A 40,770-nucleotide genomic window follows, 5' to 3' on the forward strand; every position below is an offset into this window, starting at 1 on the left:
CTCCGGCCGCGATGCCGACCGTCCGGAACGTGATCGTCCGGTACACCGAGTCGGTCACCAGCGTGCGGAAGTTGTCCAGCGACCAGTCCGTGATCACCTTGCCGGTGAACGGGTCCGTGTGCCAGAACGCGGTGAGGAACAGCGCCGCGAGCGCGCCGAGGTAGGCGAGCCCGAGCCACAACAGCGGCGCGGACAGCAGCATCGAGAGCCGCAGCCTCGGCGTCCGGTGCAGGAACGCCGAGGCGCTGCGGAGGGCCGTCATCAGCCCTTGATCTCAGTCCAGGCCTGGGTCCACTCGCCGTAGTCCTTGCACTTCACGTCCGTGCGGCCGTCGAGGCACTGCGCGATCGGCGTCGTCCAGTACCAGATCTTCGACGCGTAGATCTCGTCGCCGGCGTGGAAGGTGTCGCAGTGGGACTTGTCGGTGGTCAGCGAGCACGCCTTCTCGTTGGCCGGCGACTCGCCGAAGTACTCGGCCACCTGCGCGTTGGCCTCCGGGCTGACGATGTAGTCCAGCCACTTGTAGGCGCAGGTCTTGTGCTTGGACTTGGTCGACACCATCCAGGTGTCCGACCAGCCCGTCGCGCCCTCGGACGGCAGCACCGAGTCGACCGGCGAGCCCTCGCTCTTGGTGAGGTTCACGGTCACCTGCCACGCGGTGCCGGCGAGCACGTCGCCGTTCTTGAGCGCCTGGCTCTCCTTGAGGTAGTCCGACCAGTACTCGCTCACCATCGGGTTCTGCTGCTTGAGCAGGTCCACCGCCGCGTCGAACTGCTTGTCGTCCAGGGCATACGGGTTCTTGATGCCGAGGTCCGGCTTGTGCTTCATCAGGTACAGCGCGGCGTCGGCGATGTAGATCGGCGAGTCGTACGCGGTCAGCTTGCCCTTCTGCGGGCTGTCCGGGTCGAACACCGTCGACCACGACGTCGGTGCGGGCTTGACCTGGTCGGTCCGGTAGGCCAGCACGTTCGCGCCCCAGCCGTGCGGGATGCCGTACTCCTTGCCGCTGACGCTGTTCCACGGCTTGTCCTTGAGGAACTCGAAGATGTCGGCGTAGTTCGGCACGAGGTCGGTGTTGACCGGTTCCACGTCGCCGGCCGCGATGAGCCGCAGCGACGCGTCACCAGACGCCGAGACCACGTCGTACTCGCCGGTCTTCATCAGCGTCACGGACTCGTCGGAGGTGCCGAAGGTCTTCACGCTGACCTGGCAGCCGGTCTCCTTCTCGAACGGGGAGACCCAGTCGATCTCGGGGTCGGTCGAGCCGTCCTCGGCGTAGCCCGGCCAGGCCAGCACGGACAGCGCGCCCTCCGGCTCGCCGAGCTTCTCCAGGGCCGGCAGGTCCGGCGGCGAGAAACCGTTCTCGTTGGGGGCGCCACCACCCCCGCCGCTGTCCTCGCTCGCCGTGCCGCACGCGGCGACCAGTACGCCGGCGCCGAACAACGCCAGCGCGAGCATGCGCTTCTTCATGGCAATCCTTTCGTCGGCGAATCGGCTTCCGGCACCCGGACGTTGTGCTCCTGCCGCCAGGTCAACCGCACCCGGCTGTCCGGGAAGTCCACGGGTTCGCTGTTCTGCCGCACCACGGTGAGCTGGCCGCCGGCGTCGAGGGTGACCTCGTAGCGGACGGTCGCGCCCGCGTAGACGACGTTGGTCACCGTGCCCGTGGCGGCCACCTCGCCGTCCGGTGCGGCGTGGGAGAGGTCGGCGTCGATGCGGATCTTCTCCGGCCGGATGCTGTAGGTGCCGTCCCGGCCGAGCACGCTCTCCGCGCCACGGCCGCGCAGCAGGTTCGAGGTGCCGACGAACCCGGCCACGAACGGCGACGCGGGCTTCTCGTACACCTCGACCGGCGTGCCGACCTGCTCGATGCGACCGTCGTTGAACACCGCGATCCGATCGCTCATGGTCAGCGCCTCGTCCTGGTCGTGCGTCACGAAGATGAACGTGATGCCGACGTCGCGCTGGATCTGCTTGAGCTCGGTCTGCATGGCGAGGCGCAGCTTCAGGTCGAGCGCGCCGAGCGGCTCGTCGAGCAGCAGCACCTTGGGACGGTTGACGAGCGCGCGGGCGAGCGCCACGCGCTGGCGCTGGCCGCCGGAGAGCTGGGCGGGCTTGCGGTCGCCGAAGTCGTCGAGCCGCACGGTCTTCAGCGCGTCGGCGGCCCGCGAGCCGCGCTCCGCCCGCGGCACCCCCTTCACCCGCAGCCCGTACTCGACGTTCTGGCGCACGGACATGTGCGGGAAGAGCGCGTAGTCCTGGAAGACCGTGTTGACGTCGCGGTCGAATGGCGCGAGCTTGCCGACCTCACGGCCGTCGAGCTCGATCGTGCCGGCGGTCGGCTGCTCGAACCCGGCGATGAGCCGCAGCACCGTGGTCTTGCCCGACCCGGAGGGACCGAGCATGGAGAAGAACTCACCCGGCGGCACGTCGAGGTCGATGCCGTCGACGGCCGTGATGGCGCCGAAGTCCTTGCGAAGCCCGCGAAGCGCGACGGCCGGGGACGGTGCCGCCTCCCCGGAATCAATGGTCTTGGTCACCTTGGGTTCGATGCCCTTCGGTTCGGCGCGTACTTGTGGCTGGGTCGCGTCCCGTTCCCCTAGGTGCGGTTGGAGCCGCGGTCGTTGCCGCCCTTGAGCATCTAAAACATATAAGCTCATATGTAATATGGCAACAGTCCTGCGATTTGGGGTCCGTGATGCGCAAGGGGATGTCGCACGGTGCGCGGTCCGCGATGTTCGCGCCGCTCGACCAGCTTGGCCGCGCGGAGGCGGTCACCGAGCGGCTGGTCGACGCGATCACGTTCGGCCTGCTCGCCGACACCGAACGCCTGCCGAGCGAGGCCGAGCTCGCCGCCCAGTTCGGTGTCTCCACCGTCACGGTCCGGGAGGCGCTGGTGGCCCTCCGGCAGCTCGGCCTCGTCGAGACCCGCCGCGGCCGCGCCGGCGGCAGCTTCGTCAAGGCGCCGGCCGGTCCGTCCACACAGTCCTGGCAGGACGCCCTGCGCGCGGTCTCGCTCGGCGACCTGCGCGACATCGGCGACCACTACGCGGCCATCGCCGGCGCGGCCGCCCGGCTGGCCGCGGAGCGAAGCTCCACAGAGGACATCCAGCGGCTCGAACTGGCCGCAGCGGACATGCGCGGCGCCACCGGGGCCGAGATCGCCCGTGCCGAGCGCCAGTTCCACCTCGAGGTCGCCGCGGCCGCGCAGTCGCCCCGGCTGACCCGCGAGGAGGTGCAGCTGCAGCGGGCGTGCGGCGGCCTCCTGTGGCTGCCGCTGACGCCGGGCGAGCGTGGCGCGCTCACCACCCACCGGGAGATCACCGCGGCGATCGCCCGCGGCGAGGGGGATGCGGCGCGCGAGCTGACCGAGGAGCATGTCCTTGATGCGTTAGCCCTGTTGGCGGAGCTACATTTGGACCTTGTGACCCCCTGAGTGGTGGCATCGAGGTGAGAACGGTGGACGGAAGGCGTCCGGTCGCCGGGGACGAGATCGTCGAGCAGGTGTCCACGCTCGTGGAGGGGGTCTTCGAGCGGCTGAAGCCCGTGCTGGTCGCGGTCGAGTCGCTGCTCGCCGAGTCGGCCCAGATCCACACGCGAGACCTCGGCCGGCTGAGCCCGACCGTGGTCGACGCGCTCGGCGGCTTCGTCGTCGGCGCCGGCTACATCTGTGCGCCCCACACGCTCGCCGACCAGGAGTTCGGCTTCCAGTGGTGGGAGACCAACCCGGGCGCCGCGCCCACGCAGCTGTTCATCAGCCTCGACCCGGCGAGCGAGAACTTCCTCGACTACACGCGACAGTCCTGGTTCACCGTCCCGCGCGACACCGGCCGCCGGCACATCACCGGCCCGTACGTCGACTACCTCTGCACCGACGAGTACACGCTGACGTTCACGATCCCGGTTCGCCGCCGCGGCGTGTTCGCCGGCGTCGTGGGCGCGGACGTCTACGTGCGGGAGTTCGAGCGGGCGCTGCGGCCGAAGCTGCGCTCGCTCGGCCGGCGGGCCGCGCTCGTCAACGCGCAGGGCCGGGTGATCGTGTCGAACAACATCCGCCAGGCCACCGGGTCGCTGGTGCGCGAGGTCGACGTGCCGGCGTGGTGGATGACCCAGACCGGGTCGCCCGGCGGCACGACGCTGCGCCGCTGCGGCGACGCCCCGATCGCGCTCGTCGACTCCGCGCCGTAGGTCAGGCCTCCGCCGCCCAGCGGTCGCTGCGCTCGCGCATCTCCTCGATCGACAGGTCCTCGCGCGGGGTCGCGAGCGACCAGCGGTGGCCGAACGGGTCCTGGATCATCGCGTACCGGTCTCCCCAGAACTGGTCCGCGGGATCCATCAGGCTCGTCGCGCCGGCGGCCAGCGCGGTGGCGAACGCCGCGTCCACGTCGTCGACGTACAGGTGCAGCGTGACCGGCGTGCCGCCGAGCGCGGTCGGCGACTGGCCGGCGAAGTCGTCGTGCAGCAGCAGGCGGCCGCGGTTGACCAGCAGCTCGCAGTGCGTGACCCGGCCGTCCGGCCCGTGGTGGCGCAGCAGCTCGTCCGCGTGGAACGCCGCCCGGTAGAAGCGCACGGCCGCGTCCGCGTCACCGACCGTCAGCTGTGGCGTGACGCCGGGGAACTCGTCGTCGAGGCTCATCCGCAGGCCTTCCTTTCCGACCGCAGCAGCGCCTGCGCGGTCTCGCTGCTCAGCAACCCCGCGAGGCGCTGCGCCTCGTCGCGCACCGCGGTCCGCCCGGCCGCCGTGATCCGGTAGTAGCGGCGGCGGCCCGCCCGCCCGTCGGGCTTGGGATCCACCGGCGCCGCGTCGATCTCCTCGATCAGGCCGTCGATCCGCATCCGCTGCAGGGTCCGGTAGAGGGTCGCCTCGCCGAGCCGGATCGAGCCCGCGCTGAGGCGGCCGGCGTGCTCGATGAGCGCGTAGCCGTGGCGGTCGGACTCGGTGAGGGCGAGCAGTACCACGAACATCGCGGGAGTTATAACCATTGTGGATACCTCCACGGTGGAGGATACTAGCGCGCATGGTTGATCATGACGAGCAGGCACGGCGGCGGGCGTGGTGGGCACACCGGCAGGGGCTGTCCGGCCGGCCGGACCCGGCATCGGCGGCCGACGTGCTGGCCCGCACCGGATGGGCGCGCTCGGTCGGCGGCGCCAACCCGTACCTCACGCTGTTCGCGCGGATGTGCGCCGACCGCGAGTCGGTGGACAAGGCCGCGCAGGCGCTCGAGCTGTACGAGCTGCCCGCCGCGCGCGGCTGCACCTACGTCCTGCCCGCGGCCCACTTCGGGCTCGGCCTGCAGGTCGGGCGCGGCGCGACGAACGGCGAGCTGTCGCTGCTCGCCCGCCTGGGCGTGCCGCGCGCGGAGATCGACGCGCTCGCGGACGCGGTGCTGGACGTCGTCGGTGCGCAGCCGCTCGATCCCGCGGACCTGAAGGCGGCGCTGGGAGATCGCGTGCGCAGCCTGGGGGAGGAGGGCCGCAAGCGTGGCGCCGCAACGACTCTGCCGGCGACGCTCGGCCTGCTGCAGTCCTCGGGAGCGCTGCGCCGGGTGCCGATCGACGGGCGGCTGGACAAGCAGCGCTACGGCTACGTGCGGTGGGACGCGCCGGCGACCGCGCTGACCGACGAGGAGGCGCGCGCCGAGCTGGCGCGGCTGTACTTCGACTGGACCGGCCCGGCGAGCCTTGGCCACTTCCGGTGGTTCAGCGCGTTCTCCGCGAAGGACGCGAAGGCCGCCGTTGCCGGGCTGGAGCTGACCGACGTCGGCGACGGGTTGCTGCTGCCCGCCCACCTGCGCGCGGAGTACGAGACCTTCGAGCCGCCGGCGGACCCCGCGTACCACCTGCTCGCCGGCATCGACGCGCTGGTCCTGCTGCGCCGCGACCACCCCTCGCTGGTCGACGGCGACCCGGGGCTGCCGGGCGAGCCGCCGGTCACCGCGACCAAGGACCTCACCGACCACCCGATCACCGACCGCGGCCGGATCGTCGGGCTGTGGCAGTACGACCCGGCCGCCGAACGCGTGGTGTGGTGGCTCTTCGGCAAGGCGGCCGACCCGGCAGCCCTGGGCGCGGTGGTGGCCGAGACGGAGGCGTTCGTCCGCGACCAGCTCGGCGACGCGCGGAGCTTCAGCCTGGACAGCCCGAAGTCGCGCGCACCCCGGCTCGCCGCACTGCGCGCCGCGGGCGGCACGGGCTGACACGTCCTCTTCGGACTCCTCAGCGGGTCAGCGTGCGGAAGGCGAGGTTGCGGCCGTGGCCCTGGCCGACCGCAAGCGCGAACCACAGGCGGAGCATGCCGTCGACGACGTCCTGCTGGCCCTCGCCCAGGTACATGGGCCGCAGGCCGACCGCGGAGATCAGCGTGTCCATGGTCTCCCGGTCGGCTTCGGCGCAGGAGTAGAACAGGTCGGCCGCGACGCCGTCGAAGACCGGGTCGGCGAAGTTCTCGCCGCCGAGCGTGTTGAACGCGCGCGCGTACCTGGCACCCGGAGCGAACCGGGCGACGAGGCCGGCGTGGTTCGCGACCGGGCCGCCGACGTTGTTCGCCGCGTCGATGACGAGCTTGCCGTCCAGCGTGGCGCCGTGCGTGCGCAGCAGGTCCTCTACCGCGGCCGCCGGCAGGGCCAGCAGCACGGTGTCGGCTTCGGCGATGGCGTCGGGGACGCCGGCCGTCGTCGCGCCGGTGTCCCCGGCGACCGACTTGTCGTCCGGGTGGCGCGAGCCGAAGACCGTGGCGTGGCCGGCGCGCGCGAACGCCCGCCCGAGCGTGCCACCGATGAACCCCGTGCCGATGACCGCGATGGTCACGTTCCCGCCTCCAGGTCGTCCGAGCCGAACCCGCGCAAGGCTACACGCGCAACCGGAAGGCGGGATCGGACTCGATCGTGGCCACGTCCATCTGCGCCTTCTGCAACGAGCCGGAGAAGTCCCAGTTCATCGACTGCCACCGGGTGAACTGGTCGAGCACCCAGACGCCCGACTGGCGGCTGCCGTTGCCGGACTTTCCGTTGCCGCCGAAGGGAAGGTGCGCCTCGGCGCCGGACGTGGAGTTGTTCACGCTGACCATGCCGGCCGAGATTCCTTGCCGGAAGCGAAAAGCAGTGCCCGGGTCGTTCGTGTACACCGCGGCCGAGAGCCCGTAGCCGGGCGCGTTCGCGAGCTCGATCGCCTCGTCCAGCGTCCGGTACGTGGTGACGCCGACGATCGGGCCGAACGTCTCCTCGGTGAAGACCTTGTCGCCCGGGCGCACACCGTCGAGCAGCACCGGGTGGTAGTAGAGCCCGGTGGCCGGGTCGCCGACGAACCCCTGGCGCGGCGCCTCCGCGGTGATGCGGCCGACCGCGCTCGAGCCGAGCACCGTGTGGTGGTCGCCGACCCAGCCGAGCGTGTTCTCGAAGCCACGGGCGAACTTCTCGTCCAGCAGCGGGCCGAACACGACGTCCGCGGTCGGGTCGCCGACCGGGGCGATGCGTACCGCGTCGGCGAACCGGCGGACGAACTCGTCGTGCACGTCCGCGTGCGCGATCACGGTGCCGAGCGAGGTGCAGCGCTGCCCCGCGGTGCCGTACCCGGAGAACAACGCGGCCTCCACCGCCAGGTTCAGGTCCGCGTCCGGCGCGAGCACCATCGGGTTCTTCCCGCCGAGCTCCAGGCAGGGCGTCTGCACGTGCCGCCCGCAGAGCTCGCCGATGCGCCGGCCGACCGCGGTGGAACCGGTGAAGCCGACCTTGTCCACGAGCCGGCCGGTGAGCGCGGCGTCGAGCCCGGCGTAGGTCGTCTCGCCGTCGGCGAACACGAGGTTCAGCACGCCGGCGGGCACGCCCGCGTGCCAGGCGAGGTCGCAGAGCGCGCGTGCGGTCGCGGCGGCGTACTCGGCCGGCTTCCACACCACGGCGTTGCCGCACAGCAACGCGGGCGCGAGGTACCACGAGGGCACCGCGACGGGGAAGTTCCCGGCCGTGATCACCATCGCGACGCCGACCGGCACGCGGTAGGTGAACAGCTGCTTGTCCGGCATCTCGGAGGGGACGGTGTGCCCGTAGAGCCGCCGGCCCTCGCCGAGGAAGAACTCGCAGGTGTCGATGATCTCCTGCACCTCGCCGAGCGCCTCCGCGAGCGGCTTGCCGATCTCGCGGGTGACGAGCCGGGCGAGGGCGTCCTTGTTGGCCGCCACGAGCCGGCCGAACGCGCCGACGACCTGCCCGCGGACGGGAGCCGGCACCTTGGCCCACTCGCGCTGCGCGCGCCGGGCCGCGGCGCACGCCTCCCGCACGGTTACCGCGTCCGCGAGCTCGACCCGTGCGACGAGGTCGGCGAGATCGGCGGGATTCCGCGACTCGAAAGTGGTCCCGGGGCCGGCATCCTTGCCGTCGATCACGGAGCTCAGCACGAGGCCACCTTCTTCCTGCGCGTCCGGCATCGCGCTCCACACTAGCCACGCCGGTCGGTGGCCGGCCGCCTGCGCAGCGAGGCGATCGTGGCCCTGCCCCGCGCACCGGTGGAAGGGTCGTGGCCATGCCGGACGTCTACCTCACGATCGCCTCCGCGGGCGACGACCTGGTGGGGCCGCTCGCCGAGATCCTCGAGCAGCGGGCGGCCGACCCGCGGCAGCGCGCGATGCGCGAGGCGTACCTCGCCGACGTCGAGTTTCCGCCCGGTGCGCGGGTCCTCGAGATCGGGTGCGGCCCGGGCCCGGTGGCGCGGGAGCTCGCCGCCCGGCCGGGCGTGCGCGAGGTCGTCGGGGTGGACCCGTCACCGGAGTTCCTGGCGCGGGCCAAGGAACTGGCCGCCGGGCTGGCGAACCTCACGTTCGTCCAGGGTGACGGCCGCGCGCTGCCGTTCGACGAGGGCGAGTTCGACGTCGTCGTGTGCCACACCGTGCTCTGCCACGTGCCCGGCCCCGAGGCGGTCCTCGCGGAAACCGTGCGGGTGCTGCGGCCGGGCGGCATGCTGGCCGTGTTCGACGGCGACTACATCACGACCACGGTCGCCACCGGGCCGTTCGATCCGCTGCAGGCATGCGCCGAGTCGTGCCGCGAGAACCTCGTACACGATCCGTGGCTGGCCCGGCGGCTGCCCGTGCTGCTTGGCGAGGCCGGGTTCACCGACCTCCGCCTGCGCGGGCACAGCTACGTCGAGGCACCCGCGTCGGACGGCTACCTGCTCTCGCTGATCGACCGGGGCGCCGACGCGCTGGTGGCCGCCGGGCGGGTCGGTGCGGAGGCGGCGGCGGCGCTCAAGACGGAGGCGCGGCGCCGCTGCGAAGCGGGGACCTTCTTCGGCCACATCGCCTACGTCAGCGCCGTCGCCCGGAAGGCTTGAGGGCCTCGGCGGCGTCGGCGAGCTTGCCGAGGGCGGCGAGCATCGCGGCGCGGTCGGGCTCCGGCACGGCGGCCAGCGCCGCGTCGAGCCGGGCCGGGTCCAGGACGGTGTCCGCGGCCACGCGCTCGTGGCCCTTCGGGGTGAGCGTGATCGCGAGCCGGCGCTCGTTGCCGGGGTCGCGGACGCGGTGCACGAAGCCCCGCTCGGCGAGCCGCTTCACGATGGTCGACGTCGTGCTCTTGGGCAGCCCGAGGTGGCCCGCCAGCCAGCCGAGGTTGACCGGCCGCTCGGGCTCGAGGTGGTGGAGCAGCTGGCGTTCGTGCTGGCTGAGATCGGGTGTGTCCGGCCGGTTGAGCGCAGCCCACAACCGTGTGTACAGTTGCTCGAAAAGTTCCATCTCTGAACTGTTCATACGTTGACCATTATACGAGGTGCGGCGATGGGTTGGCTCGTGATCACCGGAATCGTCGTCGGGGTGTTGGTCCTGGTGGTGCTGGCCGTCATGGCGATCGGCGCGGCACTGCCCAAGGAGCACGTCGCCGCCCGGCGGATCAGTCTGCCCGTCGAACCGCCCGAGGTGTGGGCGGCGCTGACCGACGTGTCGGCGTTCCCGGCGTGGCGGCCGCGGGTCGAGCGGGTCGAGGTGCTCGGCACGGATCCGTTGCGGTGGCGCGAGTTCGGCCGGGACGGGAAGATCACCTTCGAGATGTCGGAGACCGACGCGCCCCGGCGGCTCGTCAGCCGGATCACCGACGACAAGCTGCCGTTCGGCGGCACCTGGACCTACGACATCGCGCCGTCCGGCGGCGGCAGCACGGTGACGGTGACCGAGCACGGCGAGGTCCGCAACGTCCTGTTCCGCTTCGTCTCCCGCTTCGTCATGGGCCACACGGCAACGATCGACGGCTACCTGACCGCGCTGGGCGGGAAGTTCGGGCACCCGGTCACGCCGGACGCGGCCGAGGCGCGCTAGTCGCTCGTGGGCCAGATGAGACCTTGGTCGGTCCAGGCAACACCCTTGTTGCGGCACAGACAGAAGGGGTGACCAACGGGGTCGGTGTAAACGCGCCAGCCGTAGCCGTCGGGGCCGATCGAGTCCCGCTGCAGGGTCGCGCCGAGGGCCAGGACGCGGCTCTGTTCGGCCTCGATGTCGTCGACTTCGAAGTCGAGGTGGAACTGCTTGGGGTGCTCGCTGTCGGGCCACTGCGGGGCGCGGTAGCCCGCCACCCGGATGAAGGCCAGCTCGATCTCGCCGAACTGGATACCGGCCCAGTTTTCGTCGCCGCCCTCCTTGACCGGGCGACCCGTCACCTCGGAGTAGAAGGCCGCCAGCTTCATCGTGTCTGGGCAGTCGATGATGAAGTCGGTGAGGCGCAGCATCAGGCAATCGTGCCACAAGACCAACCAGCCGGCCTTTGGGACAGGTCCTAGCCGGACTCCGCGGCGAGCCGGGCCAGCAGGTCGCGGGTCGCCGCGGCCATCGTCGGCTCGATGCCGCGTGATCGCCGCTGACAGTCCTTTGTAGAACACACTGCCGAGCAGCTCCGCCACCCGCGCGGCGGCCGGCCCGCCGGCCGGCATGGGCGTGCGCAGGCGGTGGCCGGGACCGGCGCCGTGAGCGCGACGTCCGCGAACGGAACGCCGTGTTCGGCCGCGATGTCCGCGAGGGTTCGCTTGGTGCCCGGGGAGGCGGTGTTGAGGTCGGCCCAGAGCGCGGCGCCGCCGATGCCCGCACGCAGCGCGCCGGCCGACTTCTTCGCGGTCGTCAGGCACAGCACGAGGTCGGCGCCGCCCGCGGCGTCCGCCTCGCCCAGGCCGAGAACGGCCACGGTGATGCTCACGACACGGTTGTGGCCGACGGATTTCGGTTGCGCGCACTGCCTAACCTGGCCACATGGCAACGGATCGGCCCGCGGCGACCCTGCGCGCGTTCGTGGCCGGCGGGCGGCTGGTGCGGCTGCCGGCGCGGCGCGGGCGGCGGCGGGTCGTGCTGGAGCACGTCGTGCGGTCCTTCGAGCCCGGGCGGCGGTTCGCCGAGAAGGAGGTCGACGCCGTGCTGCGGGCGTGGTGCGAGGGCGGCGCCACCGACTACGTGAGCCTGCGCCGCCACCTCGTCGACGAGGGGCTGCTCTCCCGCGAGGACGGGCTCTACTGGCGCTCCGGCGGCTGGGTCGACGTCCTCGGCGGAGGCTGAGTCACCACGCGGGGTGCGCGGACACGCCGCCGTCCACCGTGAGGTCGTGGCCGGTGATCCACGAGGCCATCGGAGAGGCGAGGAACACGCACGCGTTCCCGACGTCGGCGGGCTCGCCGAGACGGCGCAGCGGGGCGGCGCGGTGCCAGCGCTCGACGCCCTCGGGCCAGTCTGCGGCGAGCCCCGGCCGGTCGACGAGGCCGGGCGACACCGTGTTGACCCGGATGCCGAGCGGGCCGTACTCGAGGGCCGCGGCGCGGGCGTGCATGACGAGCGCGGCCTTCGCCGACGCGTAGTGCGCGTGGCCGAACGCGGGCCGGGTGGCCTCGATCGACGCGATGTGCGTGACGCTGCCACCGGTCTCGCGCATGACCCGAGCGGCCGCCTGCGTGCACGCGAACGCGCTGGTCAGGTTCGCGTCGAGCATGGCGCGCCACGACTCGGCGGTCAGGACTTCGAGGTTCTCGACGGGCTGGATGCCGGCGTTGTTGACCAGGTTGTCCAGCCGCCCCCGCCACGCCGCGGCCGCGTCGACGAGGTCGTGGCAGGCCCGCTCGCCGGTCAGGTCGGCGGAAAGGACGTGCGCCGCGCCGCCCGCCGACCGGATGCGGCCGGCCAGCTCCCCGGCGCCCGACCGGTCCCGGTGGTAGTGGACGACGACCGCGCCGCCGGCCGCCGCGAACCGCCGCGCGATGCCGTGGCCGATCGTGCCGCTGGCGCCGGTGACCAGCGTGACCGTGCCGGTCAGGTCGGGCAGGTCAGCCATGCTCGCTCAGCCGCGACTCGCCACCGGGCCGGCACAGCGCCCGGATGCGCTCGGCCGCCGCGGGGTAGCGGGCGCACAGCTCGCCGGCCTCGCCGCCCTCGTAGTCGGCCGGCACGAAGCCCGGCGCCATCGTGGTGCCGCACAGGGTCCACCGTCCGCCAGGAACGACCTGCGCGCCCATCCACGTACCCGCGGGGACGGTGAGCTGGACCCGGTCCGGGCCCAGTGTCTCGACGCGCGTGCCGCCGTCCGGGTCGAGCAGCAGCAGCTCCAGCGGGTCGCCGCGGTAGAAGTGCCACACCTCGTCGATCGGGAGCCGGTGCATGGCGGAGAAGAGGTCGTCCGCCGCCGCGAACAACGCGATGATCGCCGAGCCCGCCGGCCGGCCCGTCGCGTCGGGCGGTCCCGCCCAGGTCCGCCGGAACAGCCCGCCCTCCACCGGCAACGGCTCGAGCCCGTAGCGCGCCGCGATGTCGCTCACGTCGGTCACGTCGGTCACGGAGGCCACTGTAGATCCCCGGCAACTCCCCGCCACTCAGCGCGCGTACTCCGGCAGCCGTCGGGCGAGGGCGTCCGGAGCGGGCATGGCGGCGATCTCGGCGGCGACCGCGCGGGCGGCGTCGCGATGGCCGGAGTCGCGCAGCAGCATGCCGGCGCGGTCCGCGATCGCGTCCGCGCCGGCCTCGCCGGGCAGCAGGCGCACCGCGGCGCCCGAGCCGGCGAGTGCCTCGGCGTTCGCGAACTGGTCGGCGCCCTGCGGCAGGACGAGCTGCGGGACGCCGGCCGCGAGCGCGCCGAGCGTGGTGCCGCTGCCGCCGTGGTGGACGACGACGTCCACGTGTGGCAGCAGCTCGGCCTGCGGCACCCACGCCCGCACGGTGACGCCCGCCGGCAGCGTCCCCAGCTCCGCGGGCGCCACCCGCCCGGCCGCGACGATCACCTGGGCGTCGAGCCGCGCGAGCCCGGCGATGGCCGTGGTGAGCAGCTCCGGTGTGCCGAACGCGGTGCCGAGTGTCAGGTAGACGCGCCGCCGGCCGTCCCATGTGGGCAGTTCGCCCGGCTCGGCGAACGGCACCGGGCGCAGCTCGATCCGCTCCGCGGTGGCGAGGAAGTCCTTGTCCTGCAAGGACGGCGGGCAGATGTCGACGTGTGGCCGGTCCGCCGCCCCGGCCACGCCGGTGGGCAGCTCGAGGCCGATGCCGGCGGGAATCATGCGGCCGAACCCGTGCCACAGACCGGGAATCCCGGCCCGGTGGGCGGCGACGGCGGCGCCGGGCAGGCCCCACTCGTGCACCACGAGGTCGGGTCTCAGCCGGGCCAGCTCGGGTTCGAGGTCCTCGGCGTAGATCTCGTAGAACGAGTCCGCCGGGCGGAACGGCCGCAGCCCGCGCGCGGCCAGCGGTGCGTGCACGTGCTCGCCCGCGGCGAAGTGGACCTCGTGCCCGGCATCCCGGGCCGCGATCGCCAGCGGGATCAGCGGGTAGGTGTGGCCCGGCGACGCCAGGCTCGCGAACAGCACGCGCATACGACGAACCTACGGGCGCGACCTCGTGCGCGGCGGCGCGTTCGCGCACGGCGATGCGCCTACGAAAGCTCCTGGTTCAACCGGTGCAGGTCCGCGGCCAGCTCGCGGCAGCTGACGCAGCCGTCCAGGTGCGCGGTGATCGTCCGCATCCGGCGCGGGGTCAGCGTGTGCCGGACCCAGCCGGCCAGCTGCTCGACCGCCACGCGGCAGCGGCGCTGCCCGGCGGCCGGCAGGTGCTGGTCGAGGTAGGCCTGCCGCAGGCCCTCGCGGGCGCGGTACGCCAGCGCGGCCACGCCGTTCGGGGTCAGCCCGAGCAGCGGCGCCACCTGTGCCGGCGGGCGGCCCTCGACCTCGGTGTACCAGAGCACGAGCCGCCACCGTTCGGGTAACCGGGCGAACGCCGCGGCGGCCACGTCGGCGTTCAGCTTGGCGGTGACCGGATCGTCGTGGCGGTCCGGCCATTTCTCCGGCACGTCCGCCACGAGGGACAGCAGCGACTCCTGGCGGCGGATGCTGATCATCGAGTTGCGAATTGTCGCGAGCAGATAAGGGCGGAGTTGGTCCCGGGGGCCTTGGCCGGTCCGCAATATCCGCAACACGTTCGTGAAGGATTCGGCCACCAGATCGTCGCGCTCGGCCCGGGTCGCCGCCACCGCCGTCGCCGCCCGCCGGGCCGCACCCAGATGCCGCTCGTACAACACTCCGTACGCGGCCACATCGCCCTGGCGGACAGCGGTGAGCAGCGCCGAATCATCCGGATCGAACTCCGGCCCGGACGTGTCCTCCAGCGGCTCGCTCAAGCCGACACCTCCCCAGTGATGCATCTGCACGTGCATACGCACCGTCATCCAAGTAACGAATGGCGTGACGGAAGGGTGTGAGCATTCGCAAACGGAAAGAGAACTTGCCGGAGTTTTGGCGCCGCTAATTCCTACGTGTTGCGCGCGACGCGCGGCGCGTGCGGAAATTTCTCTGGATTCGCGCAATACGGCGCCGCATCGAGCACCGGTCGCGAGCGGGACGCGGTCAGCCCGTGACCGCGTCCGGCTGTGCTGCCGGTGCGGCCGGCGGCTGCGCGGGCGCGGGGATCATCGACGCGGTGCCGTTCGGCGACTTGACCTCACTCGCCAGCGAGGTGAGGACCGACAGCACACCGGCCATTCCGGACGCCGAGAACGCGGCGGCCCAGTCGGTGTCAAGGAGCCCTGTGCCCGCGGCGACCACCAGCGCGCCGAACACCTGCGCGACGGTCCGGATCGCGCGCTCGAACGCGTCCTTCCAGAATGCCGCCTTCCACATCACGGTCACCTCCGGGGAGTTCGACTGCCGTGTCGTCGGAAAGGAGGGCCGCCGGCACCGCCGTGATACACCGCCGGGCCATGCGGTACGAACACGTTGCCGGAGAAGGTGCCGGAGAAAGGTGCCGGAGATGTGCGGGAGAAGTCGCCGGAGAAGGAGCTCAGTTGTGCGGCGGCAGGGTCCACGTCATCGTGACCGTCGTGCCGGTGTCGACCCGCGTGATCGTCGTGTCGTCGGCCAGCGCGCGCATCAGCAGGATGCCGCGGCCGCGGATCCCGTCGCTCGGCACCGGTGGCTTCCACCGGCCGTAGTCGGTCACCGTGACGATGATCGTGCCGTCCGGGGTGCGCGCGGCGTGCAGGTCGACGACCCCGTCGAGGTCGTCGCCTGCCGCGTCCACGTAGGCGTGCTCGACCGAGTTGGCCATCGCCTCGTACGTGGCGAGCACCAGCTCCTCCCGCTGCTGCCCGGGCATGCCGATGCCGCTCGCCCAGCGATTCAGCGCGTGCCGCGTCTCCGCCAGCCGGTCGGCGTCCGCGGGGACGCGACAGTGGATCTCGCGCAGCGAGCCGGCACCGGTCGAGGCGCTCACGCGGGATCGCCGCCGTCGGTGTGGCGCACGTGGATGAACGCGATGTCGTCGTCGTGGCTGCCGCTCGTGAGGTGTTCGATGAGCGCGTCGCACGCCGCACCGACGTCCTCCCGGTTGCGCAGCATGGTCACCGCCGCGACGAAGTTGTCGATGCCGACCGACAGGTCGCGAGTCGCGCTCTCGACCAGGCCGTCGGTGTAGAGCACGAGTTCGGTGCCCGGCGGGAAGTCGGTCTGGCTCTGCCGGAACTCGCTGCCCACCCCCAGGGGTTGGGCCATGGCCTCGCCGATCTGCTCGACCATCCCGTCCGTGCGCATCAGCACGGCCGGCAGGTGACCTGCGTTGGCGTAGACGAGCGTGCCGTCCATCGGGTCGTGCACGGCGTAGAAGCAGGTCACGAACGTCGGCTCCGGCATGGCGGCCGCCAGCAGCGACACGTTGCGCAACAGCTCGCCGGGGGAGAGGTCGAGCAGCGCGTACGAACGGATCGCCGTGCGCATCTGACCCATCACGGCCGCCGCGGTGACCCCGTGCCCGACGACGTCGCCGATCACGAACGCGGTGCGCCCCGCGCGCAGCTGGATCACGTCGAACCAGTCGCCGCCGACCTTGCTGCCGGTGGCCGCCGGCAGGTACCGGGTGCAGATCGCGAGCCCGGGGATCTCCGGCACGGTCGGCAGCATGCTGCGGGACAGCTCGGTCGCGAGGTTGCGTTCTCGGTCGAACAGCCGGGCGTTGTCCAGCGCGATGGCCGCGTACCCCGCGATGCCCTCGGCCAGGTACTCGTGCCGCGGGGTGAACTGGCCCGGGGCCGGGTGGCCGAAGAAGAACCCGCCGAGCACCTCACCGGTCGACGGGCTCACCGCCGACACCGCGAGATAGCTGCGCACGGGCAGGTGACCCTCGGGCATGCCGTGGTACGGGGCGTTGTGGCCGAACCGGCGGTCGAGGGTGATGTCGTTGCTGCGGACGGTGCCGGTCCCGTCGAACGTCGGCGCGAAGACCTGCGTGTTTCGTGGCATCGGGAAGCGCTCGAACGCCTCGCGCGGGGCGCCGGAGAGCGTGTAGAGCGTGTACGACTCGCCGTACTCGTCGACCAGGTTGTAGAAGAACGCGCCGAACGCCGCGCCGGTGGCCTTCGTGGCCGCGTTCGTGGCGTCCTGCACGAGCTGGCTGATGTCGAGCTGGGCGGTGAGATGCCGGCCGACGGAGTGCAGCGTATCGACCACACCGGCCTCCGCGTGCAGCTGGTGCACGGTGTCGGTGAGCCGCTCCAGCTCGGACGCGTGGTCGCGGGCGGCGCGCTCGACGACCGCCAGGTAGTCGCGGACCGACGCGGTCGCGTCGCCCAGGTACGGCGCCAGCGCCGAGCGGACGGCGGCCGCCACCGGGCGCAGATGCGCCACCGTGTTCGGCAGCGGGAGCCGGCCCAGGACGACGAGGCAGACGTTGTCGCCCGAGGGCAGGACCCCGGCGAGCGCCAGGATCGAGACGACGACCGCGGCCGCGGCGATGTCCTCGTCGAGCGAGGCGAGCGGCAGCTCGAACACACCGATCCCGTCGGGTTCGAGCCGCTCGGACAGCGCGCGAAGGAAGGCGGCGTCGACCGGGTCGGGATCGGCCTGGGCGCCCGCGACGGCGGTCAGTACCGGGTCGCCGGTGGTCCCGTTGGCGTGCCCGCGCAGCGTGTAGCCGTGGACGCTCACCGCGGCGAAGCCCGCGCGCAGCTCGCCGGCCACGGCGTCCATCGCCGACTCGTAGTCGCCGGCCTGCTCGGCGCGCTCGCGGACCGACCCGGCCAGCCGCAGCGCGGCCGACAGGGTGAACGGCGGCGTCGGCTGCTCGTCCACCGGGGTTCCCGTCACCGATGCGGGCGTCATCTGCCGACCAGCGCGGCGGACAGGACCGGGAACACGACCAGCTCGTCGGTCAGCCGGGTCAGCTCCAGCGGCCGCATCGTGCGCCGGCTCGCGGCGACCACGTGCAGGCCGACGGCGGGCCGGCACAGCCGGTTGGCCTCGACCAGGGTCGCCATGCCCGCGGACGCGAGGAAGTCCACCTCGGTGAGGTCGACGACCACGAGCTCAGGGCCCTGCCGCAGCGCGCGGTCGACGAGTTGCCGGAGCTTGGGGGCGAGGGCCAGGTCGAGCGCGCCGGCGACGGTGAGCACGGCGGTGCGGCCCCGGTGTTCCAGTGCCACGGTGCCCGCCGACGTCGTCGCCATGCCCGACTGGGCGCCCCCGGACACCGACTCCGACACCGACTCCGTTTCCGCCACGCGACCAATAGTGCCGTCCGATCCGGTCACTTGGCCAGCATCTGCACCGTACCGATGCCCGAGATGACGATACGGATCAACGTGTTCGCGCGACGTCAATGTCGACGGACCCGACCGGCCCCCAACGAGTGGATCATGCGAACAGAGGACACCGACCAGCACCCCGACGTCAGACCGGACTTCACCCATACGGCACGGGTGATCACGGGCGTGGAGTCGCACGGCGACGTCCTCGTGCTGAAGGTCTCCGGTGACATCGGTGTCGGCACCGCGGCCCAGATCGTCGAGGTGGTCGACGCGATGCTCGAGCGGCGGCCCCCGGCGGTCGTGCTCGACCTGTCCGGGGTCACCTTCCTGTCCTCCGCCGGGCTCGCCGCGCTCGTCGACCTCCACCGGCGGGCCGCACCGGAAACCGGGTTCCGGGTGGTCGCCCGCCTGCCCGTCGTGCTCCGGCCGCTGGAGATCTCGGGGCTGACCGAGCTGCTCACGGTCCGTCCCTCGCTCGCCGAGGCCCTGGCGGCCGACGGCGAGCGAGGGCCGGCGCGCGGCTAGTCGACGACCATCCAGCCCAGCACCGGAGTGCTCTGCAGGTAGACGAGCACGCACATGAACAGCACGAACCCGATGCTCCAGCCGAGCACCCGGCGGAACAGGTCGCCCTCCTTGCCCTGCACGCCCACCGCCGACGCGGCGATCGCCAGGTTCTGCGGCGAGATCATCTTGCCGAGCACGCCGCCGGAGGAGTTCGCGGCCGCCATGAGCACCTGGGACAGGCCCGCCTCCTTGGCCGCGGTGATCTGCAGGAGCCCGAACAGCGAGTTCGACGACGTGTCCGAGCCCGTCACCGCCACGCCGAGCCAGCCGAGCAATGGCGAGAAGAACGCGAACAACCCGCCCGCGCCGGCGACGAAGAGGCCGAGCGTGATCGTCTGGCCCGACAGGTTCAGGATGAAGCCCAGCGCGAGCACCAGCATCACGGTCAGGATCGCGAACTTGAGCTGGTCGAGGGTGCGGCCGTAGGCACGCAGCGCGCGCCCGACACCGATCCGGAGCAACAACATGGTCAGCAGTCCGGAGATCAGCAGCAGCGTGCCGGCGGCCGAGAGCAGGTTGAGCTTGAACGTCGTCGCGACCGGGTCACCGGCCTCGTTGACGACGTGCAGGCCCGGCCACTGGAGGATCCAGGTCGCGACCTCGAGGCCGGTGCCCGACTCGCCGGGCTTGGTGGGCGGCTTGCCCGTGATCGCCGGCACCCGGGTCGCGAGCACGAACACCGCGATGATCACGAGGTACGGGGCGTAGGCCTTCCACACCTCGGCGGGCGGGTCGGCCACCTGCGTCTCGGTGCTGGTCCGCACGGAGCCGCCGCCGTCGACCGGCCGCCGCGGGGTGGTGGGCGCGGCGCCACCGCTGCCGTCCACGCCGTCCACGCCGGCGCCCGCGGTGTCCGCCTCGGTGTAGGGCTCCTTGGCATGCCACACGCGGGTGAACAGCAGCACGGCGAGCGCGGAGGTCAGCGCCGCGACGATGTCGGCGAGTGGCACGGACCAGAAGTTCGACGACAGGTACTGGAAGATGCCGAACACGACACCGCACACCAGCGCGGGTGCCCACGTCTGCCGCAGGCCGCGCCTACCGTCCACAATGACCACGAGCGCGAGCGGGACGAAGACCGCGAGGATCGGGGTCTGCCGGCCGACCATCGCGCCGAGGTCCTCGACCGGCAGGCCGGTGACGCCGGCCAGCGTCGTGATCGGGACCGCGAGGGCGCCGAACGCGACCGGCGCGGTGTTGGCGACCAGCGCGATCGCGGCGGCCTTCATCGGCCGGAAACCCAGCGCTATCAACATGACCGCGCTGATCGCGACCGGCGTGCCGAAGCCCGCCAGCGCTTCGAGCAGCGCGCCGAAACAGAACGCGACGATGATCGCCTGCACCCGCTGGTCCTCGCTGATCGACGCGAACGAGCGGCGCAGCACGTCGAAGTGCCCGGTGTCCACCGTGAGGTTGTAGATCCAGATCGCGTTGATGACGATCCACATGATCGGGAAGAACCCGAACGCAGCGCCCAGCAGGCCGGAGTTGAACGTGTCGCCCACCGGCATCGAGTAGGCGACGATGGCCACCAGCATGGCGACGACGACCGCGATGAGCGACGCGAGCCAGGCGCGCATGCGGACGACGCCGAGGAGTACGAACAGCACGAGCAGCGGCAGGATCGCGACCAACGCCGACAACCCGAGGGAGTCGTTGAGGGGGCTGTAGTCCTGTTGGAAGTCCGCGAGCAACATCGAGGACCCCTTTCCACGACGACGGAGAGAGTGGGGTCTTGCGTGGTTATTGCAGGTTCAACCAATGACGAATGATCGTACTTTCCCACGGGCTTCATGACGAGACCGGAAAATCCTCACCGAATGGGCGAAATGTCCGCTATCGCGGCAAAGTCCGCCCACCGCCCCGGGGCTCCTATCCTGTGCGCATGGACCTGGAGTTCACCGGCGAGATGTGGTTCTGGAAGGGCCCGGCACCGTGGCACTTCGTGACCGTGCCCGACGAGGAGTCGGGCGCGCTGGAGGCCGCTTCCTCGTTCGTGACCTACGGGTGGGGGATGATCCCGGTCGCCGCGCGGATCGGGCGCACCGGCTGGGCGACGTCGCTGTACCCGAAGGGCGGCCGCTACATCGTGCCCGTGAAGACCCGGGTGCGGAAGGCGGAGGACCTCTCCGTGGGCGACGTGGTGACGGTTCACCTTTCCGTCGAGGTCTGACCGCATTCCACCGCTTTCCCCGCCGCGTGGTCCGTTCCGGATAGTCGCAAGTGGACGCAGTGGTCATGGCACGACGCCGGCCGGCTCCGGCCCGCCCGCGCGGGATCGGGTGGCCGTCGGCCGCGTCGGCCGCCGGATCGCTCGCGACGTGGCCGCGACCGGGCCGCGAACGGTATGGCTGACGGGACATCGACCACCTACGCTTGGGGCATGCTCCGGCACAGGGTGCACGTGCTCGCGTTGGCCGACTGCACCGCGCTGGTCCCGATCGGACTGATGGACATCCTGCGCAAGTCGATCGAGCTCGCCGGGCAGCTCGCCGTAGCCGGCCCGGAAGTCGACGTCACGCTCGTCTCGGCGACGGCCGACCGGACGATCACGCTCGCCGGCGACGTGCGGCTGGGCTGCGGCCGGGCGCTCGACGAGGTGCTCGACAGCGACCTCGTGCTGGTGCCCGCGCTGGACCCCGACGTCGGCGCGCACCTGCGGCTGAACGCGGCGGTCGTGCCGTGGCTGCGGGCGATCCACGAGGCCGGGGCGGACGTGGCGAGCGCGTGCACGGGTGCCTTCATGCTCGCCGAGGCGGGCGTGCTGGACGGCAAGGCGGCGACCACGCACTGGGCGTTCCAGGCGGAGTTCCGCGAGCGGTACCCGGCCGTCGACCTCCAGCCACAGGCCATCGTCGTGGACCAGGGCCGCGTGATCACCTCAGGCGGCGCGACGTCGTTCCTGAGCCTCGCGCTGCACGTCGTCGAGCGGCTGCTCGGCGGCGAGGTCGCCCGGGCGGCGTCGAAGACGTTCCTCATCGACCCCAACAAGTCCCCGCAGGGCGCGTACGCGATCTTCGGCCCGCAGCGGGCGCACAACGACCCGGAGGTCCGCCGCGCGCAGGATGTCATCGAGCACCAGCTCGACCGGCCGCTGTCGGTCGACGACCTCGCCCGCGAGGTGGCGATGAGCCGGCGCAACTTCGTCCGCCGCTTCACCGCGGCGACCGGCAACAACCCCCGCGAGTACCTGCAGCGCGCGCGGATCGAGGCGGCCAAGCGGGCGCTGGAGCGCACCGACCGTCCAGTTGCGACGGTCGCGTGCGACGTGGGGTACGAGGACGTGGTGGCGTTCCGCCGGATGTTCACGCGGCTGACCGGGCTCACGCCGTCCGCCTACCGCCAGCGGTACGGCGTCGCCGAGCCGGGCACGCTCGTCGGTCCGTGACCGGCCGCGCCACCCTGTCGCCGGGTCGCCACGCGGGCGACCGCGTCGCGCGGTCGCCGGAAGGAGTGAGATGACCGGGGAAATCTGGGACCCGTTCGGCACGCTGCGGCAAGCCCTGTGGATCGGCGGTGGCCAGTGGGCCGGCAAGTCCACGGTCGCCCGCCTGCTGGCTCACCGCTACGGCCTGACGGCGTACCACTACGACTACCACGACGCCCGCGCGCACAACGACCGCCGGATCGTGCGCCGCATCTCGCGGGGTGAGCCGGCCGCCGGCCCGGACCCGGACGCCGTCTGGGTCCACCCCAGCCCGCGGGACATGGCCGCCGAGACCATCGCGGGCTTCGCGGAGCGGTTCGAGTGGGCGCTCGACGACCTGCGTGCCCTCGTGTCGGGCCGCCCGATCGTCGCCGAGGGGTGGGGGTTGCGGCCCGAGCTGGTGGCGCCGATCGCCGACTCGCCACGCCGGATGGTCGTCCTGGTTCCCACCGAGGAGTTCCGGCGCCGCCAGCTCGGCGCGCTGCCCCGCGCCGCCGCGTTCGGTCACCGCGTCAGCGATCCCGCGCGGGCGCAGGCGAACCGGCTCGCGCGGGACCGCCTCGTCGCGGACGACGCCGTCCGCGCGAGCCACCGGCTCGGCATCCGCGTGATCGACGTCGACGGGTCCCGGGACGCGGAGTCGATCGCCGACGAGGTGGCCGAGCACTTCGCCGCCTATCTACCGGAGCGAGATGCCTCAGCGCGGGTGAGCCGGTCCGGCGGACACGCGATCGGCTGACCGGCCCACGGTTGACCACTCATTCGTACCCTAAAGCTGCTCTGACGGTGTCGAAACCGTAGTTCACCGTGCGCGCACGGTGACGGCGACATACCGTTCTAGCCATTCGGTTACGGATCCGGCACTCGTGGAAAGGAGCGGGTGTGGCGAAGGTGCTCGTGGCGGAGAGCAACACGGATCTCCAACAGTTCATTCAGGCCTGCCTGACGGCGGCCGGGCACGACGTCACGGTCGTGCCCGACGGCGCGGCGGCGCTGGCGACGGCGACGCTGACCCGTCCGGACCTGTGCATCCTCGACGTCACCCACGGCGTCGACGTGTGCCAGGCGTTGCGCGGCGACCCGGCGACCGCATTGTCGCCGATCATGATCGTGACGTCCATGATGGACGTGCTGGACCTCGACGACGCGCTCGCCTGCGGCGCGGACGAGTACCTCGTCAAGCCGTTCAGCCCGCGCAACCTGCTGACGCACGTGGCGAGACTTCTCGCCCGCGTGACCGATCCGGTCTAGGAGCCGTCCGGTCACACACACGATGGCCGCCGGAATCTCTGCGGACTCCGGCGGCCACCGCTGCTCTCGCGGTCTCAGCTCGTCGGCATGAGCACCGAGTCGATCAGGTAGACGGTCGCGTTGGCGGTGTGGACGCCGCCGCAGATCACGTTGGCGTCGTTGACCTTCAGCGAGTCACCCGAGCCGGTGACGTCGACCGTGCCCTTCTCGACCGTGGTCTGCTTGCCGACGACCTGGTCGGGGGCGAGCTGGCCGGGCACCACGTGGTAGGTGAGGATCTTGGTCAGCAGCGCGTCGTCGGACTTCAGCGTGTTGATCGTGGCCGCGGGGATCTTCGCGAACGCGTCGTCGACCGGGGCGAAGACGGTGAACTCGCTGCCGTTGAGCGTGTCGACCAGGTTCACCTTCGGGTTCAGCTCGCCGGACACGGCCTGCACCAGCGTCTTCAGCAACGGGTTGTTGCTCGCCGCCACGGCAACCGGGTCCTGGGCCATGCCCGCGACCGAGCCCGCGCCGTCGGGGACCTGTGCGGCGTAGCCGGCGCAGCCGGGGCCCACGAGGTCCGCGGCGGCCGGGTCGGCCGTCGCCGTGCTGTCCGAAGAGGACTCCGTCCTCATCGGCGTGTTGTCCGAGCCGGCGGCGTTCGACGCTCCCTCGCCGGAGCTGCCGCAGGCGGTGCCGAGCAATGCGATGATCGCGACACCGATGGCCAGCGTGCCGCGGCGGATGCTGCGCTTCATGAGTTCTGTTCGCTCCCGTTCCCGGTGGCGGCCAGGCACCTGGCCGCTTCCTTCGCCCGGCTGCCGGGCGCCTGATACCCGGTTCTTCGGAAGCGCTCGGTACCCGGATGGGTGCGGCGTCGCGCCGTGACTTCTTCGTGACACCCGGCCGCGCGGGCAATCCGCACCGGCGGCCGCCCACGAACTCCGCGTCGAACGTGTCGCGAACCCTTTGTGAGGACGCAGTGCTGACTCTCGCTCTGATCGGGCTCATCGGCGGTCTGGTCACCGGCATCTCGCCGTGCATCCTTCCGGTGCTGCCGGTCGTGTTCTTCTCCGGCGCGCAGGGCGCCCGGCGGGCACGGCCGGCCGGGAAGTCCACTGTGGCCACCGGCGGCGTGGCGGTCGCCCCGCGTCCGGTCTCCCGGGCGCGGCCCTACCTGGTTATCGCCGGGCTGGTCGTGAGCTTCACGCTCGTCACGCTGTTCGGCTCGCTGCTGCTCTCGGTCCTCGGGTTGCCGCAGGACGTGCTGCGGTGGGCCGGCCTGGTGGTGCTCGCGCTGATCGGCGTCGGGCTGATCGTGCCGCGGTTCGAGCACCTGCTGGAGAAGCCGTTCTCGCTGATCCCGCAACGCAGTCCGGACGCGCGCCGCGGCGGGTTCGCGCTCGGCCTCGCGCTCGGCGCGGTGTACGTGCCGTGTGCCGGTCCGGTGCTGGCCGCCATCACGGTCGCCGGGTCGACGGGCCGGATCGGCGTCGACACGGCGGTCCTCACGGTGACGTTCGCCGTCGGCGCGGCGACCCCGCTGTTGGTCTTCGCGCTGGCCGGCCGGCGGGTGGCCGAGCGGGTGCGCGCGTTCCGCAAGCGCCAGCGCGGCATCCGGGTCGCCGCCGGTGCCGTGATGCTCGCGCTCGCGGTCGGGCTCGTGTTCAACCTGCCGCAGCTGCTGCAGCGCGCGATCCCGGACTACACCAGCGGGCTGCAGGACCGGATCGGCGACTCCGAGCAGGTCCGGGAGGCGCTCGACCTCGGCGGGCTGGTCAACGACCAGAACAAGGACCTCAGCAAGTGCAGCGCCGCCGCCACCGAGTTGGAGCGGTGCGGCGCCGCGCCGGACATCAAGGGCATCCAGCAGTGGTTCAACACGCCCGGCAACCGGCCGGTCGACCTGAGGCAGCTGCGCGGCAAGGTCGTACTGGTCGACTTCTGGGCGTACTCGTGCATCAACTGCCAGCGATCCCTCCCGCACGTCACCGCGTGGGACGCGGCGTACCGGGACGCGGGCCTGCGGGTGATCGGCGTGCACGCGCCCGAGTACGCGTTCGAGAAGGAGCCGCGCAACGTGGCGTCGGCGGCGCGCAGGCTCGGCATCCACTACCCGGTCGCCCTCGACAACTCCCTTGCCACGTGGACGAACTACCGCAACCGGTACTGGCCGGCGCACTACCTGATCGACGCCGACGGCACCGTGCGGCACATCAAGTTCGGCGAGGGCGACTACGACGTCACCGAGAAGCTCATCCGCCGGCTCCTCGCCGGGGCCGACCCGGGGGTGCGGCTGCCCGCGCCGACGGACACCACCGACGACACGCCGGACATCGCGGACATCACGAGAGAGACCTACCTCGGTTCGACGAAGCGGGTGAACTTCGCGGGCGACGAGCCGTACCGCGCCGGTGACCGGTCGTTCGCCTTCCCGCGCGAGCAGGCCGCGAACACCTTCGCCCTCGCCGGTGGCTGGACGCTCACGAGCCAGCACATCACCCCGGCGTCCGCGAGCGCGCAGGTGCGGCTCGACTACCGGGCCAAGGAGGTCCGCATGGTCCTCGCCGGCCATGGCACGGTCCGCTACACGGCCGGCGACACGACCCGGACCGTCGACGTCTCCGGCCGCCCCGGTTCGTACCGGCTGCTGTCCACACGCGACGTCGAACGCGGCACGGTGACCGTGACCGTCAGCCGGGGCGTGCAGGCTTACGCGTTCACCTTCGGCTGACCGCCGCTGCGTCCCGCCGTGGCGCGGCGCACCATGGAGCCATGGCCGATGCATACGAGTACAAGGTCGTCGAGCTCCGCGAGAAGCTGATCGGCGGCAAGATGTCCGGCGCGAAGCTCGAGGGCATCCTCAACGACCACGCCGCGCAGGGCTGGCGGCTGAAGACGATCACGTCCGCCGAGATCAAGGGCCGCATCGGCCCGGGCGGCGTGGAGGGCATGCTGATCACCTTCGAGCGGCTCGCGACGCGCTGAGCGATCGAGCCACCGCCTACAGCAGTGCCGACAGCAGCGCCGCGGCCCGGGTGGCGCCATCGGTCTCGACCGGTTCGTAGGTCACCGTCCGGCGGGCCTCCTTGGCGATGACGGCCGCCAGCAGGTCCGGGTCGGCCGCCTGTTCGTACGGCAGGTGGCGGCCGGCGCCGTACCGGTCCAGCCGGTGGCGGACGTGGTAGTTCTGCTCGAAGTGGTTGCGCAGCGGCACGTACACGAACGGCCGCCCGGCCGCGGTCAGCTCCATGCACGTCGTCAGCCCGCCCTGGACCACCGCGAGGTCGCACGCGGCCAGCACCCGGTGCAGGTCCGGTACGTAACCGCGCAGCGACACCCCGCGCCGCCGGGGCAGGGACCGCGGGTCGATCCGCGGACCGGTCACCACGAGGAACCTCAGCTCCGGAACCTGGCGGCGAGCCGGCGGCACCGCGTCCAGCACCCGCCGCAGCAACGGCGCGCCCACTCCCGAGCCGCCGACCGTGACCACGCAGAGCAGCTCGTCGTCGGCGTACCCGAGCCGGCGTCGGACCGCCGCGCGCCCGGCCTCGCCGACCGGGTCGAAACCCGTGACGTAACCCGCGAAGTCGTAGTTCTCCACCGTCCACTCGCGAATCCCGGGCAGCCCGGGGCCGAACGGCATCGGCACCACGTCGTCCGGGTTGCCGACGAAGACAGACCGGTCTCGGACGCGCCGCAGCCGGGCGCGCTGCTCGAGCATCTCCGCGTTGTAGTCTGCCGTCAGCGCCGCCTCGCGCGGACCGCCGCCCGGCATCGGCAGCCAGCCGACGAAGTCCGTCAGCCACGCGAACGCGAACCGCTTCAGGCGTGGGTTCTCGTGCAGGTGGTAGTCGACGTCCCACGCCTCGTCGCCGATCACCAGGTCGTAGCGCTCGGCCTCGGCGACCTCGTCGAACACCATGAAGTTCCGCACCAGGACCGAGTCCAGCCGGCGGATCGCCTCGAACGCGTGCAGGTCATGCTCGCCGGCCTCCTGCTCCACATGGGACGACTCGTTGGCGAGCCACGCGGACGCCGGATGCACCCGTTCGCCGTGCGACTCCAGCATCGCCGTCACCGGATGCTGCGCGAGCCAGTCGATCTCCAGGTCCGGACGCGACGCGCGCAGCCGCCGCGCGATCGCGATGTCCCGCCGGGCGTGGCCGAGGCCGATCGGTGAGCTCAGGAACAGCGCACGGCGCCGCCGGGCGAGCGGCCGGGCCAACCGGACGGCCCGCTCGGGCGGATACACCCGGTCGGCGAACTGTTTGATCAGCAGGTTGATCTCGACCGGGGCCCGCGCGTGCGGGCCGTGCCCGATGCCTTCGAGCTCCACCAGCGAACCCCCGGTCAGCTCCGCCAGCCGCGCGCTTCCGGCAGGCGGGCGCAGCCGGTCCGCCAGGCCCTGGATCGCGAGCACGGGGCACCGCAGCGACCGGCACAGCTCGGCCTCCCCGGCGCGCGCCGGGTCGTGCAGGCGGCCCGCGGTGGCGTCGACCAGCGTGGCCGGGTCGATCTCGTGTGCCCACGCCACGCAGTCCTCGATCTGCTTGGTCGAGTGCGGCTCGGCGAACATCTGCGCCATGAACCAGTCGACGAAGTCGTCGTAGCCGCCCTCGAGCCAGTAGTGCCGGTTGTACTTCGCCGACCCCTCGGTCGTGTCGAGCCGGGCGTCCCAGTCGAGCTGGTGGTGCACGCTGTCCCCGACGCCCAGGTCGAGCCCCGTGCCGATCGCCACGATGCCGTCGACCCGTTCGGGATGCGCGGCGGCGACGTGCACCGCCCAGACGGTGCCGCGGGACAGCCCGACCACCAAGGCCCGCTCGGTTCGCGTGGCGTCGAGGACCGCGAGCGTGTCCGCGGTGTACTCGCTGTCCAGATAGGACTCCGCACCCGCGGGCCGGGAGCTCTCGCCCGACCCGCGGCCGTCGAACGTCACCACGCGGAAGTGCCGGGCGAGGTAGGGCACCTGGAGCTTCCAGCAGCGGGACGGGAGGATCGCCCAGACCGGCATCAGCAGCAGCGTCGGCCGGCCCGGGTTGTCGTAGACCTGATACGCGATCCGCACGTCCCCGCGGGTCGCGAACCCGGTGCGGCTCGCCTCGGCGGTCATCGCGTCCACCCCCCGTCCCGCTGGGAAGCTCATTGTGCGCCTACGGCCGGACTTCCAGCACCTGGTTGAACGGCGTCTCCGCGACGCGCGCGAACCGGGTGAACCCGCCGGCGACGGTCACGTCGCGCAGCCGGGCAGGGCCCGCCTGCGTGCCGAGCGCCAGGCCGACGTCCTGGGACAGCGACGCGGGCGTGCACAGCAGCGTCGAGAAGCCGTAGTACGCCCGGCCCACCGGGTTGAGGTTCTCCTCGACCCGGTCGCCGGCCATCGGCTCCACGACCATCCACGTGCCGTCGCCGGCCAGCGCCTCCCGCACGTGCCGGGCGGCGCCGACGGGGTCGCCCATGTCGTGCAGGCAGTCGAACATCGTCACGAGGCCGTAGCCCGTGCCGGAGAACCCGTCCGCGGGCGCCACCTCGAAGCGGACCCGGTCGGCCACCCCGGCGGCCTCGGCCCGCAGGCGTGCGGTCTCGATCGACTCGGCGTGGTAGTCCGAACCCACGAACGTCGAGTTCGGGAACGCCTGGGCCATCAGGATCGTGGACGCGCCGTGTCCACATCCGATGTCCGCGACCGTGGTGCCCCGCCGCAGCTTGGGCACGACGCCGTCGAGCGCCGGCAGCCAGGACTCGACGAGGTTCGCGAGGTAGCTCGGCCGGAAGAACCGCTCGCAGCCGACGTGCACGTCGGTGTTGTGCTCGTGCCAGCCCACACCGGAGCCGCCGCGCGCGGCGTCGAGCACGGCGCCGGAGTCGGTCACCGTGCCGAGCACGATCTGGAAGAGCCCCGGCACGAACGCCGGACTGTCCTCGACCGTCAGGGCGACCGCATGTTCCGGCGGCAGCGCGTACCGGCCGGCGGCCGGGTCGTACGTCACGTAACCGCCCGCTGCCTGAGCGTTGAGCCATTCCCGTGCGTACGGCTCGGCGGTGCCGCTGCGCTCGGCGAGCTCCGTGGCCGTGGCCGCCCCCTCGGCGGCCAGGATGCGGTAGTAGCCGAGCTTGTCGCCCATCACGACGAGCGCGGCGTTGAGCGTGGCGCCGGCCTCGTCGACGGCCCGGAACACGAACTGCATGACCTTGTCGGGGTCCACTTCGGTCGCGGGCTCGGTGATCGTCATCGATTTTCCTTTCCTCGCACCTGGTTTGGCGGTACCGAACGTAGAATCCCGGGCCCCCTTGCGGCATCCGGTGACCCACCTAGTCTTTGGCTGTGCTTGTCGGGCGCGAGACCGAGCGACGCGTGATCGAGCGCCTCGTCGCGGGCGCCCGTATCGGGCAGAGCGGCGTGCTCGTCGTGACCGGCGAGCCCGGCGTCGGCAAGACGGCGTTGCTGGAGGACGCCCTCCGGCACACCGACGGGATGGGCGTGCTGCGCGGGACCGGCAACGAGTCCGAGCACGGCATCCCGTTCGGCGTGCTGTACCAGGTGCTACGCCCGGCGCTGGACCACCTCGGCGCGATCCCGCAGCCGCAGGCGGACGCGCTGGCGGCCGCGCTGATGCTGCGGCCCGGCGACTCCGGTGACCGGTTCGCGATCGGCGCGGCCACGCTGAGCCTGCTGTGCCGCTACGCGGAGGAGCGGCCGCTCGCGATCCTGCTCGACGACGTGCACCTGTTCGACCGGCCGTCGGCGGACGCACTGGCGTTCGCGGCCCGCCGGCTGATGGCCGACCCGATCGCGGTCGTCGCCGCCACCCGCACGCCGGAGCCGGCCGACGTCGCGACGTTGCCGCAGCTTCCGTTGTCGGGCATCGGCCTCGCCGCGGCGCGGGAGCTGGTTGCCCGGCACAGCAACGTTTCGCGGGACGTGGTCGGCCGGTTGCATCGGGCGACCGCCGGGAACCCGCTGGCGCTGATCGAGCTCGCCGGCACGGGGGAGCAGCGCATCTCGCCGGCCGCCCCGTTGCCGGTGCCGGCCACGTTGGTGACGGCGTTCGCCTCCCGGGCCGGTTCCCTCGGCGAGGCCGGCCGCGTGGCGCTGACCGTGGCGGCCGTGGCGGGTGGCGACCTGCACGCGGTGGCAGGCGCGTGCGAGCGGCTCGGTGTGGACGTCGGCGCGCTCGCCGAGGCGGAGGACGCGGGCCTGGTGCGCCTCGACGGCGACCGCGTCCGGTTCCGCCACCCCCTGGTGCGTGCGGCGATCTACGGCGGCGCGAACCCCGAGCGACGCCGTGCGGCCCACCGGGCGGTGGCCGAGGCGGTCGGTCCGCAGGATCCGGACCGGCACGCCTGGCACCTCGCCGAGGCCACGATCGGCCCGGACGACCGGGTCGCCGGTCTGGTCGCCGAGGCGGCCGTCCGCGCGCACCGGCGCAGCGCGCACGACATCGCCGCGGCGGCGTACGAGCGGGCCGCGCGGCTCAGCCCCGACCCGGATCGGCGTGGGCTGTTCTGCGTGGCGGCCGCCGAGTCGGCGTGGCTCGGCGGTGCGGGCACGCAGGCGTTGACGCTGCTGGACCAGGCGGGCGAGCCGGCCTCGCCGGGAGTCCGGCTGCGGGCGCTGGAGCTGCGCGGTGCGATCACCGCGCGGACCGGGTCGCTCACCGTGGCCCGCGACATCCTGCGCGACGCGGTCGGCGAGTCACCGGACGTGGACCACCGGGTGGTGCTGCTGGCCGACACCGTCCACGTCTGCTTCTACCTCGGCGACGCGACGGCCGCGCTCGAGCTCGCCGGCGAGATCGAGGACCTGCTCGGGCAGGTGAGGTCATTGCGGTCGCGCGGGCTCGGACACGCCGCGGCCGGGGTAGCGCGGATCCTCGCGAACCAGGGTGGTGCGGACCAGATCCGGGCCGCGATCGAGATCCTCGCCTCGTCCGGCCAGCTGCGTGACGACCAGCGCCGGCTGCCGTGGCTGATGATCGCGCCGATGTTCCTGCGCGACAGCGACACCGGCGACGACCTGCGCCAGGTGGTCGGCGAGCTGCGTGCGGAGGCCGCCGTCGGCGCGCTGCCGTTCCTGCTGTTCCACGTCGCGCGGGACGAGGCCACGACGAACCAGTGGGTGCGCGCGGAGGCGACCTACGACGAGGCGGTCCGGCTCGCGCGGGAGAGCGGCCAGGACACCGAGCTGTCGATGTGCCTCGCCGGGCTGGCATGGCTGCAGGCCCGGATGGGGCGGGCGGAGCAGTGCCGGTCGCTGGTCGCCGAGGCGTTGCCGATCTGCCGCAACCGCGACATCCACCTCGGCCGGATCTGGCTGCTGCTCGCGCTCGGCGAGCTGGCGCTCAGCTCCGGCGACCCGGCCGGCGCGCTGGCCCACCTCGAGGAGGCCGACGCCCTGCGGGACACGCTGAAGCTCTCCGACCCGGACCTCTCGCCCGCGCCGGAGATCGCCGACGCGCTTGTCCGGCTGGGCAGGCGGGAGGACGCGTGGGGAACGGCGGAGCGCTTCCGGTCGGCGGCGGAGGCGAAGGGCCAGCCGTGGGCGCTCGCCCGCGCCGAACGCACGATCGGCATGCTCGCCGGCGACGCGGAGCTGGACGAGCACTTCCCGGCCGCGCTCGAGCACCACGCGCACACGCTGGACGTCTTCGAGACCGGACGCACCCGCCTCGCGTACGGCGCGCGGCTGCGGCGTGCCCGCAGGCGGGTGGCCGCGCGGCCGCACCTGCGCGCCGCGCTCACGACGTTCGAGGAGCTCTGCGCGGTGCGCTGGGCCGACCTCGCCGCGGCCGAGCTGGCGGCGACGGGTGAGTCGATCCGCCGCCGGGAGCCGAGCGGCGTGCAGACGCTGACGCCGCAGGAGCTGCAGGTCTCGTTGCTGCTCGGCGAGGGCCGGACCACCCGCGAGGTCGCCGCGGCGCTGTTCCTGAGCCCGAAGACCGTCGAGTACCACCTGCGGAAGGTCTACACGAAGCTCGGCATCCGGTCGCGGGCCGAGCTGGCCGAGCAGCTGGCCACGCTCACGCCTCGCGCGCGGTAGCCCCGCGGTCGGGCAGCAGGAGGTCGGCCAGCTCGTCGAGCAGCGCGGTCACCCGGCCGGCCTTCGTCGTGTCGCCGACGGCGTCGCGGACCGTGCCGTCGATGCCGCGCTCGCCGCGCCGGTCGACCGCCCGCAGCGTGTCCCGGGTCGCCCGCACCCGGGTGCGCCGGCCGTCTCTCGGATCCCCCGCGGTGGCGAGCAGCCGGCGCCGCTTCAGCCGGGACACCGACGCCGAGACGTGGCTCTGCACGAACCCGGTCCGCGTGCTGATCTCGCTGACCGAGCCGTTCGGGTGCTTGATGACGTCCTCGAGCACGGCCGCCTCGCCGGGCGTCAGCGTCAGGTCCCCCGGTTCCCCCGTGACCTGCCGGGACAGGTCGATCAGCCGCTTCCCCAGCCGGTGCAGTTCGCCACCATCCATGATCTCTACGCTACAACGCCCGCAAAGAATCGCTAAAGATGTATCGTTGACGATGTAAGGACGACGGCCTCGCTCTGGGCCGGTTCCGCAACGCGGTTCAGGTCCGGAACTCCAGCCACAGTGGATAGTGGTCGGAGATCCGCCACGAGATCTGGTTCCTGGTCAGATCCCGCAGGACGTGCGGGACGAAGTCGAAGCTGCCGCCGCGCCCGGAGTAGGTCAGCCCGGTCAGCAGCGACGGGTTGTCCGGCTTCGTCGGGTCGCTGAACCACGCGATCTGGTCGTAGTAGTGGTGTTCCTTGCTGTCGTCGAAGACCGTGCGCCGTACCTCGTTGAGCTCCTTCGGCGGCCACAGTCCTGTTGAGACGAACTCGCGGAAGAGCGGGTCGTCGAGCCGGTCGATGTTGAAGTCCCCGAGCACGAGCAGGTTGTGGTTCCAGTCCTTCGGGCGCTGCGCCCAGTCACGCATCCACTCCGCGAACGCGGTGAGCTCCTTGATCCGGTCGGCCGGTGCGTCGCCCCACAAGACGTGCACGGTCGTGAGGATGAACTCGACGCCACGCCGCACGAAGCCGGCCGCGTACGGGGTGCGCGCGAACTGCCGGGGCCCGCTCCCGTCGACCTCCGGCGGCAGCACGAGCTCCCCGACCAGGCCGGACGGCTGCACGCGCTTCGTGTCGTAGACGTAGGCGAGCCGCTCGTCGTTGCCGGCGTCGCCCTCGGTCACGTCGGACGCGATGACGCGGTAGCGGTCGCCGAGCCGCTCGAGCAGGGCGAGCAGCGCGGTGGTGTTGCGGTTGGCCTCCTGGATCGCGCAGACGTCGAACCGCTCGACCACGGCGGCGATGCAGGACACGGCGTGCCAGTCGCGCTTCGGGCTGTCCTTGCCGCCGGACTGCCACTTCTGCGTGAGACCGCCGAACTCGCGGAGGTTCCAGGTGCCTACCAACAGGTTCCGCGTCGACTTGGCGGGGATGTTCCCGTCGAGCGCCACGCGGAGACGACCGAGATCGCCGGTCACGTCGTCGGGTTCCGGTGGGGGTGGGGGAGGGGGACGGGTCATGCCCAGTCCTCGCGCGCGCGAAGCCGCTCGTTACGGGCCGGTCGGCCGCGAAGCCACCGACACGAACGGTTGTCAGGTCACGCCCGGGAAGGGGTGGCGCGCGGTGAACTCGTCCTTGGTCAGGCCCATGAGGACGAGGTCGTGATGGCGCCCGGCGAAGTACTCGTGGTCGCGCAGCCGGCCCTCCGGCTGGAAGCCGAGCTTGCGGTGCAGCGCGATCGACGCCTCGTTGAACGCGTAGATCCGCACCTCGCACTTGTGGAAGCGCCGCTCGCCGAACATGTACGTCAGCAGCAGCGGGATCGCGTCGGATGCGTAGCCGTGGCGCTGGTGGTCGCGCCCGATGGCGATCCCGTAGTGGAAGCGCCCCGCGCGCCGCTCGACCGCGCTCGTCGACAACGCCCCGACGAGCACCTGGTCGGCGCGGGTCTCGATGGCGAGCATGAACTCCTCGCCCTCGCGTGCGCCGGCCAGCTCCGCCGTCCACGTCCGGTACCCGGCGGCCGACCGCGGCAGGTGGATCATGTCCGCGCTCCGCATGTCCACCGAGGACTCGTCGAACCGCCGGAAAGCCGCCCAGTCCTCGGGCTCGACGCCACGCAGGCGGACCCGCTCACCGGTCCAGATCGAGGTCATGCCCGCGATCGAACCAACCGGAGCCCATTGGTGCCAAGTATTTTCAGCGCGGCGTGAGCCGCAGCGTCGTGGCGCGGGCCCGCTCGGTCACCATCGGGTCGACGTACTGGGCGTCGTAGTCCCGGTACTTCGTCCGGTAGGCCGCGTCGATCTCGTCGTTGACGGCCCCGTCGGTCTCGTCGGCGAACGTGACGTCCTTTCCGACGCCGCCCGCGTCGACGTGGCCCTCGTGGCTGGCCTGCGCGTTGCGGTACCAGCGGCCGTCGCCGCCGAGCGCGGAGCGGACGTAGAGGTCCCCACCGCGGCGGACGACCCAGATCGTCACCGGGTTGCTCAGGCTGCCGTCGCGGCGGCGGGGGGCGATGCGCAGCTCGTCCGCGGCGGCGATCCGGTCGAGCTCGTCGGCGGTCCACGTGCTCATGGGGTGCGCCTCCTCAGGGCCGCAGGAACGCCTTGACGGCGCGGCGCTCGTCCATCGCGCGGTAGGCCTCGGCGACCTCGTCGAGCGGGAGCGCGAGGTCGAAGACCTTGCCGGGGTCGATCCGGCCCCTCCACACGAGGTCGATGAGCTCGGGCAGGAAGTGCCGCACCGGCGCGGGGCCGCCGCGGACCCCGACGTGCGTGCGGAACAGGTCCTCGCCGCCGATGCGCACGCCGTGCGGCACGCCGACGAAGCCGACGGTGCCGCCCGGGCGGGTGGCGCGGATGGCCTGCCGCATCGCCTCGTCGGTGCCGACGCACTCGAGCGTGGCGTCCGCGCCGACCTCGCCGGTGAGCTCCTTGACCCGGGCCACGCCGTCGTCGCCGCGTTCGCTGACGATGTCCGTGGCGCCGAACTCGAGCGCGAGCTTCTGCCGGGCCTCGTGCCGGCTCATCGCGATGATCCGCTCCGCGCCCAGCTGTCGCGCGGAGAGCACGCCGCAGAGCCCGACCGCGCCGTCGCCGACCACGGCGACCGTCGAGCCGGGGCCGACGCCGGCCGTCACCGCGGCGAACCAGCCGGTGCCCATCACGTCGGACAGGGTGAGCAGGCTCGGGATGAGCTCGGCGGCCGGCTGGTCCGGAGTGGACACGAGGGTGCCGTCGGCGAGCGGGACGCGGAGCAGCTCGGCCTGGGCGCCCAGCACGGGCTGGCGGTGCATGCACGCGGTCTGGTAGCCGGCCCGGCAGTGCGGGCAGGAGCCGTCGGAGGCCACGAACGACCCGATGACGAACTGCCCGGGCCGCACCGTCGCGACGTCGTCGCCGACCGCCTCGACGACGCCCACGTACTCGTGCCCGATCGGCATGGGCTCGCTGACGTCGTTGATGCCGCGGTAGGGCCACAGGTCCGAGCCGCACACGCAGGTGGCCGAGATCCGCAGGAGAGCGTCGGTCGGCTCGGCGATCGCCGGGTCGTCCCGCTCCTCGATCCGTATGTCACGCGGCGCGTGAAGGACGGTTGCTCGCATGCGGAAACACTACCCAGATGACCCCGCTGGTGCCGGTCGCGCGAGCACCGGCAGCCCGCCCTTCTTCGGCCGGCGGCGACGATGCCGGTGCCGACCGGGAAACCACAGCTCGCCCGGGGGGAACTCCTGGGTGCTGGAGAAGCGTGCGGTCAGTGAACCGGGTTCGATCGTGATCTTCGGTACCGGGGGAGTCGTCAGTCGTAGAAGTAGCCACGGCGGAAGGCTTCCCACTCGTCGAGGTCGTCGGCCAGCTCGGGGTACGCGGACAGCTCGCGGGCGATGTCGTCGTGGCCGTGCGCGCGAAGGTAGTCGAGTGTCTGTTGTGGACCCGCACCGAGCATGAACTGCACGTCGAACCCGCACGCGGAGTCGAAGTCGATGTGCTTGGCCTGCCACATCATCGGTACGTCAGCCGGGTCCCCGACGAGGTACAGGAGGAACGCGCACCAGTAGAGGTTCTCGTAGAGCTCGTCGCTCGGCCAGGCGGCCATCTCCGCGCGGAAGACGTCGCGCAGCGTCGCGTGCTGCGCGGCCGCCCCCCGCGGGTCGACCTCGCCCAGCCACCGCGCGCGGGCGGCCGGGCCGGCGAGCTCATCCGGCATGGCCGGGAGGGTAGCTGGTGGTCGGCGGTGGAGGCGTCGACGACGTGGTGGACGGTCTGGTCTGCGATGTGGTCGGCGACGGCGTGGCCGGTGCCGGGCGCGTCGAGACGCTCGGGATCCGCGGCCGCAGCGGGGTGGACGTGTCCAGCGGCCGCGGCGTGTCCTCCGTGCTCACCCCGCAGCCCGCCACCGCCAGGGCCAGCAGCAGCGCGACCGGCGCGCGGCGGATCACTCGGCCACCTCCGGCAGCTCGACCACGAAGCGCGCCCCACCGCCCGGCCGTTCCTCCACCCACGTGCGGCCGTCGTGGCGGCGGACGTGCTGGCTGACCAGCGCGAGCCCCAGCCCGGCACCGCTGTCGGTCGTGTCGCGGTCGGCGGGGGAGCCGCGCGCGAACCGCTCGAAGACGTGCTCCCGCGCGTCCGCCGGGACGCCCGGGCCGGCGTCGTCGACCTCGATGCGGGCGTTGCCGTCGTTCCGCAGGACGCCGAGGCGCACCAGGCCCTTCCCGTGCCGGCGGGCGTTGTCCAGCAGGTTCGCCACCACGCGCTCGAGCCGTACCCGGTCCGCGAGCACCCACGGCGTGTCGTGCACGTCGAGCGCGTCGGTGGGCACCGGGCCGTGGTGGTGAGCCGTGACGCGCACCAGGGCGGCGAGGTCGACGAGCTCGAAGGTCGACCGGTCGGAGTCCTGGTCGCCGCGGGACATCTCGAGGAGGTCGTCGACCATCCGGCGGAACCGCCGCAGGTCGGTGTCGAGCAGGTCGACCGCCGCGCGCGTGCTCTCCGGCAGCTCGCCGCTGCGTCGCTTGAGGATCGACATCGCGTTGAGCATCGTCGTGAGCGGGGAGCGCAGCTCGTGGCTGACGTCGCCGGCGAAGCGGGTGTCGCGGGCGACGCGCTGCTGCAGCCGCTCGGCGGTGTCGTTGAACGCGGCCGCGAGCGAGATCAGGTCCGGGTCGCGGGTCGGCGGCAGCCGGACGCTGAGGTCGCCGCGCACGGCGCGGGCGGCGGTGTCGGTGAACCGCCGCAGCGGGCTGAGCGCGTGGATCGTCGCCCACCGCCCGAGAAGCGCGCCCGCGAATCCACTCGCGACCGTCCCGGCGAGCAGGATCCAGCTCAGGAACCGGAACGTCGTGTCCAGCTCGCGTATCGGCGCCACCTGGATGTAGGCGGCCGACCCGCCCTCCAACGGCAGGCCGATCGCCAGCACCGGGTTGCCGGCCAGCATCGTGCGCTGGTAGGCCGCCCGGCCGCGCTGGACCATCGTGAGGAACGCCGGCGGCAGGCTCTTCGGGTCGACGCTCCCGCTGCTGATCCAGTCGCCGCCCGCCACCAGCAGCCCGGCGGACTCCGCCTCGGTGCCGAGTGCGGTCAGCAGGTCCTCGAGGCCGTCGGGATCGCGGCGCAACACCCCCTCGACGAGCTGCGCGTTGCCGTTCGCCTGGCGGGTCGCGGTGGTCTCCCGCTGCTTGATCATGTACCCGGTCGACAGATGCCACGTCGCCAGCGCGAGCGTGCCCGCCACCACGAGGGAGACCAGGCTGAACCAGGCCATCACCCTCGTACGCAACGGGAATCTGCTCACCGGGCACCGTCCTCGCGATCGGTTCCGTGCTCGGCACGGTAGCCGACGCCGCGCACCGTCACGATGAGCCGCGGCTGGCCCGGGTCGGGCTCGATCTTGCGGCGCAGCCGGCGGATGTGGACGTCGAGCAGGCGGGTGTCGCCGAAGTAGCCGTACTCCCACACGCGTTCGAGGAGCTGCTCGCGGGTGACCACGGCCCCGCGCGCGGCGGCGAGCGTGCACAGCAGCCGGAACTCCGTCTTGGTCAGCGGGATGTCCTCGCCGCCGCGCAGGGCCCGCCCCTCGGAGACCCGGACGGTGAGCTCGCCCAGCTCGATCGTGTCGTCCTGCCCGGTGTTGCGGGTACGCCGCAGCAGCGCCCGGACCCGCGCGGCGAGCTCGCCCGCGTCGACCGGCTTGGTCACGTAGTCGTCCGCGCCCGCCTCGAGACCGGCGATGACCTCGTCCGACGACGTGCGGGCGGTCACCATGATGATCGGTAGGTCGCCGCGGTCGCGGATGCGCGCGCAGACCTCGAGGCCGTCGATGCCGGGCAGCATCAGGTCGAGCAGCACGACGTCCGGCGTCGCGGCGCCGAGCTCGTCGAGTGCCTGCTCGCCGCTTGCGGCTTCGACGACCCGGTAGCCCTCGTCGGCGAGCGCGAGCCGCAGCGCACCGCGGATCCGTGGGTCGTCCTCGACCAGCAGCAGGGTGGTCATGGAGGCGTCGTATCTCATCGTCGACGGCGATGCTACGCGGCGTGGTGGACCTGCCCGAATTGTCAGGGAGTCGTCAGGTCTACCAGGCGAAAAAGGAAAGAGGATGGCGTCATCAGATCGACCGGAAGCGCGAGGCCCAATGCACCGCTATGAGCAACACTGCCCGATAGCGCGCGCCGCCGAGGTGATTACCGAGCCGTGGACGGTGCTCATCGTCCGCGAGCTGCTGCGCGGCAACGAACGCCGCCCCGACATCGCCAAGGGCCTGCCCCGGATGTCCGCATCGCTGCTGGCCGCACGATTGCGTGCGCTCGAGCAGCGCGGCCTCGTGGCCTGCCTCGCGGGCGACCGCGGCGAGAAGCGCTACAAGCTCACCGTGGCCGGCCAGGAGCTCCGCCCGATCGTCGACCAGCTCGGCCGCTGGGGGCAGCGCTGGCTCGATCGCCCGCGTCTCGGCGACCTCGACCCCGAGCTGCTGGTCTACGACATCTGCCGGGAGATCGACCGCGCCCGACTGCCGGATCGCCCGCTCACCGTCGACGTCGACTTCACCGACGCGACGCAGCCCCGGCGGTGGTGGCTCAGCCTGTCGGCGACCGAGATCAACATCCGCCAGGTCACCACCCCGATCGGCGCCACCGTCCGGCTGACCTGCACGCTCGGCGCGCTCGCCGGTGTCTGGCTCGGCCACGTCACCTGGCTGCAGGCGGTGCGCGAGCAGGCGATCATGCTGGGCGGCGAAGCGGCCGCGATCCGCTCGCTCATCGAGTGCCTCGGCCTCAGCCGGTACGCCAAGGTGCCCCGCGCGGAGTCGCCGACGTGATCGACTCCCGTGACGAGGACGGCGCCACGCTCGTCGTTCCCACCGACACCGACCCGCCCCCCGACGTGGTCGAGGCCTGGGTGTGCGCCGCGCTGCGCGAGCTGCCCGAACCGCTCCGGCTGCGGGCCACGCTCGTCACCCTCGAGCTCGTCGCGCGGGCGCGCCGCTGCCCGCCGTACGTCGTGCGGCTGATCGTGCTCGACCGCCGCCGCACGCTCGCCGTGTCGGTCGAGGACTGCACGCCCGCGTCCGGTGCCGAAGCGGCCGACGCCGACCTGACCCTGGTGGCCGGCCTGTCCAGCCGCTGTGGCGTCGAGCAGCGCGCCCGAGCGCGCACGACGTGGGCCGAGCTCGCCGCCGAGAACGGAAGCATCCTGCTCGGCGGACCGGATCAGCCCAGGCCGAGGTCGGGCGACCGGCGGGCACGGTGATCGACCAGCAACCAGGTGCCGGCCGGGTCCTCGGCGAGACGACGTTCCCGGACGTCGACGCCGCGTTCCTGATGGACCTGCGTGGCTGGCTCACCCGGCCGCTACGGGGCTGGCCGGCGTCGCTCGTCCGCAACGTGGCGATCGTGCTCGGCGAGCTGATGACCAACGCCTACCGGCACGCCGGGCCGCCGTTCGGCGCGCGGCTGACCGTGCCGCCCGCCGGTGGCGTGGTCCGTGTGGCCGTGTGCGACGGCACGGCGTCCGGCTGGGGCTGGCAGCTCGGCCGCGGGCTGCTGATCGTGCGCGACCTGAGCACGGACTGGGGAGTCGAGCACCGGGCGGACGGCAAGACAACCTGGGCCGAAGTGCCCGTTCCACGACGGAATGTCTGACTCCAACCTTGCGATTGCCTGACATTCCGCGGTGGTCCTGAACGGGCGTCTCGCGACCTGCCGTATGTGGGGGCGTTCGGGAATCCAGACGAGTTGGGCGAGGGAATGCGACGCGGAACTGTTCGTTGGGCAATGGCGATCTTCCTGGTGCTCCTGGGTGCCGCGTTCCCCGCGGCCGGCGTCGCGTTCGCGACCCAGGACCACGAGAGCCAACCGCACGCCAAGGCCGTCTACTCGAACACCATCGACCGGCGGGATGCCGAGTTCCTCACGGTGATCAGGTTCGCGAACCTGTGGGAGATGCCGATGGGCAAGCTCGCCACCGAGCGGGGGACGACCAAGGAGGTCAAGACCGCCGGCTCGGTCATGCTCACCGACCACACCAAACTGA

At 72.3% G+C, this 40,770-nt stretch carries 48 protein-coding genes and 1 pseudogene; 18 read left to right on the top strand and 31 right to left on the bottom strand.

What is annotated here, in order from left to right:
- The 3 genes and pseudogenes from VH969_RS25605 to VH969_RS25615 all read right to left on the bottom strand — a co-directional run.
- Nucleotides 1-262: pseudogene (locus VH969_RS25605) on the bottom strand (ABC transporter permease); the annotation flags it as partial.
- Nucleotides 262-1,470 (bottom strand): ABC transporter substrate-binding protein, encoded by a 1,209-nt coding sequence (locus VH969_RS25610; protein WP_331978619.1) that lies wholly within the window; start codon nucleotides 1,468-1,470, stop codon nucleotides 262-264. The pseudogene VH969_RS25605 and the gene VH969_RS25610, both read right to left, overlap by 1 nt.
- Entirely contained in the window at nucleotides 1,467-2,540 is a 1,074-nt protein-coding gene (locus VH969_RS25615; RefSeq protein ID WP_331978621.1) for an ABC transporter ATP-binding protein, read from the bottom strand. Before VH969_RS25615 ends, VH969_RS25610 begins: the two co-directional genes overlap by 4 nt.
- Before the next feature lie 158 nt (nucleotides 2,541-2,698).
- On the opposite strand from VH969_RS25615, the gene VH969_RS25620 reads away from it, so the two are divergent.
- A complete protein-coding gene (locus VH969_RS25620) occupies nucleotides 2,699-3,436 on the top strand; it encodes a FadR/GntR family transcriptional regulator (RefSeq protein ID WP_331978624.1) in 738 nt (245 codons plus the stop codon).
- A gap of 23 nt (nucleotides 3,437-3,459) precedes the next feature.
- On the top strand, nucleotides 3,460-4,188 hold the full coding sequence (locus tag VH969_RS25625; RefSeq protein WP_331978626.1) for a cache domain-containing protein: 729 nt from the start codon (nucleotides 3,460-3,462) through the stop codon (nucleotides 4,186-4,188).
- A gap of 1 nt (nucleotide 4,189) precedes the next feature.
- Here the strand turns inward: VH969_RS25625 and VH969_RS25630 are convergent, their stop codons facing one another.
- Nucleotides 4,190-4,636 carry a VOC family protein gene (locus VH969_RS25630; protein WP_331978628.1) on the bottom strand — a complete coding sequence of 149 codons (447 nt, stop codon included), beginning with the start codon at nucleotides 4,634-4,636 and terminating at the stop codon, nucleotides 4,190-4,192.
- Nucleotides 4,633-4,965, bottom strand: coding sequence for a PadR family transcriptional regulator (locus VH969_RS25635; protein WP_331978630.1), 333 nt, complete (start codon nucleotides 4,963-4,965; stop codon nucleotides 4,633-4,635). Before VH969_RS25635 ends, VH969_RS25630 begins: the two co-directional genes overlap by 4 nt.
- 53 nt (nucleotides 4,966-5,018) lie before the next feature.
- On the opposite strand from VH969_RS25635, the gene VH969_RS25640 reads away from it, so the two are divergent.
- A complete protein-coding gene (locus tag VH969_RS25640; RefSeq protein ID WP_331978632.1) occupies nucleotides 5,019-6,200 on the top strand; it encodes a DNA glycosylase AlkZ-like family protein in 1,182 nt (393 codons plus the stop codon).
- Between the two features lie 19 nt (nucleotides 6,201-6,219).
- Here the strand turns inward: VH969_RS25640 and VH969_RS25645 are convergent, their stop codons facing one another.
- Together VH969_RS25645 and VH969_RS25650 are read right to left on the bottom strand one after the other, a co-directional pair.
- Nucleotides 6,220-6,810 carry an NADPH-dependent F420 reductase gene (locus tag VH969_RS25645; RefSeq protein WP_331978634.1) on the bottom strand — a complete coding sequence of 197 codons (591 nt, stop codon included), beginning with the start codon at nucleotides 6,808-6,810 and terminating at the stop codon, nucleotides 6,220-6,222.
- Nucleotides 6,811-6,850: 40 nt separating this feature from the next.
- The gene (locus VH969_RS25650) at nucleotides 6,851-8,392 is read right to left on the bottom strand and encodes an aldehyde dehydrogenase family protein (protein WP_331978636.1); all 1,542 of its coding nucleotides are present in this window, start codon (nucleotides 8,390-8,392) and stop codon (nucleotides 6,851-6,853) included.
- A gap of 125 nt (nucleotides 8,393-8,517) precedes the next feature.
- On the opposite strand from VH969_RS25650, the gene VH969_RS25655 reads away from it, so the two are divergent.
- Entirely contained in the window at nucleotides 8,518-9,324 is an 807-nt protein-coding gene (locus VH969_RS25655; RefSeq protein ID WP_331978713.1) for a methyltransferase domain-containing protein, read from the top strand.
- Here VH969_RS25655 and VH969_RS25660 read toward each other — a convergent pair.
- Nucleotides 9,299-9,721 carry a MarR family winged helix-turn-helix transcriptional regulator gene (locus VH969_RS25660; protein ID WP_331978638.1) on the bottom strand — a complete coding sequence of 141 codons (423 nt, stop codon included), beginning with the start codon at nucleotides 9,719-9,721 and terminating at the stop codon, nucleotides 9,299-9,301. The two genes, VH969_RS25655 and VH969_RS25660, sit on opposite strands and share 26 nt — an antisense overlap.
- 42 nt (nucleotides 9,722-9,763) lie before the next feature.
- On the opposite strand from VH969_RS25660, the gene VH969_RS25665 reads away from it, so the two are divergent.
- On the top strand, nucleotides 9,764-10,297 hold the full coding sequence (locus VH969_RS25665; RefSeq protein ID WP_331978640.1) for an SRPBCC family protein: 534 nt from the start codon (nucleotides 9,764-9,766) through the stop codon (nucleotides 10,295-10,297).
- Here VH969_RS25665 and VH969_RS25670 read toward each other — a convergent pair.
- Together VH969_RS25670 and VH969_RS25675 are read right to left on the bottom strand one after the other, a co-directional pair.
- A complete protein-coding gene (locus VH969_RS25670) occupies nucleotides 10,294-10,704 on the bottom strand; it encodes a VOC family protein (protein WP_331978642.1) in 411 nt (136 codons plus the stop codon). The genes VH969_RS25665 and VH969_RS25670 overlap by 4 nt on opposite strands.
- A gap of 47 nt (nucleotides 10,705-10,751) precedes the next feature.
- Nucleotides 10,752-11,165, bottom strand: a complete 414-nt coding sequence (locus VH969_RS25675; protein WP_331978644.1) for an NAD(P)-binding domain-containing protein — start codon at nucleotides 11,163-11,165, stop codon at nucleotides 10,752-10,754.
- Between the two features lie 53 nt (nucleotides 11,166-11,218).
- Between VH969_RS25675 and VH969_RS25680 the strand changes: the two genes are divergently transcribed.
- Complete coding sequence (locus VH969_RS25680) at nucleotides 11,219-11,518, top strand: DUF2087 domain-containing protein (RefSeq protein ID WP_331978646.1); 300 nt, start codon at nucleotides 11,219-11,221, stop codon at nucleotides 11,516-11,518.
- 1 nt (nucleotide 11,519) lies between these two features.
- Here VH969_RS25680 and VH969_RS25685 read toward each other — a convergent pair whose 3' ends face one another.
- The 8 genes from VH969_RS25685 to VH969_RS25720 form a co-directional block, all read right to left on the bottom strand.
- Nucleotides 11,520-12,275, bottom strand: a complete 756-nt coding sequence (locus VH969_RS25685) for an SDR family NAD(P)-dependent oxidoreductase (RefSeq protein WP_331978715.1) — start codon at nucleotides 12,273-12,275, stop codon at nucleotides 11,520-11,522.
- 1 nt (nucleotide 12,276) lies between these two features.
- Nucleotides 12,277-12,783 (bottom strand): cupin domain-containing protein, encoded by a 507-nt coding sequence (locus VH969_RS25690; RefSeq protein ID WP_331978648.1) that lies wholly within the window; start codon nucleotides 12,781-12,783, stop codon nucleotides 12,277-12,279.
- Nucleotides 12,784-12,819: 36 nt separating this feature from the next.
- Complete coding sequence (locus VH969_RS25695) at nucleotides 12,820-13,809, bottom strand: glycosyltransferase (protein WP_331978650.1); 990 nt, start codon at nucleotides 13,807-13,809, stop codon at nucleotides 12,820-12,822.
- Between the two features lie 59 nt (nucleotides 13,810-13,868).
- Complete coding sequence (locus tag VH969_RS25700; RefSeq protein ID WP_331978652.1) at nucleotides 13,869-14,609, bottom strand: sigma-70 family RNA polymerase sigma factor; 741 nt, start codon at nucleotides 14,607-14,609, stop codon at nucleotides 13,869-13,871.
- A 226-nt stretch (nucleotides 14,610-14,835) separates the two neighbouring features.
- Entirely contained in the window at nucleotides 14,836-15,108 is a 273-nt protein-coding gene (locus tag VH969_RS25705) for a holin (RefSeq protein ID WP_331978654.1), read from the bottom strand.
- Nucleotides 15,109-15,268: 160 nt separating this feature from the next.
- Nucleotides 15,269-15,700, bottom strand: a complete 432-nt coding sequence (locus tag VH969_RS25710) for an ATP-binding protein (protein ID WP_331978657.1) — start codon at nucleotides 15,698-15,700, stop codon at nucleotides 15,269-15,271.
- Nucleotides 15,697-17,565 carry a PP2C family protein-serine/threonine phosphatase gene (locus VH969_RS25715; RefSeq protein WP_331978659.1) on the bottom strand — a complete coding sequence of 623 codons (1,869 nt, stop codon included), beginning with the start codon at nucleotides 17,563-17,565 and terminating at the stop codon, nucleotides 15,697-15,699. Before VH969_RS25715 ends, VH969_RS25710 begins: the two co-directional genes overlap by 4 nt.
- An 11-nt stretch (nucleotides 17,566-17,576) precedes the next feature.
- A complete protein-coding gene (locus VH969_RS25720) occupies nucleotides 17,577-17,978 on the bottom strand; it encodes an STAS domain-containing protein (protein WP_331978661.1) in 402 nt (133 codons plus the stop codon).
- Between the two features lie 135 nt (nucleotides 17,979-18,113).
- Here VH969_RS25720 and VH969_RS25725 point away from each other — a divergent pair, with 135 nt between their 5' ends.
- Nucleotides 18,114-18,530 (top strand): STAS domain-containing protein, encoded by a 417-nt coding sequence (locus tag VH969_RS25725; RefSeq protein WP_331978663.1) that lies wholly within the window; start codon nucleotides 18,114-18,116, stop codon nucleotides 18,528-18,530.
- Here the strand turns inward: VH969_RS25725 and VH969_RS25730 are convergent.
- Complete coding sequence (locus tag VH969_RS25730; protein WP_331978665.1) at nucleotides 18,527-20,269, bottom strand: L-lactate permease; 1,743 nt, start codon at nucleotides 20,267-20,269, stop codon at nucleotides 18,527-18,529. The genes VH969_RS25725 and VH969_RS25730 overlap by 4 nt on opposite strands.
- Before the next feature lie 188 nt (nucleotides 20,270-20,457).
- Here VH969_RS25730 and VH969_RS25735 point away from each other — a divergent pair, with 188 nt between their 5' ends.
- From VH969_RS25735 to VH969_RS25750, 4 genes are all read left to right on the top strand, one after another.
- Complete coding sequence (locus tag VH969_RS25735) at nucleotides 20,458-20,745, top strand: DUF1905 domain-containing protein (RefSeq protein ID WP_331978667.1); 288 nt, start codon at nucleotides 20,458-20,460, stop codon at nucleotides 20,743-20,745.
- A 210-nt stretch (nucleotides 20,746-20,955) separates the two neighbouring features.
- Nucleotides 20,956-21,960, top strand: a complete 1,005-nt coding sequence (locus VH969_RS25740; RefSeq protein ID WP_331978669.1) for a GlxA family transcriptional regulator — start codon at nucleotides 20,956-20,958, stop codon at nucleotides 21,958-21,960.
- 70 nt (nucleotides 21,961-22,030) lie between these two features.
- Nucleotides 22,031-22,738 (top strand): hypothetical protein, encoded by a 708-nt coding sequence (locus VH969_RS25745; RefSeq protein ID WP_331978671.1) that lies wholly within the window; start codon nucleotides 22,031-22,033, stop codon nucleotides 22,736-22,738.
- Between the two features lie 143 nt (nucleotides 22,739-22,881).
- Nucleotides 22,882-23,250, top strand: coding sequence for a response regulator transcription factor (locus VH969_RS25750; protein ID WP_331978673.1), 369 nt, complete (start codon nucleotides 22,882-22,884; stop codon nucleotides 23,248-23,250).
- Between the two features lie 74 nt (nucleotides 23,251-23,324).
- Here VH969_RS25750 and VH969_RS25755 read toward each other — a convergent pair whose 3' ends face one another.
- Nucleotides 23,325-23,990 (bottom strand): fasciclin domain-containing protein, encoded by a 666-nt coding sequence (locus VH969_RS25755; RefSeq protein WP_331978675.1) that lies wholly within the window; start codon nucleotides 23,988-23,990, stop codon nucleotides 23,325-23,327.
- A 224-nt stretch (nucleotides 23,991-24,214) separates the two neighbouring features.
- On the opposite strand from VH969_RS25755, the gene VH969_RS25760 reads away from it, so the two are divergent.
- Nucleotides 24,215-25,966, top strand: a complete 1,752-nt coding sequence (locus tag VH969_RS25760) for a cytochrome c biogenesis protein DipZ (RefSeq protein ID WP_331978677.1) — start codon at nucleotides 24,215-24,217, stop codon at nucleotides 25,964-25,966.
- Nucleotides 25,967-26,007: 41 nt separating this feature from the next.
- Nucleotides 26,008-26,220 (top strand): DUF4177 domain-containing protein, encoded by a 213-nt coding sequence (locus VH969_RS25765; protein ID WP_331978679.1) that lies wholly within the window; start codon nucleotides 26,008-26,010, stop codon nucleotides 26,218-26,220.
- 16 nt (nucleotides 26,221-26,236) lie between these two features.
- Here the strand turns inward: VH969_RS25765 and VH969_RS25770 are convergent, their stop codons facing one another.
- Complete coding sequence (locus VH969_RS25770) at nucleotides 26,237-28,348, bottom strand: alpha/beta hydrolase (RefSeq protein WP_331978681.1); 2,112 nt, start codon at nucleotides 28,346-28,348, stop codon at nucleotides 26,237-26,239.
- A 40-nt stretch (nucleotides 28,349-28,388) separates the two neighbouring features.
- Nucleotides 28,389-29,468: a class I SAM-dependent methyltransferase gene (locus tag VH969_RS25775; protein ID WP_331978683.1), complete on the bottom strand. Its 1,080-nt coding sequence runs from the start codon at nucleotides 29,466-29,468 to the stop codon at nucleotides 28,389-28,391.
- A 92-nt stretch (nucleotides 29,469-29,560) separates the two neighbouring features.
- Between VH969_RS25775 and VH969_RS25780 the strand changes: the two genes are divergently transcribed.
- Nucleotides 29,561-32,275, top strand: a complete 2,715-nt coding sequence (locus VH969_RS25780; RefSeq protein ID WP_331978685.1) for a helix-turn-helix transcriptional regulator — start codon at nucleotides 29,561-29,563, stop codon at nucleotides 32,273-32,275.
- On the opposite strand, the gene VH969_RS25785 is transcribed toward VH969_RS25780, so the two are convergent.
- From VH969_RS25785 to VH969_RS25825, 9 genes are all read right to left on the bottom strand, one after another.
- Nucleotides 32,256-32,696: a helix-turn-helix domain-containing protein gene (locus VH969_RS25785; protein WP_331978687.1), complete on the bottom strand. Its 441-nt coding sequence runs from the start codon at nucleotides 32,694-32,696 to the stop codon at nucleotides 32,256-32,258. The two genes, VH969_RS25780 and VH969_RS25785, sit on opposite strands and share 20 nt — an antisense overlap.
- A gap of 97 nt (nucleotides 32,697-32,793) precedes the next feature.
- Nucleotides 32,794-33,759, bottom strand: a complete 966-nt coding sequence (locus VH969_RS25790; protein WP_331978689.1) for an endonuclease/exonuclease/phosphatase family protein — start codon at nucleotides 33,757-33,759, stop codon at nucleotides 32,794-32,796.
- A gap of 72 nt (nucleotides 33,760-33,831) precedes the next feature.
- Nucleotides 33,832-34,395 (bottom strand): GNAT family N-acetyltransferase, encoded by a 564-nt coding sequence (locus tag VH969_RS25795; RefSeq protein ID WP_331978691.1) that lies wholly within the window; start codon nucleotides 34,393-34,395, stop codon nucleotides 33,832-33,834.
- 43 nt (nucleotides 34,396-34,438) lie between these two features.
- Nucleotides 34,439-34,816: a DUF2255 family protein gene (locus tag VH969_RS25800; protein ID WP_331978693.1), complete on the bottom strand. Its 378-nt coding sequence runs from the start codon at nucleotides 34,814-34,816 to the stop codon at nucleotides 34,439-34,441.
- Nucleotides 34,817-34,829: 13 nt separating this feature from the next.
- Nucleotides 34,830-35,846 (bottom strand): zinc-dependent alcohol dehydrogenase family protein, encoded by a 1,017-nt coding sequence (locus VH969_RS25805; protein WP_331978695.1) that lies wholly within the window; start codon nucleotides 35,844-35,846, stop codon nucleotides 34,830-34,832.
- 194 nt (nucleotides 35,847-36,040) lie between these two features.
- Nucleotides 36,041-36,448: a hypothetical protein gene (locus tag VH969_RS25810; protein ID WP_331978697.1), complete on the bottom strand. Its 408-nt coding sequence runs from the start codon at nucleotides 36,446-36,448 to the stop codon at nucleotides 36,041-36,043.
- Nucleotides 36,438-36,680, bottom strand: a complete 243-nt coding sequence (locus tag VH969_RS25815; protein WP_331978699.1) for a hypothetical protein — start codon at nucleotides 36,678-36,680, stop codon at nucleotides 36,438-36,440. Before VH969_RS25815 ends, VH969_RS25810 begins: the two co-directional genes overlap by 11 nt.
- Nucleotides 36,677-38,035, bottom strand: coding sequence for a HAMP domain-containing sensor histidine kinase (locus VH969_RS25820; RefSeq protein ID WP_331978701.1), 1,359 nt, complete (start codon nucleotides 38,033-38,035; stop codon nucleotides 36,677-36,679). Before VH969_RS25820 ends, VH969_RS25815 begins: the two co-directional genes overlap by 4 nt.
- On the bottom strand, nucleotides 38,032-38,733 hold the full coding sequence (locus VH969_RS25825; RefSeq protein WP_331978703.1) for a response regulator: 702 nt from the start codon (nucleotides 38,731-38,733) through the stop codon (nucleotides 38,032-38,034). The genes VH969_RS25820 and VH969_RS25825 overlap by 4 nt, the downstream gene beginning before the upstream one ends.
- A gap of 139 nt (nucleotides 38,734-38,872) precedes the next feature.
- Between VH969_RS25825 and VH969_RS25830 the strand changes: the two genes are divergently transcribed.
- From VH969_RS25830 to VH969_RS25845, 4 genes are all read left to right on the top strand, one after another.
- Nucleotides 38,873-39,556, top strand: a complete 684-nt coding sequence (locus tag VH969_RS25830) for a winged helix-turn-helix transcriptional regulator (protein WP_331978705.1) — start codon at nucleotides 38,873-38,875, stop codon at nucleotides 39,554-39,556.
- The gene (locus VH969_RS25835) at nucleotides 39,553-39,987 is read left to right on the top strand and encodes an ATP-binding protein (protein ID WP_331978707.1); all 435 of its coding nucleotides are present in this window, start codon (nucleotides 39,553-39,555) and stop codon (nucleotides 39,985-39,987) included. Before VH969_RS25830 ends, VH969_RS25835 begins: the two co-directional genes overlap by 4 nt.
- Nucleotides 39,984-40,379: an ATP-binding protein gene (locus tag VH969_RS25840; RefSeq protein WP_331978709.1), complete on the top strand. Its 396-nt coding sequence runs from the start codon at nucleotides 39,984-39,986 to the stop codon at nucleotides 40,377-40,379. The genes VH969_RS25835 and VH969_RS25840 overlap by 4 nt, the downstream gene beginning before the upstream one ends.
- 132 nt (nucleotides 40,380-40,511) lie before the next feature.
- Nucleotides 40,512-40,770, top strand: a 259-nt coding sequence (locus VH969_RS25845) for a DUF4142 domain-containing protein (protein WP_331978711.1), incomplete at its 3' end; no start/stop codon positions are given.

This window comes from Actinophytocola sp., assembly GCF_036555685.1.
Taxonomy (GTDB): Bacteria; Actinomycetota; Actinomycetes; order Mycobacteriales; family Pseudonocardiaceae; genus Actinophytocola.

Bases quoted from the DNA above. Each gene is read 5' to 3' on its own strand.
- VH969_RS25610 (WP_331978619.1), bottom strand. From the start codon at position 1,470: ATGAAGAAGCGCATGCTCGCGCTGGCGTTGTTCGGCGCCGGCGTACTG.
- VH969_RS25620 (WP_331978624.1), top strand. From the start codon at position 2,699: ATGCGCAAGGGGATGTCGCACGGTGCGCGGTCCGCGATGTTCGCGCCG.
- VH969_RS25630 (WP_331978628.1), bottom strand. From the start codon at position 4,636: ATGAGCCTCGACGACGAGTTCCCCGGCGTCACGCCACAGCTGACGGTC.
- VH969_RS25635 (WP_331978630.1), bottom strand. From the start codon at position 4,965: ATGTTCGTGGTACTGCTCGCCCTCACCGAGTCCGACCGCCACGGCTAC.
- VH969_RS25640 (WP_331978632.1), top strand. From the start codon at position 5,019: ATGGTTGATCATGACGAGCAGGCACGGCGGCGGGCGTGGTGGGCACAC.
- VH969_RS25655 (WP_331978713.1), top strand. From the start codon at position 8,518: ATGCCGGACGTCTACCTCACGATCGCCTCCGCGGGCGACGACCTGGTG.
- VH969_RS25660 (WP_331978638.1), bottom strand. From the start codon at position 9,721: ATGGAACTTTTCGAGCAACTGTACACACGGTTGTGGGCTGCGCTCAAC.
- VH969_RS25665 (WP_331978640.1), top strand. From the start codon at position 9,764: ATGGGTTGGCTCGTGATCACCGGAATCGTCGTCGGGGTGTTGGTCCTG.
- VH969_RS25670 (WP_331978642.1), bottom strand. From the start codon at position 10,704: ATGCTGCGCCTCACCGACTTCATCATCGACTGCCCAGACACGATGAAG.
- VH969_RS25680 (WP_331978646.1), top strand. From the start codon at position 11,219: ATGGCAACGGATCGGCCCGCGGCGACCCTGCGCGCGTTCGTGGCCGGC.
- VH969_RS25695 (WP_331978650.1), bottom strand. From the start codon at position 13,809: ATGCGCGTGCTGTTCGCGAGCCTGGCGTCGCCGGGCCACACCTACCCG.
- VH969_RS25705 (WP_331978654.1), bottom strand. From the start codon at position 15,108: ATGTGGAAGGCGGCATTCTGGAAGGACGCGTTCGAGCGCGCGATCCGG.
- VH969_RS25725 (WP_331978663.1), top strand. From the start codon at position 18,114: ATGCGAACAGAGGACACCGACCAGCACCCCGACGTCAGACCGGACTTC.
- VH969_RS25730 (WP_331978665.1), bottom strand. From the start codon at position 20,269: ATGTTGCTCGCGGACTTCCAACAGGACTACAGCCCCCTCAACGACTCC.
- VH969_RS25735 (WP_331978667.1), top strand. From the start codon at position 20,458: ATGGACCTGGAGTTCACCGGCGAGATGTGGTTCTGGAAGGGCCCGGCA.
- VH969_RS25740 (WP_331978669.1), top strand. From the start codon at position 20,956: ATGCTCCGGCACAGGGTGCACGTGCTCGCGTTGGCCGACTGCACCGCG.
- VH969_RS25745 (WP_331978671.1), top strand. From the start codon at position 22,031: ATGACCGGGGAAATCTGGGACCCGTTCGGCACGCTGCGGCAAGCCCTG.
- VH969_RS25755 (WP_331978675.1), bottom strand. From the start codon at position 23,990: ATGAAGCGCAGCATCCGCCGCGGCACGCTGGCCATCGGTGTCGCGATC.
- VH969_RS25765 (WP_331978679.1), top strand. From the start codon at position 26,008: ATGGCCGATGCATACGAGTACAAGGTCGTCGAGCTCCGCGAGAAGCTG.
- VH969_RS25770 (WP_331978681.1), bottom strand. From the start codon at position 28,348: ATGACCGCCGAGGCGAGCCGCACCGGGTTCGCGACCCGCGGGGACGTG.
- VH969_RS25775 (WP_331978683.1), bottom strand. From the start codon at position 29,468: ATGACGATCACCGAGCCCGCGACCGAAGTGGACCCCGACAAGGTCATG.
- VH969_RS25785 (WP_331978687.1), bottom strand. From the start codon at position 32,696: ATGGATGGTGGCGAACTGCACCGGCTGGGGAAGCGGCTGATCGACCTG.
- VH969_RS25790 (WP_331978689.1), bottom strand. From the start codon at position 33,759: ATGACCCGTCCCCCTCCCCCACCCCCACCGGAACCCGACGACGTGACC.
- VH969_RS25795 (WP_331978691.1), bottom strand. From the start codon at position 34,395: ATGACCTCGATCTGGACCGGTGAGCGGGTCCGCCTGCGTGGCGTCGAG.
- VH969_RS25800 (WP_331978693.1), bottom strand. From the start codon at position 34,816: ATGAGCACGTGGACCGCCGACGAGCTCGACCGGATCGCCGCCGCGGAC.
- VH969_RS25805 (WP_331978695.1), bottom strand. From the start codon at position 35,846: ATGCGAGCAACCGTCCTTCACGCGCCGCGTGACATACGGATCGAGGAG.
- VH969_RS25810 (WP_331978697.1), bottom strand. From the start codon at position 36,448: ATGCCGGATGAGCTCGCCGGCCCGGCCGCCCGCGCGCGGTGGCTGGGC.
- VH969_RS25825 (WP_331978703.1), bottom strand. From the start codon at position 38,733: ATGACCACCCTGCTGCTGGTCGAGGACGACCCACGGATCCGCGGTGCG.
- VH969_RS25830 (WP_331978705.1), top strand. From the start codon at position 38,873: ATGCACCGCTATGAGCAACACTGCCCGATAGCGCGCGCCGCCGAGGTG.